The following is a 57,671-nucleotide window of genomic DNA, read 5'->3' as shown; positions in this document are numbered from 1 at the left end:
AGCGCAGTTTTGATTATTTACGCCGGTCATGGCGTGCAGTTGAACGGCGAAAACTACCTGCTCCCGGTCGATACGCCCGATCCTGAAAGCCTGGAAAAACTCACCGCCACGGCCATCAAGCTGAATGATGTGATCGCGCGGTTCGCGCGCCGCGACCGCCAGACGTTCATATTCCTGGACGCGTGCCGCAACAATCCGCTCGGTGCCGGTGCCGGCAATGGTCTGGCGCAAGTTGAAGTCGGTGAAAACACGTTCGTTGCCTTTGCCACCCAGCCAGGCAATGTCACGGCCGATGGCGGCGGCGAAAACAGCCCGTTCACCATTGCGCTGCTGAAGAATCTCGAGATCCCCGGGCTCAGCATTTCGGATATGATGATCCGCGTCCGCAACGAAACCGAAGCGTTGACGGTTGGCCGTCAAGTGCCGTGGGATCAATCGAACCTGCGTGAGCAGTTCTATTTCACGGAGCAACAGGTACTCGATCCGGGACAGTTGAGCGCAAGCCTTTCACGCATCCTTGCGGACCCTGCGGCAAAGAAGAGATTGCAAGTCGAACTTGCCTCCAATGACCTGCAGACCGCCGTGCTAATCGTCGGACAGACGTTGCGGTCGGTCGAGATTCCGGCACCGTCCGCCAGTTCACCGGAGCCGGTTGGCACACAGGTCGCCAATCTGTCTCCGACCGAAAGGGTTGAGGACGCTCGCCAAAGCGTCGTCTCCGGTCTCGAAACGCTCATTGTCGGCGCATCCATGGGCGAGGCGGACAAAGACAAGACAGCCGATCTTGCGCGCAACGTTCAGACCGAACTTCGTCGCTTGGGTTGCTACCGGATGCAGATTGATGGAGATTGGGGCACGGGTTCAATCCGTGCTCTCACCGACTACTACAAGAATACCAAGCAAGTCGCGGCGACGACGGAGCCGAGCGTCGGACTGCTGGGCGATCTCTTTTTGCGCTCAGGCAGAATCTGCAAGCAGCCGGTCATCGTGAAGGCCAAGCCGGCTAAGATAGCGTCGGACGCCGCCCCTTCACGAAACGGCTCCGTACGGACGACTGCGAAACGCTCGCAGGCCGCCCCGAGACGTCCCGCGCCTCCCCCACCGGACATCAGTGGCGGCATAGGCATTGGTGGTGTGTTTTAGCGAGCCGGTCAGCAATGGGCCGCGCTCGAGTTCCAGATCAGGTGCTGCAGCCCAACAAGATGATCAAGCGTCACGGTAACGAGCGCCACGCTGGAATTCGAGGCGAAAAGCTGCGCGGATGATGAAACTGTCCGACCCCGGCCCCCGAGACGGGCGATCATATGCTGGCGTAATTGTTCATTCATATTCGGTGGCTCAGTACAAGGTAGATAGCGGGGACTAACATCAACCAGCCCCCCATTCCCAACACTACCAAAATCGCCACGCGCTCGGTTCGCCTGACAAGGTCGGCAATGTTTTCCTCGTTCGTCAAAGAAACAGCGTCCAGTAGCGCAGGCGCATGATCATCGTTGTCATTTGCCGGTTGGTTTGCGTTGCCACTCTCATTGGTTCTCTGGATCGATGTCATTGTCTTTTGCTCACCAAACATACTGGAAATAGAGGGCCCGCCAGCCACCGAAGCGGCTTGCGGGCCCTATCAGCACAGGAAGGGACGTAGCTGTGCCGATCCACAACATGTCAGCCAAGGAATATGCCGATCACCAAAAATGTGACGGCTGCGGCGAAAGTTGGCGCGAGCAACCAACGCGCTTGGCCAATGCTTTTATCCATCTGCTTTCTCCTGATTTGGAGAAGCAACTAGCCTAGCCCTAAGCCGTTCCGTCTAGTCTCAAGAGATAAGACCATTGCGTTTTGTGATCGGCCTTTGGTCTGGTCAGGATTCCGACTGAAGCCTGATCGAGGAACGTTCGGCCTGCCGACGTGTTCAGTTGCCTGGCGCACAGAAGACTTGTGCTGTCGCCGGAACAACAGGAGAAAAACCATGAGGATCCCCCTTACCAGCACCGCTGCCGCGCTATTGCTTTTGGCCGGCGTCGGCGCAGTTGCGGCACAGGATGTTGTCATCACACCGGAACAGGACACCGTCGTGCGCAAGTACGTGAAGAAGCAACCGCTGGCTTCCGTGAACCTTCTCGGACTTGAGCTGAATGTCGGCACGGCTCTGCCGGACACGGTCGAGCTCCATGAGGTCCCCAATGTCAAATACCGGTATGTGGTGATCGACAACCGCACGGTTTTGGTGGACCCGGGCACCCGCAAGATCGTCAAAGTCTACGACTGAGACCTAGAACGAACCCGACCTCCGCCATAGCTGGCGGCGGGTTGGGTATGTCAAATCGCCATTCGGACAGTTGAGATAAACTCCTGAAGTCGAGACGTCGCAACCCCCTCGTGGCGCGCCTAGTGGATCTCTAGAACACGCGCTCAACTCGACTTGGCACAAGGTACTTACTTCCTGGTGATCCAATCCAGCAAGCCAACTTCGACCTGATCGCACCCGGCGTATTCGAGTACCAGGGTCTTAGCCAGATCGCGCCATCGACATTTGGGCGCGTATGTTCCCAACACCAAATCTTTGAACACTGCCCGGAGAACATCGGCATCGAACGCTGAGATAGCGAAGGGAACCGGGTCTGCATCCTCCCAAGCTCGGGAGGTGTCATCGCCATGGCTTTGGCGCAGGCGTTTCAGAAGCTCGCGTGATGTCGCGAGCACGCGTCGGGAGTGATCAATATCGCGCGGAAATGCGGCGCGACGTGGCAGGAAGGTGGCTTCAATAGCCGCCCGCGCAATGTCTGTATGGGTATCGAGCATCGCTGCCTCCCTTAAGCAGCTATCGGGGCTGCACCTTCTTAGGTGCTGAGCTGCGAATCTCAGTCATCAGCCCTTGCTCTCGGAGCCGAGCTGTCTTCGCATCCCGTGCCGCCCGCTCGACCTCGATCGACTCGCGCGCAACATCCGAGGTGCGCTCTTTTCTCTCGTGCCTTTTTTGTCGGTGAACCGTTGCCTTCTCCGCATCGTCGCCCCGATCTGACGGTCCCGCGGTGTTGTCGCACAGAACGATTGTGGCCAGATGCGGGCGACCTGGGAGGTGTTTCACCTGCCGAGCCAGCAGCCGCTGCCGCTCGGGCTGCGACTGTTTTGCGAACCGTCTAAAAGGTTGGACATCATGGCCAAGCCAATCATCCACTTTGAAATAATAGGGCGTGATCCTGCGAACCTGCGCCGCTTTACGCGGAACTCTTCGGATGGGAATTCGAGATCGGCGGATCGGTCTCGCCGCTTGTTCCCGACGCAACTATGGCTTCCTTGCCCCGCCTCCGGGGCTCAATCGGTAGCAGGGGCGTTGGAGGCGGGAGAAATTTTGATCCGGATGTAGTCCCGCTTCTCGGACGTGGTGCGCTTTTCAGAGCCCCCTTTAGAAACTCAATTTCCAAGGCTTGCCGGCCTACCAGCCGCTCCAGCGCTGCGATCCGCGCCTCATAGGTCTGCATCGTGTCGGCCGCCGCCACGTCTTCGTCGAAGGAGCCGGCCTCGTATTTCTGAACCCAGATGCGGATCAGGTTACGCGGCAGTTCGTGCCGCTTGGCGAGACCATGCAGCGTCTCGCCGGACAGGAACTCCTGCACTACCTGACGTTTGAACTCGATGCTGTGCGTGCGATAAGTCACCATGGGCTTCCATCCTTCGAAAGCCCGGCTTCCAAGTCAATTCTGCTTGTTCATCCTGTCCGGTCCGAGGGGCGCACTCCACACATGGGTCTCATTTAGCCGGTATTTGCATCGTCATGACGCAGAGAAGCTCGAACAGGAGGGTGGCACCGGTTAGCGCGGTGACGCCCGAAGGATCGAGCGGCGGCGAGACTTCGACCAGATCGGCGCCGATGATGTCGACGCCGGCCAGCGCTCGGATCATCTTCTGGGCCTCGCGCGTCGTTATGCCGCCGATCTCAGGGGTGCCGGTGCCGGGGGCAAAAGACGGATCGAGCGCGTCGATGTCGAACGAGACGTAGGTCGGCGCGTCGCCGACGATCGAGCGCGCCTCGGCCATCACCGTGTCCACGCCGCGCTCCATGAATTCCTCGATGAAGATGATCCGGATGCCGGCCTCGCGGGCGAAATCGTAGTTTTCCACATCGGAGATCGCTCCTCGGATGCCGATCTGGACCATGCGCTTGGGATCGAGCAGGCCTTCCTCGACGGCGCGGCGGAACGGGGTGCCGTGATTATAGCGGTTGCCGAAGAACTCGTCATAGGTGTCGGAATGGGCATCGAAGTGAATGAGGCCGGCCGGTTCCTTGGCGATGCCGCGCAGGATGGGCAGCGTGATCAGATGATCGCCGCCGACGACCAGAGACCGGGCGCCGGATTGGTGGACGTTTTCGAAGAAGGCGCTGATCGTGTCCAGCGAGCCGGGCAGGTCGAGCGGGTTTACAATCACGTCGCCGCAGTCGCCGGCACGAACCTGTTCGAAAGGCGAGACGCCCGTGACATGGTGGACGCGCCGCACCAGGCTGGATTGGTTGCGGATTTCGCGCGGTCCATGGCGCGCGCCCGGCCGGTTGGTGGTGCCGCCGTCGAAGGGGACGCCGATCAGCGCGATGTCGACCTGCTCGGGGGTAGCCATGGGCAGGCGCATGAAGGTTGAAGGGCCTGCAAAACGCGGAACGCTGCCGGAATCGAGTGGCTGGAAATTTGTAATGCTCATGGTCTTGTGTCCTGTTGGCGCATCGGGTCGCTTGACCGCGAGGCGCACTCCGAAGGTGGTGCTATTTCTGTTGGAAGTCGGACCTGTGGGCGTCGCGCCAGGCGTTCTGCTTGCCGGCGCGCTTGGCCGCGAGGCAGAACAGGGCCTCGGCCAGCAGCCGGCCGGCCAGGATGCTGGTGGTGCCGCTGGAAGCATCGAAATCCGGCGATACCTCCACGAGGTCGAACCCAGCAAAGCCATCGCGGGCCACTATCCTTACGCCGCGAATGATCTCGCGCGAGGTAAGGCCGCCTAGTTCGGGGCTGTTGGTTGCCGGGGCAAAGGCTGGATCGACGCCGTCGATGTCGAGGCTGATATAGAGGCGTGCGCCGTCGGCACTGGCGATGGCGCGTGCGCGTTCGGCAACCGTTTCGATGCCGAGGCGCTCGACTTCCTCCATGGAAAACACGGTGATGCCGAGCTTGCGGTAGAGCGGGGTCCATTCGAGCAGGTTGCGGGGGCCGCGCGCGCCGATGACAACGATGCGGCGGGGGGCCACCTTGTCGAGTTCGGCAATGCGCAGCAGGGGCGAGGCGCGGGTGAGGCGGTCGCCGCCGAAGGATTCGCTGAGATCGAGATGGGTGTCGAAGACGATGAGCCCGACCGGGGTGTCGCCGGCATCGGAGACCGCGCGTACCGCCGGATAGCTGATGCCGTGATCGCCGCCGATGGTCAGCGGCACCGCCCCGTTGACCAACACCGCGGCAAGCCGCGCTTCGAGGCGGGCGTAGCTGGCGGCATTGTCGCCCGGCACTACATCGATGTCGCCGGCATCGGCGACGGTGATATGGGCCAGCATGTCGAGATCCCAGTCGAAGCTGTAGCTGCCGTAAAGAAGCGAGTATTTGCGGATTTCCTGCGGGGCGCGGCGGGTCGCGCCGCCGCGAAAGGTGGCGATGCCGTCATAGGGCATGCCCACCACCACAGCGTCGGCGGAAAGACCCGCCAGATCGCGCACATAGGGAAATGCCATGAAGGGTGGCACGTCGCCATACATGCGGGGAACACCTGCCGGGCTCAAACCTTCGCTCATGGTACGGTCCTCCGTCTTGTCGTGTCGATTGTGCCGCTGCCCTACTGGCCGGCGGCGGGCTCGCTCTGGAACAGCATGTTGCGCTGTCTCCAAGTGTCGAGGAATTCACGCAAGCGCGGGCTTTGCGGATCGTTGAAGAGTTTGGCGGGCGGGCCCTGCTCGATCACCTTGCCGCGGTCCATGAAGACGACACGGTCGGCGACCTGGGCGGCAAAGCCCATCTCGTGCGTCACCACCACCATGGTGATGCCCTCGACGGCCAGTTGCTTCATGGTGTCGAGAACCTCGCCAACGAGCTGGGGATCGAGCGCCGAGGTCGGTTCGTCGAACAGGATCACATGCGGCTCCATCGCGACCGCCCGGGCGATGCCGACGCGCTGCTGCTGGCCGCCGGAAAGCTGCGAGGGGTAGCGCTCGGCGAAATCCGCGAGGCCGACCTTGGCCAGCGCACGGCGCCCGCTTTCCTTCGCCTTGGCGGCGGGAGCGCGCTTGGAAAGACGCAATCCCAGCGTCACGTTATCCAGAACTGTCATATGCGGCCATAGGTTGAAGTGCTGGAACACCATGCCGACGTTGCGGCGCACGGAATCGATGTTCTGGTCGCTTTCTCGTACCAGTCCTTCGGCACCGCGCTTGTAGCCGAGCAACCGGCCCTCGATCTCGATCTCGCCGCTCGTATATTCCTCGAGGAAGCTCGCGCAACGCAGCAACGTGCTCTTGCCCGACCCCGAGGGTCCGATGATGCAGACGACCTCGGAGAGGTTGATGTCGAGCGAGATCCCGGACAGGGCCGCGAATGTGCCGAAATCCTTGGTCAGATTCCGGATCTTGATGACGGGCTCGGTGGTTTCAGTGGCCATCGTTTATTCCCAAATTGGTGGTTGAGCGGCCTAGAACCGCACCCGGCGCTCAACATATTTGCCGAGCTGCGCGACTGCCTCGACCAGCAGCCAGTACAGTAGGGCGGCGGCGAGATAAGGTTCGATGACCGCGTAGGTCTCGTTGACGAATTGCGTCGTGTTCTTGGTCAGCTCGGCAACGGTGATGATGGACAGCACCGCGGATTCCTTGATGAGGATGATGATCTGGTTGACCATCGGTGGCGTGATCATGACCAGCATCTGCGGCAGCTTGATATGGCGGATGATCTGCGTGCCTGAGAGCCCGGCCATGCGCGCCGCCTCGATCTGGCCTTTGGAGATCGACTGGAAACCGGAGCGGAAGATTTCGGCGAAATAGGCGGCACCATAGAAGCCGAGGCCGAAAACACCCACCGCTTCGGCACTCAGCCGGAGGCCTATGCTCGGGCCGCCATAATAGAGCACGAACAGCAGGATCAGGATCGGCAGGCCGCGCATGATCTCGATATAGGCACGAACGGCCCAGCGCAGTGGCGTGAACGGCGTGCTCTCGAGGCAGGCGAGCAACAGGCCGATCGCCAGTCCGAGGGCTGTGGCAAGTGCGCAGATCCAGGCCGTCGTCGCCAGGCCGGCCAGCATCAGCGGTCCGTATTGCGCCCATAGGTCGAAGAATTGCGCCATGGCTCAGGCCCTCCGCGCCAGCCGTTGCTCGGCCATGCGGCCGATCAGCGACAGAAGGAAATTGATGACGATATAGATGACGGCGGCGGTGATGTAGATTTCGAACGGGCGATAGGTGGTCGCGACGATCTGCTGGCTTACCCGCATCAGTTCCGTCACCGCGATGACGGAGACCAGCGATGAGTTTTTCAGGATGCTGATGGTCTCATTGACCAGCGACGGGATGACGAGGCGCAATATCTGGGGCACGAGTATATGCTGGCGCCCCGCCCATTTGCGTATGCCTACCATGCGCGCCGCCTCCAGTTGCCCTGGTGGAATGGCCAAAAGTCCGCCGCGAAATATCTCGGCCTGGAAGGCGATCGTGTTCAGGGTCAGCGCGAGGATGGCCGCGAGGATGGGCGCTACATTGATGCCGATGAGCGGCAGCAGATAATAGATAATCAGCAACTGCACGAGGATGGGCGTGCCGCGCCACACGCTTTGATAGATGCGCGAAAAGTAGCGCAGCCACGTCTTCTTCGAGGTGACGCCGAAGCACAGGACGAGGCCGAGCGGCATGCCGAGGATGATGGCGACGCCCGACACCAGGATGGTCATGCCCGCGCCCCAGAGCATGATGGGCAGGTTGTTCTGGATGAGGGCGAACATTGCCAAGTCGTCAGACCTTATGGACTTGAGGCCAGGCTTGCAGCCTGTGCGTTGTTAGGCAGGCGAGGCTGGAAAGCCTCACCTTTATCCGGGCGTTGGATGCCGACTCGTCAGCTCTTGGGTTCGGGCAGAGCGTCCGTCGGCAGTTTCATGGTGAAGCCGAACCACTTTTCCTGAAGTTTGGCCATGGTTCCATCGGCGGCGAGCTTGCGGAACTGGTCATCGATGAAGTCGGCAAGCGCCTTGCTGTCGTCGTCCTTGCGGAAGGCCCAGCTGAAATAGGTCGGGTCCCCGAACGTTGTGCGGATGGTTTCGAAGACGTCGCCGCGCTGCGTCTGCAGGTAGAGCAGATTGGGCAGGGAATTCACGACGGCATCCGTGCGCCCGGCAGCGAGATCGGCACAGGCTTCATTGAAGTCGACATAGGTCTGGATGTTGGCGATCGGCGCCAGGCCTTTTGCCTTTAAATCCTCGGAAAAGGCCTCGGTGCCCTTGAGCTGTGCCGAGCCGGCCTGCGTGCCGACATTTTTGCCGCTCAGGTCTTCGGGCGTGTTCAAGGCGGTGTCGCCTTTGCGCTTGACGTAGGAGAACGACGCGTCGGCGATTGGCAGAGACAGCCTGTAGGTATCATAGCGCTGTTTGTTAACGGTGACGGACGTTATGATGGCATCGAACTTCTCCGTCTGCAAACCGGGCAGCAAGCCCTGGAACGGCAGGTCGAGCCGGTTCACCTTCACGTCCGGCAGCGCCTTCATGACTTCTTCGAAGAGGTCAACTCCGTAGCCTACGATCTTGCCGTTTTCGACATATTCGAACGGCGGGTAGCGGGCCTCGGACGCGATGGTGATTTCCCCCTTTGCCTTGATCCGATCCAGAAGATCGGAGGCGGTGGCAAAGCTCGCCACGGCGAGCGAGAGCGACGCGGCCAACAGCGTCGAAGTGCACAGTTTCAAAGCGGATCGCATAACTTCCTCCAGTTTCGTATGTTCCCGTTTATTATGGATTATTTGGAGTCCGAGGCTTCTGTACGCGCTCAGGAATCTCGCATGCGTGACGAGCCTTAAACCTCCAGGTCGTCAGCCGGCTGCAATGCCGGCCCGATTGTTTGCTTCCCCAGTGGCATGACGGCACGGCACCATCTGGTAGGGCAGCATGGCAGGATTGAATCTTTGATAAACATGGAAGGAATAGACTATACATCGAAGTTGGCGATGTAAGGCTGATACCCGACACCGTCTGAGAGGCTCAGGGAGGAGTGTCAGAATGCGTCTGTCGGTTGCCGACATTCGTGCGCTCAGGGTTTTCCGCTCGGTGGTCGAGCATGGCGGATTTACCGGAGCACAGCTTGCTTTGGCGATGAGCCAATCGACGATCAGTTTCCAAATCAACGCGTTGGAGGAACGGCTGGGGTTTTCGCTATGCCAACGCGGCAGGCGCGGCTTCGAACTAACCGATAGGGGCACCGCGGTCTATGAATATTCCCATTCGCTGACTTCAGCGCTGTCGGCGTTCGAGATGCAACTGGGCGAACTGCGCTCCAAGGCGACGGGTGTGCTGCGCGTCGGGATCGTCGATGCCACCGTTACCGATTCAGCCCTGGGCCTCGATGACGTCATTCATCAGTTCATCAAGAAAGCCAGCGAAGTCGATCTGCGCATCACCATCGGCTCGCCTGAACAGCTTATCGCGGAAACCGCCAAGGGCGGGATCGACTTCGCGATCTCCCCCCGCATCAAATTGCTGCCCGGCTATTCGCAGACCGAGTTCCATTATGAAATCAACTCGCTCTACTGCAGCGAGCGCCACCCGCTGTTTTCCCGCAAGCTGGTGACAAAGGCTGATGTGGAAGCATCGCAGATGGTGGTGCGCCCTTATGCCAACAAGTCGGAATTGCAGCATTTCCCCAACGCGCATGTCGGCGCCTATGCTTCGAATATCGAGGCGCAGGCGATGTATATCCTGAGCGGCCACTTCGTCGGCTATCTGCCGGATCACATGACCGTCACGTTTAGACAGAACAACCGGCTTAAGGCGCTGCTTATTCCCGAGGCGCAGATCCGCTCGCCCTTCGTCATCATCGCGCCAAAGCACAAGAAAGCGTCGCTGTCGCAGCGGATTTTTTTTCAGGAACTGCGCAAAAGGGTGGGGAGTGCCGAAAAATCGGCCGGAAAAGGGCAAGCCGCCGACGCAAAAAACAAGATGCCCAAGGTACGCGGCATGTAAAAACTCCTTTATGCATTGATCCCGAAAAGCGGGAGCCGCTTTTTCGGGATCAATGGTCTGGATGCAGGACTGCGCTTTAAAGGCGCGGCGCCTTGGCGTCGATCCGATAATGCGCTTCGGTTGGAACGCAGCCTTGACCGTTTACCGGAATGAGGTCCTGCGGGCAGGCTGAGAACGCGACGATCAAATCCATTTCCGCGCACATCGACACATAGGAGCCCGGTCCCGCCACCGGTGCCTCGAAGGTGACCGAACCGTCTTCGCCGACGGGAATGTTCATGAACAGGTTGAGCGGCGAAGGGGTTTCGGGTGGCGTCAGCCCGACCGCGCCGAGGGCCGTCGCCAGATTGTCGGTGCAGTTGTCATGGTGCCCGACATGGCCCAACTGCTGGTAGCGATAGCGGTCGCAGGCGGCGATCAGCGTATCGTGCACGCCACCCGACGTGTCCTGTATCAGGGTCAGCATCGGACGCCGCCTGTTGCTGCACAGCGTGTCGCCGTTCTTCGGGTTCACCTTGAGCATGGCTCCACGACTGTGCTCCATCGACATGAATTCCGCGATATCGTCGGCGCAGAAGGCCCAGGTGTCCACCACCTGGGTGCCGTGGGTGTTGATGACGGTGATCACCTGGCCTTGGGCAACGCGCGTCGCCACGCCCTTGCGGGCAGGAATGACGTGAACCTGACCGTTACTTGCGTTCGTTGTCATCGTTGAATTCCTTTCGTTCAGCGTCCGCGCGCTCCGTGTTCGACGAAGATATAGCCGAGAAAGTTCAGGAGTACCTGTGCTGCGAGAAAGCCGGTGATGCCCGAAGGGTCGTAAGCCGGGGCCACCTCGACGAGGTCGATGCCGACGACGTCGCCGCGCTTCACAAGGCCCCGGAGCATTTCCATTACTTCATAATACAGGAAGCCGCCATGGCTAGGCGTGCCAGTGCCCGGCGCAATCGACGGATCGAAACCGTCGATGTCGATCGTCACATAGTAGCGTACGCCTTCCGGAATGGTCGCCAGAACACCTTCGACGCCGAGCTTGCGGGCCTGGCGGACGGAAAGGATCGTCGAGCCGCGTTGGCGCGCATCCTCGTAACCGTCGCGGGCGGTCGAGGAGACGTTGCGGATGCCGATCTGGCTGAGGCCGCTGACATGCGACTGTTCGGCCGCGCGGCGCATCGGATTGCCGTGTCCTTCGCGCACGCCATGACGCACGTCGACAAAGTCGAGATGCGCATCGATCTGCACGATGTGAATGGGGCCATGTTCGCTGAACGCCCTGACGCAGGGAATGTTGATGGCATGGTCGCCGCCCAGAACGACGGGCAGCGCTCCGCGTTCAAGAATCTTGCGGACCGCCATTTCCGTATTCGCGTGGCTGGCCACGGTATCGGTATGCACGATATCCGCGTCGCCTATATCGACGATCCGCACCTTGTCGAGCGGCAGATAGATCTGGTCGTCCTCATGGTCGTAAGCGCCGGCATGACCGAAGGAAAACAGCGTCGAGGCCTCGCGGATGGCGCGGGGGCCGAAACGTGCACCGGAGCGGTACTGGGTCCCCATGTCGAAGGGCACACCCAGCACGGCGACATCCGCGTCGATCTTGTCCCAATCAAGGCAGATCGGCCGTTTACCGAAGGTGCTAAGCCCAACGAAGGGGAGATCGAGCCGCCCGCCCTCATACCCGTGTCCAGACATCGAAACTCTCCCTTTCGGATAACCCTCACGCCATCCGGCAGCGACCTTCGATATGAGCCGAAGCGCTTAAGCTGGAGTGAAGCACGACAGGCCTGCGGTCTGTCTGCCTCGTGGCTAGCATGGTCCCGCCACTCCTATCCATCACGAGTATCGGGCGTTCATATCGATTTATCCGGAAATTGGCCCTATTAGGGTTAGAACAAGAGCAGCCCGAAATCGATGGAAGGAAGACTCCCGCTCCGCCGGTGAGCGCTGTCGGTCGAGCTTGCTGTGCCCGAGCAGCACCTGGATGACGCTGATGTCGACATCCTGCTCAAGCAGGTGAGTGGCGAAGCTGTGTCGGAGAGCATGCGGGCTGAGAACGTCCTCACCGCTCACAAAACAATATCTTGTTGTCGACCGAGATTTGACGGCCGCGTCTCGCTATTGACGCACAGCTGAAGCAGGCCTACTGGTACATATACCGGACCACTAGACCTCTTAGAATGTAAGAACGGATGGATCTACGTGCGATTCTGACCGATGACGGGAGTGCGCTTGGCGGCGTGCCGAAGCATTCGATGAAGGACTTCGTCGTCCAGAAGATCGCGACATTCATTGCGACCGGCATTCTTGACGTGGGGGACCCGTTGCCAAGCGAGCGTGAACTTGCGGGCGCTTTGTCGGTAAGCCGCGAGACGGTGCGCGGTGCGATCCTAATCCTTTCCACAAAGGGCATCCTTTCCGTCGCCCAAGGCACGCGGACAGTGGTGGCCTCGACGGAAGTCGGGGAACTCGCGGTCCAATCGGCCCGCTATCGCGACATTTCCAGATACAGTCTTGACGACGTGCATGAGGCGCGGTTGCTGATCGAAGATCAGGTGGCGCGGGCCGCGGCCGTCCGGGTTGAAGCCGCGACGCTCGAGACCCTGCAAAAATCGATCGAGGCGCAGGAAGCGGCGATCGACGATCCCGTTCGCTTCCTCATTTGCGATCGCGAATTTCACACGGCCATCTATCGGGCGGGCGGCAATGCCGCGCTGGCGGATATCGCCGCCGATCTCTATTCCTACCTTCTCGACCATCGGCGGCGAGCAGTCGCCCAGCCTTCAAGCATCGCAACGAGCATCGCCGATCACCGTGCCATTCTTGCGGGACTTGAGGTGCGCGATTCCGAGGCGGCCGCAAGGGCCTTCGCGGTCCACGAAACACGCATCTACACCACGACCAAGCAGCTTTTAACGCAATCCGCTCGAAAGGGATAAGAATAGGGGCGGATTGCCGGGCAACCATGCAGCACAACAGGAGGAGTTCCCATGCTGACAAGACGCCTTTTTGCCACCGCAGCCCTCGCGGGCGTTGTCGCGCTGACCGGCATTGCCGGGACGGCGACCGCCGCTCTCGCCGAATCCAAGGAGTTGGTCTATCTGACTCCAGGCCTTGATCTTGCCTTCTGGCGATACCTCTCCAAGGGCATCGAGAATGTCGCAACCAAGGGAGGCTACACCTATCAGGCGCTGGATTCGGGCAACAATGCCCAGACCCAGCTTAAAAATGCCAAGGACGCGATCGCCCGCGGCGTCGCCGGGATCATCATCTCTCCGACAGACAGTTCAACCGCGCCGGCCGTGCTCGATCTCGCCAAGCAGGCAAACATTCCCGTGGTCATCGCCGACATCGGCACGGACAGCGGCGACTATGTGTCCTTCATCATCTCTGACAATTATCAGGGCGCGAACGGCGTCGGCAAAGCGCTGGCCGAGGCAATGAAGGCCGCCGGCAAGCAGGACGGCAGCGTGGGCATTGTCGGCATCAGCCAGGCCCGCCTCAACGGCCAGGCCCGCACCAAGGGCTTCAAGGACGCGATGACAGAGGCTGGCATCACCAAGGAAGCCGGGCTGCAGCAGATGCAGACCTACACCGCGGACGAAACCTTCAAGTTCACGCAGGATATGACGACCGCGAATCCGGACATGAAGGGCCTCTTCGTCCAGACCGACGGCCCGACGCTGGGCGCCTTGCAGGCAATCAAGGCGGCCCGCCTCACCGGCGACGTGCTGGTTGCCGGTTTCGACGGCGTGCCGGAATTCGTGCCGTTGCTGCAGTCGGGCGAACTGGTCGTTTCGGGCATGCAGCAGCCGTATCTGATGGGCCAGGAATCGGGACGCGCGATGGTCGACCATCTCGGCGGCAAGACTCCCGAAAAGAAAATCCTCGTGCCGATCAAGATCGTGACCAGCAAGAACATCGAGCAGGAGCTTCCAACCATCAAGGAAACGGTCTTCGCCAACGAGATGTAATCGGGGCCTGGCCGACATAGGCCGTCCGGGGGCACCCTCCCCCGGACGCTTTATTCGTACCACTTGGAGTGTGTCCTCGGATGGTAGACAGCAGCAAGATTCCCGAGCCGCTTCTCGTGGCTCGTGGCGTCACCCGCCTGTTTGGGAACGCCTACGCGCTCAGCAACGCGTCGATAGCGCTCTGCCGGTACGAGATCTGCGGATTGCTGGGCGCGAACGGCGCGGGAAAATCGACGCTGTCACGGATCGTTTGCGGACACCTGCCGCCTTCATCGGGCGAGATACTCTTCAAGGGTGCTCCCTTGACCGTCGGATCCGCGCGCGACGCGCTGCGTTCCGGCATTGCCCTCGTGGCACAGGAAACCAGTCTGGCGCCCGACATGAGCGTGCTGGAGAATATCTTCCTACCCAGCTACGCGATGCCGGGCCGTCTGTCTTTCAGCCAGTTGCGACACAGGGCGCAGACCATCCTGTCGGAACTTGGCCACGACCACGTACTGCCACTCGACATCGAGGTGCGCCGGCTCTCGGCAGCGCAACGCCAACTCGTCGAAATAGCCAAGGCGTTGGCCCTCAACGCCGATCTTGTCATCTTCGACGAGCCGACGGCCTCCCTCTCGCCGATCGAGGTTGACCGGCTGTTCGAGATCATGGGGCGGCTGAAAAACAGCGGGAAGGCACTCGCCTTCGTGTCGCATCGGCTTGAGGAGGTCTTCGCAGTCACCGATCGCGTCACAATCCTGCGCGAGGGCAAGACCGTGGCCGAAAGCGTGCCTACGGCGGGGCTCACGCAGGCCGACGTCATCCGCCACATGGTGGGACGCGACATCGGAAATGTGTATCGAAAGGCCGTCTCGCGAGTGACCACTAACGAGCAGCCGGTGGCTCTGGAGGTAATTGGGCTCAAAGCCCCGCCTTTCGTGCGTGACGTCTCGTTCATGGTGCGCAGGGGTGAAATTCTCGGCCTCGGCGGGCTTGTCGGAGCTGGACGCTCGGAGAGCGCCGAAGCGATATTCGGACTGCGCCACCGCAGCCGTGGGCGCGTCCTTGTCGGCGGCAAGGAGATTGCCCCCAACAGCCCTATCGCGGCAATCCGCGCCGGTCTCGGAATGGTCGCCGAGGACCGGCGGGCCCAGAACATCGTGCCCGACATGACGGTCGGCGAAAATCTCTTCCTCGCCCAGATGGGCAAGCACAGGGGTTTCGGGCGAGGCCATTCGGCGCGCCGCAAGCAGGCCAGCGAGCTGATTTCGCGTCTCGACCTTCCGACCGACCGCATGGATGCAAACCTTCTGCACTTCTCCGGCGGCATGCAGCAGAAGATCATTATCGCGCGCTGGCTGCTGATCGAGCCCGAAGTGCTCATCCTCGACGAGCCTACGAAAGGCGTCGACATAGGGACACGCCAGGCAATCTACGAACTGCTGCGCGAGGTGGCCGAAAGGGGGATAGCCGTAGTCGTGATCTCCTCGGATTTCCAGGAATTACTGGGGATCTGCGAGCGGGTCGTCGTGGTGAGTGACGGCTATACCATCGCCGACCTGCCCGCCTCGCGACTGAGCGAAGAGAGCCTGACGCTGCTCGCCGCGCCCCGAAGCTCAGCCGAGCGCAACACGGCATTCCTGCGCGATCTTGTCGCCGGCCATGGCGGCACGGCATTTTGGGGATTGATCGACGACGACCGGTTCGTCTGCCTCGCCCTCGCCGAGGGTACGCCGGGTGCAACGATGGGACTCGCGGCCGGGCATGTCTATCTTGCGCAGGAGACGGCAATCCCCCTCGCGCTTGGAAGGCGTCAACCCGGCATCGTGACCGAGAATGACGGCCGCTCTACATTGCTTGCACCACTGTCCAATCGCCGAGGGCACGATCTGGGATGGATCGGGCTCAGCCTGCCGGCCGGCTCCAGGCTGCCGGACGCCGGGGCTCTGTCGGCCCGGATCGCCGGCCTGTTCGATACACCTCAAGACGAAAAGATCGACGCATGAACGCGCCCACACGATCCTTTGCGATGCCCAGATTCGCCAGCACGCTTGAGTTCCGGATGCTCTGCCTCGCCATGGTGCTTGCGGTGATCCTGTCGTTCATCTCGCCGCACTTCTTCACCGAGCGGAACATGTTCAACATACTCGACCAATCGGTGGTGCTTGGCATAGTTGCCGTCGGCATGACCCTGGTGATCCTGACTGGCGGCATCGACCTTTCCGTCGGGTCGGTCGCGGGCGTGACCGGCATCATCCTCGCCCTACTCCTGAAGGAATTCCCCATTCCGGTGGCGATCGCGCTCGCCATAGGTTGCGGCGCCCTGATCGGGCTTTTCTCCGGCGTTCTCATCGCAGTGTTCGGCCTGGCGCCCTTCGTGGTGACGCTCGGGGTCATGGCGATGGGGCGCAGTCTCGCCTACATCGTGTCGGGACAGCGCTCGATTTCGGGACTGCCCATGGGGCTGCAGAATATCGTCTACACGAACCTGCTGGGCATCCCCGCCAACGTCATCTTCCTCATCGCGCTCTACCTCGCCACCTGGGCGTGGCTGACATATTCCAAGGGCGGGCGAACCATCTACGCGGTCGGCTCGAACATCGAAGCCGCCCGGGCGGCCGGCCTCAACACCCTCTTCTACTCGATCTTTCCCTACGTGGCGTCCGGTGCCCTTTCGGCGACGGCGATGACCTTTTCGCTGGCGCAGATCATGTCGGCTGACCCGATCGGGGGGAACCAGCTTGAACTCGACGCCATCGCGGCCGTGGTCATCGGTGGCGCGAGCCTCTACGGCGGACGAGGCACGATATTCGGCACGCTGATGGGGGTTCTGATCATGGTGATGATCCGCAATGGCCTCAACCTGCTCGGCGTCTCGCCGTTCTGGCAGGGGACCGCCATCGGCGCCATCATCATCCTCGCCTTGCTGGCCGAGCGCCTCATCACCTGGAAATCGCGCCGCGTTTGAGACCGGGAGAATCCTATGACACAGTCCGATCCTTCCCGAGCCGTCCGCCTCTACGGCACGGAAGAACTACCGGCAGAGGAGCGGCTACTGAGCGCCGGGCCCCTCAGCGTGCTTTTCGACGGCGCGAACCTGCGCGACTTCCGCATGCATGGCGAAGAGGTGATCCGCGCAATCTCGTTCGTGGTCCGCGACAAGGACTGGGCGACGCTCATTCCGAAAATCACCGACCTGGTCGTCGAAAAGGACGACGATCGCTTTCGTGTGGCGTATCGCGTAAGCGTTGCCAGCAAAGGCGAGACCTTCGGCTATGACGTGGCCATCGCTGGTACCGCGGCAGGCGTTCTGACCTATTCGGCTCGCGGAACCACGCCGACCGGGCTTCTCACGAACCGGACCGGCTTTGTCGTCCTGCATCCCATAGAGGGGACAAGCGGCGCGGCCGCCACGATCACGCACACAAGCGGCGAGAGGGTCGAGACACGGTTTCCTGTGGAGATCGATCCGGTGCAGCCGATGATGGATCTGCGTGAAATCTCGCACCGTACTCCCGGCGGGCTGGAGGTCAGCTGCCTTATGGAGGGCGACGCGTTCGAGATGGAGGACCAGCGGAACTGGACCGACGCCTCCTACAAGACCTATGTTCGTCCCCTCGCTCTGCCCTGGCCATACAGGATCGAGCCCGGCGAGGTCGTCGAACAGAAGATCACCCTGACCGTCAAGGGCTCTCCCAAGGGTCCGTCGCGTCAGGCGGGAGGCATCGCCGCCCTGACGCTCGGCGAGGCGGCGGACGCGATTCCACCTCTCGGCGTCGGATTGCATCCCGATGACGCTTCGGCCGCATTGCGGCATGTCGAGACGCTTGCCCAGCTCGGCGTCGCCCATGTCATCTGCCATTACGATCCGCGGCTCGGCCATGATGCCGAAACGCTGGCGAGGCAGGTCGAGATCGCCATCGCAATGGGCGCCCAACCCTGGCTCGAAGCAGTGGTCGAGCATGCCGACGATGCTGGCGCCGCGGCGGAAATCGACTCCCTGGGCAAGGTGGCCGCGAGGCTCGATCATCGCTTCACGACGGTTCTGGTGTCGCCCGCACCCGATCTTAAATGCACGCTGCCCGGCAGCATCTGGCCGCCAGCGCCGGATGCGGCGAAGCTCTATACGGCCGCGCGCGCGGCCTTCCCCGGATCTCGCATCGGCGGAGGCATGTTCAGCTTCTTCACCGAGCTCAACCGCAAACGTCCCCCGGCCGAGGCGATAGACCTCGTGACATTCACGACGGCGGCGATCTTCCACGCTGGTGACGACCGCTCCTTGATGGAGACGCTCGAATGCCTGCCGCATATTGCCAGGACCGTGCCGGCGATCGCCAAGGGCCGCCCATATTCCGTTGGGCCGTCCGCAATCGGGTTGCGCGACAATCCCTATGGTGAAGCGCCGGTCGCCAATCCCGCCAACATCCGGCAGGCGGTCAATTTCAATGATCCGCGCCAGCGGGGCGTCATGGGAGCGGCCTGGAACCTCGGCTACTTCGCCGCCTTCGCGGAAGGCGGCGCGGCGGCCATCGCGCTCGGCGCCGCGGTCGGCCCGTTCGGCGTCCTCTCCGTGCCGACGTCATTTCCGCAGCCCTGGTTCGAAGGCAAGGGCGAGCTCTATCCTGTCTGGCACATCGTGCGAGGCCTGGCGAAGCTCAAAGGCTGCCCGCTCCGTCCGCTGCGATCGTCGGTCCCTGGCGCAGTGCGAGGAATCGCGGCGGTTACCGAAAAAGGCACCGAGCTGTGGTTATGCAACCCCTCGCCCAACGCGCTGGAGGTGCGCCTCCCCGAAGGCTTCGCGCGCGCTGCAATTCTTGACGCCTCATCTTTCGTCGCGGCATCGCGCCAACCGGATCTGCTCGATCGGCTGACGCATGACGGAACGCAAACCCTGTCGCTCGAAGCCTACGCAGTCGTGCGCGCGCTCAGGCAGGTCTGAAGCGGCATCACAAACCAGTCCCGGAAGAGAACGGAGCATCCATGCATATACTCATCATTGGCGCTGGTGGAATGATCGGCCGCAAACTCGCGGCCGAGCTTTCGCGGACAGCATCGCTTGGAGATCGAAAGATCGACCGGATGACGCTGGCGGACGTGACGAAGCCGCCGGTGCCAACCGGTGACATAGGTTTTGTCGAAGCCATTGCCGCCGATATTTCCGCTCCCGGCGCAGCGCAGGATCTGGCCGCGCGCCGCGCGGATGTGATCTTCCATCTCGCGGCCATCGTGTCCGGCGAAGCGGAACGCGATTTCGAGAAGGGCTATCGCATCAATATGGACGGCACGCGCGCTCTTTTCGAGGCGATCCGGCTGGAAGGAACCCGGCGGAAATATATCCCCAGGCTGGTGTTCACCTCCTCGGTTGCTGTCTATGGCGCGCCTCTGCCCGACCCTATTCCCGACGACTACATCCTTGCCCCGCTGACCAGCTACGGCACCCAGAAGGCGATATCCGAGCTGTTGCTGGCCGACTACTCGCGCCGCGGCTTCCTCGACGGCGTCGGGATACGCCTGCCGACGATCGTCATTCGGCCCGGCATTCCCAACGCGGCAGCCTCGGGCTTCTTCTCCGGCATCCTGCGCGAGCCACTCGCCGGGCAGCGCTCCGTGCTGCCGGTGAAGGAGACCGTCAAGCATTGGCTGGCGAGCCCGCGCTCGGCGGTAGCCTTCCTCATCCATGCCGCGATGCTCGATACATCCGCGCTGGGTGCCCGGCGCACGCTGAACATGCCGGGTGTCGCGGCCACGGTCTCCGACCAGATTGCCGCGCTCCGCCGCGTGGCAGGGGCCGAAGCCGAGGCGTTGATAGACCGCACGCCGGACGAGGCGATCGAGGCAATCATTGCCGGCTGGCCGAAATCCTTCACGCCCAGGCTGGCCACCAGTCTGGGCTTTGTGGCCGAAAGCACGGTCGACGAGCTGATCGCGGTTTACCTGGCGGACGACGCCCCTCGAACCACCCCTTGAGGCAGCGCACGATCGCGGGCATTTCGTGAAAGTTGAATGTGGGAAATTCCGATGCTTCTCGGTTGCATAGGCGATGATTTCACCGGGTCTTCCGACCTGGCCAACACGCTTGCCAAGGGGGGCATGCGCACGGTCCAGTACAACGGCGTTCCCAACACCGCCTCCGACCGCTCGGTTGACGCGGGCGTCGTTGCCCTGAAGACCAGAACGATATCCGCCTCGGAGGCGGTGAAGCAGTCGCTCGCGGCGTTGGAGTGGCTTCGACGCCAAGGCTGCCGCCAATATCTGTTCAAGTACTGCTCGACATTCGACTCGACGCCCGAAGGCAATATCGGTCCCGTGCTGGACGCTCTTGGCGACGCGTTGGGAGCGGCACGCGCGATCGTCTGTCCGGCGTTTCCCGCAACCGGCCGGTCGATCTACCAGGGGCATCTTTTCGTCAACGATCGGCTGTTGAGCGAATCCGGCATGGAGAAGCATCCGCTTACGCCGATGACGGATCCCGATCTGCGGCGTTGGCTTGCGCGACAGACTGCGCGCGGGATCGGCCATGTCCCCTACGATGTCGTAGCGGGAGGCCCCCTCCCGATCAGGGATGCTCTGAAGGCGGCATCCGCCAGCGGCTCTCGCTACGTCGTGGTCGACGCCATCCAGGACAAGGACCTTATCGCCATTGGCGAGGCTGCCGAAGCCGATGTCCTGCTCAGCGGCGGTTCGGGAATAGCGCTGGGACTTCCGGCCAACTTTCGTCGGGCCGGGTTGATCGGCACGGCGGCCACGCATTGGAAGGGAATACAGGGGCCAGGGGCCGCGCTTTGCGGTTCGTGCTCGACCATGAGCCGGCGCCAGATTGCCGAGCACCGGAAAAATTATCCGACGCGCGTTGTGGAGGTGGATGCGGTCGTGGACGGCACGGCCAATCCTGTTGAATATGCCGAGTGGGCGATCGGCCATCAGCACCACGGCTTGCCACTGGTGTTCTCGTCGGCCGATCCCGAAGCCGTCGCCGCCGCACAGAACCGCTACGGGAAGGAGCGCGTCGCGACGGCGGTTGAAGGTTTTTTCGGCGAACTGGCGCGTCAGCTTTCGGCGCGTGGCGTACGCCGGCTGGTTACGGCGGGCGGCGAGACATCGGGGGCCGTCGTATCAGCGCTCAACATTTCGTCATTCGAGATCGGACCGGAGATCGACCCCGGTGTTCCGGCGTTGAAGGCCCGTGACCCGGATATGGTGCTCGCCCTTAAATCGGGCAATTTCGGTTCGGCCGGGTTCTTCGAAAAGGCAGCCGACGTCCTTACGGGAGGCGTTCTACGATGAGCGATGAAACAAGACTCAGGGATCAGATCTGCAGCATCGCTGCGTCCATGTTCGCGCGCGGCCTCACTGCGGGAAGCTCGGGGAACATCTCCGCCCGCCTCGGCGACGGTCGGCTGCTCGTCACGCCGACAGGATCGTCCTTTGGCGCGCTCGACCCCGCCCGCCTGTCGCTCTTCGACGCCGAGGGACGGTTCCTGGACGGCGACAAGCCGACGAAGGAGATGCCGCTGCATCAGGCGTTCTACGAGACACGCGGCGCGCGCACCGGAGCGGTCGTCCATCTTCATTCGACCCATTCCGTCGCGGTTTCGCTTCTGCCCGACATCGATCCCGACAGCGTCTTCAAGCCGCTGACGGCCTATTCGATCATGCGGCTGGGAAAGGTGAAACTGCTGCCCTACATCCGGCCCGGCGACCCGGCGATGGGAGACGCCGTGCGCGGACTCGCCGGGAAACGGTCGGCCGTATTGCTGGCCCACCACGGACCCGTCGTCGCCGGCAAGGATCTCGAAGCCGCCGCCTACGCGATGGAGGAACTTGAGGAAACGGCCAAGCTCACGCTTCTCACCCAGGGCTTGCGGCCCAAGATCCTCGCGGCTCCGCAAATTCGCGAGTTGGTGGAACACTTTGACGTGGAGTGGGACGACTGATGCAACTTTCGGCCAATCTGGGATTTCTCTTTCGTAACCTAGCGCTTCCGGATGCGATCCGCGCGGCCAAGCGGCGCGGTTTCGCGGCGGTCGAGATGCATTGGCCGTACGATACCGACGCATCGGTGGTCGCGGCGCTGCTCGCCGAAACCGGTCTTCCGCTGCTTGGCATCAACACGGCCCGGGGGGATGTCGGGGCGGGCGATTTCGGCCTCTCCGCGCTGCCGGGCCGTGAAACGGAAGCGCGCGCGGCGATCGACCAGGCGATTGAATGGGCAGCCGTAACAGGCTGTCGCAACATCCATGTGATGGCAGGAAAGGCAATCGGTGACGAAGCCTTCGCGACGTTCACCGGCAATTTGCGGTACGCTTCGAAGGCGGCGGCACGGCACCACATCGGCATATTGATCGAGCCTCTGAACCCGCGCGATGCGCCGGGCTATCTCCTCTCCGACCTTTCCACCGCACTGCGTGTGATCGATGCGACAGACGGTGCGGTAAAGGTAATGTTCGACTGCTATCACATGCAGATCATTCAAGGCGATTTGCTTAACTCGGTAAGGCAATTTTCCGACAAGATCGGCCATATCCAATTCGCCGCCGTACCGGATCGTAGCGAGCCCGATCACGGCGAGGTGGACTATGGCTGGCTCCTGCGCGCAATCGCGGACGCCGGCTATGATGGCGCATTCGGCGCCGAATATCGCCCCACTACCGACTCGTTCGGATGGATGAAGCGTTTTGACCACTAGAGGCCTGAGTGCGCGTGCTTGGCGCGGCACGCTTTCGGCCCCGGCGGAGCCGATATCCACGCCAGACAGGAGGCGCGAGAACACCCGATCGATAGCGGATCTGCCGCGTTCGGGATGACCTAGCCTAGAAAGCCGACCTTGCGTTCGAGGGGCCAATGCAACTGCCAGGGTCATATGCTGCTATGCTGCGATCAGGGACAAATGTCCCCTTTCAGAAGTTTGCAGTGCAAGTCTGTTGGACTGATATACGGCGCAAAGACGTCGTTCGCGTCATCAGCCGGGGTTGGCGATCTTCTCTGCGCACCGATTGTGGCTGATTGTCCCAGATAGGATTTATATTTGTTATCAGACAGTTACGTCGCGGATTGGCGTGTTTTCGGCGGCGTTTGAGTGGGCCTGAATCACTCCCACTCAATTGTTCCCGGCGGCTTCGACGTCACATCATAGACCACGCGGTTGATGCCGCGGACCTCGTTGATGATGCGGGTGGCGGCGGCGCCCAGGAAGGCCATGTCGTAGTGATAGAAATCTGCCGTCATGCCGTCGACCGAGGTGACGGCGCGCAGCGCGCAGACGAATTCGTAGGTGCGGCCGTCGCCCATGACGCCGACCGTCTGCACCGGCAAGAGCACGGCGAAGGCCTGCCAGATGGCGTCATAGAGGCCGGCCTTGCGGATCTCGTCGAGATAGATGGCGTCGGCTTCGCGCAGGATCTCCAGCTTCTCGCGCGTGATGCCGCCGGGGCAGCGTATGGCGAGACCCGGGCCCGGGAACGGGTGGCGGCCGATGAAACTCTCGGGCAGGCCGAGTTCCTTGCCAAGTGCGCGGACCTCGTCCTTGAACAGTTCGCGCAGCGGCTCGACCAGCTTCATGTTCATGCGCTCGGGCAGGCCGCCGACATTGTGGTGCGACTTGATCGTCACCGACGGGCCACCGGTGAAGGAGACGCTTTCGATGACGTCGGGATAGAGCGTGCCTTGCGCCAGGAAATCGGCGCCACCGAGTTTCTTGGCCTCTTCCTCGAACACCTCGATGAAGAGCCGGCCAATGGTCTTGCGTTTCTTCTCGGGATCCGCCTCGCCTTCGAGCGCACCGATGAAGCGATCCGACGCGTTCACCAGAATGAGCGGCAAATTGTAATGTTCACGGAACATCGAAACGACGCCGGCGGCCTCGTCTTTACGCATCAGGCCATGGTCGACGAGGATGCAAGTGAGTTGGTCACCGACGGCCTCGTGGATGAGCAGCGCGGCGACCGAGGAGTCGACCCCGCCCGAGAGCGCGCAGATGACCTTGCCCTTGCCGACCTGCTTGCGGATCGCCTCGACCGCGTGCTCGCGGTAGGCGCGCATCGTCCAGTCGCCCTCGATGCCGGCGATGTTGTGGACGAAATTCCTGAGCAGCCGGGCGCCGTCGGGCGTATGCACCACTTCCGGATGGAACATGATGCCATACATCTTGCGCTCGACATTGCCGAAGATGGCGAAGGGCGAGCCTTCCGACTTGCCGAACACCTCGAACCCCTTGGGCAAGGAGATGACGCGGTCGCCATGGCTCATCCACACCTGGTGACGCTGGCCGATTGCCCAGAGGCCCTCGAACAGCGGACTTTCCTTCTCGATCTCGACGAAGGCGCGGCCGAATTCGCGATGATTGGAGCTTTCGGCAACGCCGCCCATCTGCACGCACATGGCCATCTGGCCATAGCAGATGCCGAGCACCGGCACGCCGGCCTCGAAGACGATCTGCGGCGCCCGCGGACTGCCGATATCCGTGGTCGAGGCCGGACCGCCGGACAGGATCACGGCTTTTGGATTGATGCGCTTGAATGCCGCCTCGGCCGACTGGAACGGCACGATCTCGGAAAACACGCCGGCCTCGCGGATGCGGCGGGCAATGAGCTGGGTGAACTGGCTGCCGAAATCGACAATCAGGACGGTGTCGGGTTGATTGGCTGTTTTCATGGCGAGCGTTTAGAGAAAGAAACGAGTCGGCGCAATGGGTTGCGAGCCTGACTTTCAGACCGGTCCCGCCACGTCACCAGGAGAACCCGTCCGAAGCAAGCCCGCGCCGATAGCCTGTTCGAGGCGCATGACGGCATCCGCCAGCTTTTCGTCGATGACGTGCAGATATTCGGTCCAGTCGCCGACATGCCTGAAATCAGCCGCGCCGTCGGAAATGCCGCGCAGCCCAATCAGGGGCACCTCGAACAGTTGGCAGGCGCGCAGGCAGGCGAAGGTCTCCATGTCGACCATGTCTGCCGCGATGGCGTCAAAGGCCGCGCCGGTGATGATTGCGCCGCCCGTCGACAGCGTCGCCTCCTTTATGCCCGGGATGCGCAACGGCAGCGGCACCGTAACCGGCAGGTCGAGGAACGGCGTCGCGCCTTTCTCAAAGCCGAGCGGCGAGGCGTCGATGTCACGATAGCTGACCGAGATGGCCTGGTAGATCTCCGTCTGCTCCAAGGTCCGGCTACCGGCGGAGCCGAGCGACACGACGAGGTCCGGCAGCGCATCTTGCGACTTCAGCCAGGACAATTCGGCGCCAAGCCGGACGGCTGCCTCGATCGGGCCGACACCGGTCATCAGCGGGGTAAACAGCCGCTGTAGATGCGGCCCGTATTCGGCCTGCACCGCCATGACGAAGAGGACGTTCTTGCCGGACAGGCGCGACACTTTGTCGGTCATGATGATTTACTCCTCCCTGTCCTGCAGTCTTCACCGCCTGCTCGCCGGGACCCGCTGCCTGAGGCAGCTCCCGGCGTTCGTGGCCTTTCATCGTGCCACTGGCACGATGAATTCGCCTGCGGCGAACCTGCGACTCACCCAGCAATCCCGTCGCGGCCCACCATCGTCATCATGGTGCCGGTCATGGTGGCGATCAACTTGGCTTCGCCGTCGGCGGCGAAGGCATAGGCCTGGCCGTCGGCGACGATGATGGTGCGGCCGGGCTTGGTCACCGAGCCGCGGAACAGGAAGCGCTCACCCCTGCCCGGCGCCAGCAGATTGACCTTGAATTCGATGGTCAGCACCCCGGAATTCTCCGGCATCAGCGAGAAGGCCGCATAGCCGCAGGCCGAGTCCAGCGCGGTCGAGATGACGCCGGCATGCAGGAAACCGTGCTGCTGGGTGAGTGCGGCCGAATAGGGCATCTCGATCTCGATGATGCCGGGCGTCACCAGCGTCAATTCGGCGCCGATGGTCGCCATCGCCTGCTGGCGCGCGAAGGACGCCCTGACGCGGTCCTCATAGTCCGGAGCGGGTACGATCTTTGCTGCCATGGCCGTCGCTGCTTTCACCTTTGCCGGAAAAGCTTATTGCAGAGGCGTGAGCGGCAAGCAATCATCCAATGCTGCACTGCAGCAATTTGATCTCGAGAGCGGAAGCGCAAGTTTCGCTTCCGCTCCATTCAGGAAGCCCTACGCAGCGCGCAGATGTAGAAACCGTCGGTGCCGCTCAGCGCCGGCGACAGGCAGATACCGCCCAGCGCGCCGAGCCGCATCGCCGTTTCATGGCCGGGAAAACGGCTGTCCCAGAGCCGGCGATGGTCGACCGGGGCAAAACCGCCATTGCGCTGGCAAAACGCTGCGACCTGGTCGCCATTCTCCTCGTCGAACACCGAACAGGTGACGTAGACCAGCAGGCCACCCGGCTTGACGAAGCTGCTTGCGGCATCGAGGATCGCCATCTGCTCGCCCTTGCGGGCGTCGAGCTGCCTTTGCGTCAGCCGCCATTTGGCGTCCGGGCGCCGCCGCCAGGTGCCGCTGCCGGTGCAAGGCGCGTCGACCAGGACGAGGTCCATGTGGCCAGTGAGCGGCGACAATTCCGCCGGCTTGGTGACGATCTGCACGTTGCGGTTTTCCGAGCGGCGGATGCGGTCGAAGATCGGCGCCAGCCGCGCCTTCTCGGCATCATGGGCGAAGACCTGACCCGTATTGCCCATCGCCGCCGACAGCGCCAGCGTCTTGCCGCCGGCGCCGGCGCAGAAATCGAGCACCTGCATTCCAGGCTCGGCGCCGGCAAGAGCGGCGGCGATTTGCGATCCCTCGTCCTGGACTTCGAACCAGCCCTTCTGGAAAGCCGGCTCGGCCTGCACGTTGGGATGCCGGCCGTCGCCGTCGATCGGCGGTATGCGAATGCCTTGGGGTGCGATTTGGGCTGGCTTGGCGCCGGTTTCGGCAAGTTCCGCCAGCACTTTGGCCCGATCGGCCTGCAAAGTGTTGACGCGGATGTCGAGCGGCGGGCGGGTGGCGAGCGCCGCGCCCTCCTCGACCCAGGCCTCACCGAACGCGCGTTGCAGAAGCGGCTCGCACCAATCCGGTATGTCGGCGCGCACCGCCGGCGGCGCGTCGGCAAGCCGCCGCTCTTCGGTTGCCTGGAGTTCCGTGGCCGTCAGCAGCGGCGGCGCGAACTTGTCGCCGTCGAGCGCTTCGTTGAGCGAGCGCGCGGTCTGGCCCCATTCGAGCAGCAGGGCGCCGAAGCCGATGGCGCGCGGCGTGTCGCCGGCCAGCAGCCAGCCTGCCGAGCGCTTGTGGCGCAGCGCATCGTAGACGATATTGCCGATCGCCGCGCGGTCGCCACCGCCGGCGAAACGGTGCGACAGGCCCCAGTCCTTCAGCGCATCGGCCACCGGCCGGTGACGCCTGCCAATGTCTTCCAGCACTTCGATGGCCGCAGCCAGTCGTCCGCCTAGTCGCATTCTTCAGTCCACCAAATCGCGCGCATCATCTCGGCCTGCTCTTAGAGCCTTTCACGGTGAGATTGAACCCCGCCCCGTCTCGCGACGACAGGCAACCTGTCGGGCGATCGGCGAAAACCGCCCGAGCAGTAAATCTTCCGGTGCGGTCAACAGCAGATCGTCAATAGATGCAAGCTCTCTAATGTTCTTAACTGGCGGCTGCAAGCACGGTAGGGATGCGACAGCTCAGCTTTCCAAGTTTTTCGGTTGGGAATACTCTTGCCGCCATGATTCGCGGCGCGGAAAGCGTGGACTGGCGGATCGTCACGAGGAGAGGGCAATGAAGACTTATCTGGCGGAAGTTCTAGGCACATTCCTGTTGGTGTTCATCGGTACCGCGTCGGTGGTGACGGGTGGCTTCGGCGGCGCGCTGCCGCTCGGGCAGGAAGGCATCGGGCTGGCCTTCGGCATCGGCCTTATCGCGGCCGCCTACGCGATCGGCCCCATTTCGGGCGCGCATCTCAACCCGGCTGTGACACTCGGCGTGTTCCTTGCCGGCCGGTTGCCGGCCAAGGACGTCATCCCCTACTGGATCGCGCAGATCATCGGCGCCATCCTGGCATCGCTGGCGCTGTGGATCATCGTCTCCGGCCAGGCCGGGGGACACACTGGCGGCTTCGGCGCCAATGGCTGGGACGAGACGAAATGGGGCGTCTCTTCCGCGTTCCTGTGGGAGCTGATCGGCACCTTCACCTTCGTCACCGTGATCCTCGGCGTTACCGCGGAAAGGCATGCGACGGCCTTCGCCGGACTGGTCATCGGCCTGACGCTGGCGGGTATCCACTTCGCCATGATCCCGGTGACCGGCACATCGGTCAATCCGGCCCGTTCCATTGGCCCGGCGCTGTTCTCGGGCGGCGCCGCGATCAGCCAGCTCTGGCTGTTCATCGTCGCGCCGCTGATCGGCGGCGCCATTGCCGGCGTCGTCGCCAAGGCGCGCGTCTTCGAAAAGGACTGATTTCTAAAGCCTGGACAAGAAAAGGCGCGGGGCCGAGCCTCGCGCCTTTTTTATGGGGTGGAAAAATTCCGCCTGAATCAGGCGGTGATATCGAACCGGTCGGCGTTCATCACCTTGGTCCACGCCGCGACGAAATCCCTGGCGAATTTCTGCCCGGCATCCGCGGAGCCGTACACTTCCGACAGCGCACGCAGTTGAGCATGCGAGCCGAAGATCAGGTCGGCGCGGGTACCGGTCCACCTGACCGCCTTGGTCTTGCGGTCGCGCGCTTCGTAGATCTCATCCGAACCGGCGGCCGGATCCCAGACCGTGTTCATGCTGAGCAGGTTGACGAAGAAGTCGTTCGTCAGCGTGCCCGGCCTGTCGGTGAACACGCCGTGCCTGGACTTGCCGGTGTTGGCGCCGAGCACCCGCAGGCCGCCGACGAGCACCGTCATCTCCGGCGCGGTCAGCGTCAGCAACTGTGCCCGGTCGACCAGCATCGCCTCGATCGACATCGGCTGCGGCCCCCGGACATAGTTGCGGAAGCCGTCGACTTTCGGCTCAAGCGCGGCAAAGGAGGCGACGTCGGTCTGTTCCTGCGAGGCATCCATGCGGCCCGGCGTGAACGGCACCTTCACCTCGTTTCCACCATCCTTCGCCGCCTTCTCGACCGCGGCGACGCCGCCGAGCACGATCAGATCGGCCAGCGAGATCTTTTTCCCGCCGGTCTGCGCCGCGTTGAACGCCTTCTGGATGGATTCGAGCGTGGCAAGGACCTTGGCCAATTCAGGAGGTTGATTAACGTCCCAGTCCTTCTGCGGCGCCAGCCGGATGCGGGCGCCGTTGGCGCCGCCGCGCTTGTCGGAACCCCTGAACGTCGAGGCCGAAGCCCAGGCGGTCGAGACCAGTTCGGAAACAGACAGGCCCGAGGCCAGGATCTTGGCCTTCAGCGATGCGATATCCTGTTCGCTGACCAGTTCATGGTCGACGGCCGGGATGGGATCCTGCCAGATCAGCTCTTCCTTCGGCACGAGCGGGCCAAGGTAGCGAACGACCGGGCCCATATCGCGATGGGTGAGCTTGAACCAGGCGCGGGCGAAGGCGTCGGCGAACTGATCCGGATTCTGGTGGAACCGCCGCGAGATCTTCTCGTAAGCCGGGTCAACCCGCAGCGCGAGGTCGGTGGTCAGCATGGCCGGCGCGCGGCGCTTGGAGGGATTATGCGCGTCCGGCACCATGCCGGCACCGGCGCCGCCCTTAGGCGTCCACTGATGGGCGCCGGCCGGGCTTTTCGTCAATTCCCATTCGTAGTTGAACAGGTTGTCGAAGAAGTTGTTGCTCCATTTGGTCGGCGTCGTGGTCCAGGTGACCTCGAGCCCCGAAGTGATGGCATCGCCGGCAATGCCCGACGCGTGCTTGCTCGACCAGCCGAGGCCCTGCGCCTCGATGCCGGCGCCTTCCGGCTCGGCGCCAACCAGCGAGGCATCGCCGGCGCCGTGGGTTTTGCCGAAGGTGTGGCCGCCGGCGATCAGCGCCACCGTCTCCTCGTCATTCATCGCCATGCGGCCGAAGGTTTCCCTGATATCGCGTGCCGAGGCCAGCGGATCGGGCTTGCCGTTCGGGCCTTCCGGATTGACATAGATCAGGCCCATCTGCACGGCCCCGAGATGGCCGCGAAGCTCGCGGTCGCCGGAGTAGCGCTCGTCGTCGAGCCATTTGGTTTCCGATCCCCAATCGACGTCCTGCTCGGGTTCCCAGACGTCGGCGCGGCCGCCGGCGAAGCCGAAGGTCTTGAAGCCCATCGATTCCAGGGCGACATTGCCGGTGAGGATCAACAGGTCGGCCCAGGAGATCTTGCGGCCATATTTCTGCTTGACCGGCCACAGCAGGCGGCGCGCCTTGTCGAGATTGGCGTTGTCAGGCCAGCTGTTGAGCGGTGCGAAACGCTGCTGGCCGGCGCCGGCGCCGCCGCGGCCGTCACCGATGCGGTAGGTGCCGGCGCTGTGCCAGGCCATGCGGATGAACAGCGGCCCGTAATGGCCGAAGTCGGCCGGCCACCAATCCTGCGAATCCGTCATGACATGGTGCAGGTCCTTGATCACCGCGTCGAGATCGAGGCTCGCGAATTCCTTGGCATAGTCGAAGTCCTCGCCCATCGGGTCGGAGAGGTTCGACTGCTGGTGGAGAACGCCGAGGTCCAGTTGGTTGGGCCACCAGTCACGGTTAGTCCTGGCACCGGGTCCATGCGCGACAGGGCAGTTGCCCGCGCTGTTGTCGTCGGTTTTCGCGTCCACCTTGCACTCCAATTTTTTGCCGAGGGTTCCGGGCAGCCAGCGCCGCCATCCTGGAATGATTCCAGACTAGGCCAGCCTGCCGATAAAAACAAATTGCCTTTCCTGTTCCTTTCAATAGGATTTTCTTATGATAGGCCTAACCGTCCGCCAGATGCATTATTTCGACGCACTTGCGCAGACGCTGCATTTCGGGCGTGCGGCGAAACTTGCGGGCGTGAGCCAGCCGGCGCTGTCCTCGCAGATCGCGGAAATGGAGCAGCGGCTGAACTGCCGGCTGTTCGAACGCGGCGGCAAATCGGTGCGCATGACCGACGAGGCGGCAGCCCTTTTGCCGCGCATCGAACGCATCCTTTCCGACATACGCGAGGTCGAGACCATCGCCCGGCGTGGCCGCCCTGCCATGGGAGGGCGCTTCCGGCTGGGCATCATCCCGACCGTCGCGCCCTATCTTTTGCCGCGCGCGCTGCCCGAGCTGAAAATGCATTTCCCGGACTTGCTGCTCGAACTGCGCGAGGCGGTGACCGCCTCGCTCGTCGAGGACATCGCGTCGCAAAAGCTCGATGCCTTCATCGCCGCGCTTCCGCTCGACCATCCCGGCCTGGTGACCGAGGCTTTGTTCCCCGACCGGTTTTTCCTGGCCGTGCCGTCAGGCGATCCGGCTTTCGCCTCGCCGCCGGTGCCGCCTGAAAGCCCGGCGCTGGAAAGGCTGATGCTGCTGGAGGAGGGCCATTGCCTGCGCGAACAGGCGCTGGCTGTCTGCGGCAATGTGCGGCCGGTGGCGATGGCAAGCTACGGCGCCACCAGCCTGACCACGCTCTTGCAGATGGTGGCGCACGGGCTCGGCGTGACGCTGATCCCGGAAATGGCCACGGGACCTGCCGGCACTATCCCCGATCTCAAGATCGTGCCGTTCCAGGAACCCATGCCGCAGCGCACGATCTGCTTTGCCTGGCGGCGCAACAGCACCTTGCACAATGAGTGCAGGGAGCTGGCGAAGATCATACGAGGATTGGCGGCGGCGGTGCAGGCGGTGTGAAGGACGAGGAGCCCAAGCTGGCTATCAGCCCAGGCAAACCTCGAATGTGCGCTTGTTGAACGGCTTGAGTGGATAGCTCGTCTTCATAAAAGCAAGTGGGTCAAGTGCCACGGAACGTGTTGGGCAGAATTACGGACCGGGCTCATCGTTGGGTCCATAATGGCATACAGGAAGAATGCGACACGCCTGCAAACCGGCCTGTTGCGCAAGCCGGCGGGCGTCGCGACTTCAGGCGGCGGTGCTGGCTCGGCTTGGCTCAAGAATAGACTTGACCTTGTCGGCGACCGCGCGGCCGAGATCGGCGTTGTTGCCAGCGGTGAAATGGATGCCGTCGATACCGTCCGTGGTGACGAAATCGCCGGCATTCAGAAAGTCGATCTTCATGAAATCCGCCATCGCCTTGTACTGCCTGGCCAGCTCCCTGGACTTTTCGTGGCCGCCGCCGAACATACCCTCGAACCAGGGATCGGGCATCGGGGTCAGCGGCGGCGGCGCGATGACCAGCGCCTTCGGAGCCGGATAAGGCGTGCCGATACCGCCGGCGCTCGTCAGGATCTGCCCGACCAGTTTCGCCATTCCGTTGGCGATCTCGTAGGGTGTCCGGCGAAAATAGGACTTCGTGTCATTGGTGCCCAGCATGACGATGACCAGATCCAGCGGCAGATGGCTGGCGATGGCCGAGGGCAGATAATTGGCGCCATTGAGGCGCGGATCGTTGGGATCGTCGAGACAGGTCGTGCGCGCACTCAAACCTTCTTCGATGATGTGGTAGCCCGCTCCCAGCGCCGCCGCCATAACACCCGTCCAGCGCTGATCATAGGGGTAGCGGTAGGTCGGCGACCCTTCCTTGACCGGAACCCAGCCCCAGGTCAGCGAGTCGCCGTAGCACATGATATTTTTTGGCGGTGACATCCATGTTTCTCCATCTGTTTGCAGTTGTCTGAACGTGCAGATCTATCGATCCAGCCCTAACGCCGGTGCCGGCTTGCCTTGTTTCGATTCAGGAGGTTCGCACGCGCACTCCGTAGAAGATCGCCGCACCGAGGATGATGACGCCCTGGGCGATGAGCTTGCCGGGTTCGTCGATGCCGAGCACCGTCATCACGACGAACAAAAGCGCGAAGCACAGCGAGCCGAAGAAAGGTCCCCAGACGCCGCCGTCGCCGCGACCGAAGGCGACGCCGCCAAGGATTGTCGCCGCGACTGCCAGGATCGGCAGGTCGAGACCGACGCGCACGCTGCCGACGGCGATTGAACCTGTCTGTACCAGGGCCGCGATCGCCGCGATCAGGCCGGCGAGCGTATGCGCCAGGATGACCGTGCGCTGGACCGGCACGCCGGAAAAATGGGCGGCTTCGGCATTCTCGCCGACAGAGGCCACGTAACGACCAAACACTGTCTGCGACAGAAGCAGCCACACCGCGGCGGTCAGCATGATCCAGAACAGCACCGGCGTCGGAACCGACAGGAACTTCGTGTTGTAGAGGTCGTTGAACAGTTTCGGCACATCGCCGGGTGGATTGCCGCTCGACAGGAACTGCACCAGTCCGACCAGGATGATGCTGACGGCCAGCGTGACTATGACGGCCGACACCCGCCGGATGCCGATCATGAAGCCGTTGAACAGGCCAATGACGAGGCCCGTGGCGAGCGCCAGTACGACGAAGAAGGGCAGCGACGCGCCCGGGAAACTGCCCGACGAGATGAAATAGTTGATCAGCAGGATGATGCCGCCGCCGGAGAGGTCGATCGATTTCACGCGCATGACGACGAGCTGCCCCAGCACGAGAATGCCGAGCGGAACGATCTGCCTGATGAAGATGCCCATGATGTTGAGGTTGAGCATGTTCGGCCGTGCGACCCACAGCGTGGCCAGAAGCACGAGGAAGACAAAGTAGGACGGCGGTATGCGAAGCAGACGCCGGGCGATCGGGTTTGCGAGAACGGCAGTCATCGCTCAGAGCCCCATCTTCTTGCGGGATTGCAGCCCGACCACGGCCAAGAGAATGCCGCCCTTGATCGCCGTCTGGACAAAGGGCGAGACGTTGGCGAGGTTCATGCCATTGGCCAGCAGTGCCATCACAAGCGCGCCGATCACCGTGCCGTGCAGGCTGCCGATTCCGCCTGAAAGCTGGGTGCCTCCAAGTGCCACGGCGGTGACCGTGTCGAGTTCGAAAAGCAACCCGACATTTGGATCACCCGACACGATGCGCCCGGCCAGGAAGACACCGGCAACGGCCGCGAAACAGGAGCAGACCACATAGGCGAGGATGATGTTGCGGCGATCGGAGACGCCGAAATTGCGGGCAGCGCTTTCGGCCCCCGACGCGATGCCGCCGCCGATCGCAAACAGATGCAGGCCGTATCGCGATCCGTAGAGCAGCTTCCAGGCCAACAGCATCACGACGATTCCCCAAAAGACCGGATAAGGAATACCGAGGAAACTGCCTGAGACGGCAGCAATGACAATCTCCGGAACGGTGCCGCCGGAGACGGGACGCAAGATGCGCGTGATGCCAAGGACAATGTACTGCGTCGATAGCGTGGCGATGATTGGATGGACGTTGAAACGGGTGATCGCCAGGCCGTTGATCAGCCCGATGAATGCGGCCAGCACGAAGACCGCCGGGATCAGCACGATCGCCGGCTGGTCGAGCGCCAGCACCGCCGTCGTGAAACTGATGACCGAGCCGACCGATAGATCGAGCCCGCCGACGAGCACGACGACGAGTTGTCCGGCCGCCGCGATGACCAGCGGCATCGCCTGCGCAACCAGGTTGAAAAGGTTTTCGGCCGTTGCGAACTGCGTCGTCTGAACCGACAGCCACAGCGAAATGAGCAAGGCAACCAACAATGGCAGAACCCATTGGCCCTGCCGTGTGTTCCGGCCACTCACGATGTTGGACAGGCTACGATACATGGAAGGCCCCTAGTGCCGGCGCGCCGAGCCGCCCGTCAGGGCCGCGTCAAGGATCTTGTGCTCCGTCGCCTGTGCTGCCGGCATTTCGGCCACGACTGTGTCGTGGTGGACGACATAGATGCGGTCGCACAGCCCGATCAGCTCGATCGTCTCGCGCGACAGCACCAGCACCGCGCCACCCTTGCGGGTGAAGTCGCGCAGCAGATGGTAGATCTCGGACTTGGCGCCGATGTCGACGCCACGGGTCGGCTCTTCCACCAGGAGAAGATCGAGATCCGCGGCGAGGTAGCGGCCGAGCAGTACTTTTTGCTGATTGCCGCCCGACAGCGAACCGACCGGAGCGGACGGCCCTGTCGCCTTTATGTTCATGACATCCATCATGCGGGCGATGACGCTTCGATAGGGCCGCGCCGGCGCAAGTTCGCGTCGCCTCGAATGCAATCCGATGGCGATGTTGTGGGCGATCGGCAAAGCGAGAAAGAGCCCCTCCTCCTTGCGGTCCTCGGGGACGAAACCGACCTTCAGCTGCTGCAAATGGCGAACGCCTGATGATGTCGGGAGCGGCATGTCGAGCGTTTTGCCGTTGATGGAAATCGTCCCGGCAAAAGGATGGTAGCGGCCGATGAGGGAGCGCAAGAAGCGCTGCTGGCCCTGTCCCTCAAGCCCGGCGAGGGCGACGATCTCGCCCTTGTGCAACGTCAGCGACAGAGGCTGCGATGTCTCGGTGATCCTGAGATTCTCGACGCGCAGGATTTCGCCGCCCCTGTCGCCCGTGCGATCTGGGAACAGGTCCTGGAGTTCGCGCCCGACCATCATGGCGATGAGTTCGTCTGCGGTGATCTCGGACACCGTTCTGGTGCCGACCAGTGCGCCGTCCTTCAGCACCGTCACAGTGTCGCACAGCTCGAAGATTTCCTCCATGCGATGCGAAATATAGACGATTGCCTTTCCGCTATCGCGCAGGCGGCGGATATTGCGGTTGAGCACATCGACATCGGCCGCGTTGAGCGCCGCTGTCGGCTCGTCGAGAATAAGCACGCCGGCGTCGGCCTGGATGCAATGCGCGATCTCGACGAATTGCCGCTCGGCAATGGTCAGGTTGGAAACGAGTTGCGAGGAGTCTAGCGTGAGACCGAGTTCGCCGAGTGCCTTGGCGGTTCGGCTGTTCATCGCGGAATAGTCGATCGAGCCGAACCGGTTCGTCGGCTCCCGGCCGAGAAACATGTTCTCGGCGATCGACAGATTAGGCAGCAGCGAGTGTTCCTGGAAAACGGTCGAGATGCCGGCATCGAGCGCGGCGCGCGGTGACTTCAGATCGAGCTTTTCCCCATTCATGAAGATCCCGCCGGAATCGGGCTGATACACGCCCGCCAGGATCTTCATCAAGGTCGATTTTCCGGCGCCGTTCTCGCCCATCAGGGCGTGAACGCTGCCGGCCTTCAGATCGAGGGAAACGGAGTGGAGCGCCTTGCTTCCCCCGAATGCCTTCGAAATGTGCGACATCTCGATAAGATTGGCCACTAAACCCTCGCTTCACCACTGGAAGGGCCCGCGGGGACGCTTGTCCACTCCCCGCCGGCCACGGCGTGTCACTTCTTGCCGTAATATTCCTTGAGCTTTTCTTCGGGGAGTTCGCTCGGCCACCAGACATTGGCCGTCAGGTCGTCGCGATAGTATTTCGCGGCCTTGTCCTTGTCCCAGCCATCAGGGTTGTAGACATAGCGCTTGTAGAGTTGCTTGCCCTCGAGCAGGGCTACAGCGGCGCGCACGCCGGCAGCACCCTGGGCCGGGCTGTATTCCGGAGAGATCGACTTGAATCCATCCGTGATCCACTGGCCGAAATAGCCATTGTTGCCCTCGCCCGAAATCGGCGGGATCGGCGTGCCGAACTGCTTGAAGACATCGACGCAGGCGCGCGTCATGTCGGCGCCGGACGACCAGATGCCGTCGACCTGCGGATTGTTCAGATAGAGCGTCTCGCACAGCTTCTTGGCCTTGTCATACTGCCAGTCGCCATGCTCCTCGGCGATGATCTGCACATGCGTGCCCTTGAGCGATTCCAGTAGCCCATTGTAGCGGTTGGTGTCTTCCGGGTGGCCGGCAAGGCCACGCAGGACCCAGATCTTGCCGTTGTCGCCAACGGTCTTCACCAGCCAGTCGCCCATTACCTTGCCGAAGTGCTCGGCTCCCCCTTGGATTTCGGTGGTGTAGGCATCGGAATCGATGCGGCCGGTGTGAAGGATGACGGGGATGCCGGCGGCGACCGCCTTGGCAATGCTGGCGTTGGCGGACGTGCTGGTCACCGGCTGAACGATGATCGCGTCGACATGCTGGGCGATCAGATCCTCGATATCGGCTACCTGCTTCTTCTGATCGAAGCCGGCATCGAGCAGGATGAACTTCGAGATGCGCTTGTCCTTTGCCGCGGCATTTTCCGCCTCATGCGCGACCTGCACGGTCCAGGTGTTGGCGTTGACGCCGAAGTCGCTCATTCCGATCACCCAGGGGGGATCCTTCTTGAATGCGCCGGCCGCGGTCATGCGCGTGTCGTCGTGGCGCGGCGCGACGCCGTCCATCAGCTTGATATCTTCCGCGTGCGCCAGGGGCGTTACGGCAAGCGCTGATACAACGAGCATCCCCAGCCCGACGGTTTTCAGCAATCCTAACATTGAACTCCTCCTTGTGGTTGCTCCAGCCGTACGGACGCGCACGGGCCGCGAGACGCTCTCCCGATGCATGCTTGTCGTCGCGAACCGACCTATGCACGCAATTCTCCCGCCCCCGAACACATGTGTGTCGAGGCCCAATTTCGGCTGGACAATGATGACGGTCGAGAACTCCTCCGGGCACTTTAGAAGCATAGTGGGTTTGACCTGTCAATAGTTAGTCATGTTGAATGACTATTCCGTTGCTTGCCTTTCGCCACTCCGCTATTCATCATGAAGAGCGCTCGTCCTGCACCGGCGCGCGGTCAGTCCCGGCGGGAAAATCATGCGATCAGTCTTGTGCTACGGCGACTCCAACACACACGGCCAGATCCCCGGCAAGGGGCCGCTCGAGCGCTATGGCCCGGCTGAGCGCTGGCCGGGGATACTGCGCGCTCATCTAGGCCCCGACTGGTATGTCATCGAGGAAGGATTGAGCGGTCGAACCACCGTCCACGACGATCCGATCGAGGGGGCACACAAGAACGGTAGAACCTATCTCCGCCCCTGTCTGCAGAGCCATGCGACGCTCGACCTCGTCATCATCATGCTCGGCACCAATGACCTCAAGATCCGCTTCAACAAACCGCCGTCGGAAGTGGCTATGGGCATCGGCTGCCTTGTCTACGACATCAAGGAACTGGCGCCCGGTCCGGGCGGCACCACACCCGAAATCATGATCGTCGCACCGCCGCCGATGCAGGACGACGTCAAGGAGTGGAAGTCCATCTTCGCCGGCGCACCGGAGAAATCGCGGCTGCTGGCGCTCGAGTTCGAGGTGCTGGCGGATTCGCTCGAACTGCACTTTTTCGATGCTGGCTCGGTGGTGTCCTGCAGCGAAGCGGACGGATTTCACATCGATGCCGAAGCGCACAGACTGCTTGGCATCGCACTCGCCCGCGCGGTCGATGCGATCGGCTGGAGCCGCTCGACATGAGCAACCATACCGCCGCCCGGCAATGCGCTCTTACCGATGGGGCGACCCTTGCCTGACATGAGGTTTGCACCACCCAATCCCTTGCGCATCGCCGATCGTGCGAGCGGGCTGAACGCGTTGAGCGTGCGCAGCTACAACGAGCGTCTGGTGCTGTCGCTGCTGCTTCAGAACGAGGGCATATCGCGGATGGAAATCGGCGAGAAGACCGGTCTGTCGGCGCAGACGGCCTCGGTCATCGTCCGCTCCCTCGAACAGGAAGGGCTGGTCTCGCAGGGCGAGGCGCAGCGCGGCCGTGTCGGGCCCCCCACCATCCCGCTTTCACTCAACCCGGAAGGTGCCTACGCGGTCGGCGTCGGCTTCAGCCGGCGCAGGATCGACATCGCGCTCATCGACTTCATCGGCACCGTGCGCTTCCACACGCAGTTGCCCGCGGATGAAGCCAATCCGTTTCCGCAAAACAACGATTTGCTTGCGACGATCAGGCAAGCCATGACGAGCCTGCCGGTCGAGGCGCGCAGCCGGGTCGCGGGTATCGGGCTGGCCGTTCCCGATGAGGTCGACGCCATGGCTGCAACCGGCAACGGATCGAGCACGTCCCTGAAGGCTTTGCAAAGCGAGATCGAAGAGCAGATCAAGCTGCCGGTCTTCGTCCAGAACGACATCACCGCGGCGGCCGGCGGCGAGAGCATGTTCGGCGTCGCAAAGCCGCTGAACGACTATTTGTTCTTCTATCTCGGAGCTAGGCTGCAGAGCAGGCTCATCCTCAACCACCAGATCTATAAGGGAAACTCCAGTGCCAGCTTCGATCATGGCCTCATGCGCCTGGAAAGCGAACTGGCCATGCGCGGACGCTCGTCCGAAATCATCTGGAGCAGCAGCCCTGAGTGGCCTGATCTTGGAGAGGCCTACACCGAATGGCTGGGGGAATGCTCAAACCGCCTGAAAGCATCGATCTCGGCGCTGACCCAGTTTGTCGAGTTCAGGACGGTCCTCCTGTCCAGCTATGCGCCGCAGAAAATCGCCAAGGCCTTGTGCGCCGATATCGGCCGGGAATTTGCCGCTGTCCAAGCGTTGCCAGCGCGGGTGACCATCAGCCCGAAAGCCGTCGGCGCAGCCAGCCTGCCGTTCAGCTCGCGGTTTATGATTCAATGATCGGAACGCTGATAACAGAAGGGTTGCAAAGCCCCATCTGAGACGTGGATGCACGCGGTTTGAATGTCGGCTAACTCCGGTGCGAGAAGCTGTCCCTCACGCCATCTTCTGTGACCTCGCGCATCAGGAACGGGATGCCGACGACCGTCATCGGCAATTCCGCGCGGAAGCGGATGTGCGTGGGACCTCGTAATGCACGATCTGGCCTGGGGTGATGGCCCGTCACCCTGTCGGAGCACCGCGACGCCGGCGTAGTGGCTTCCCAATTGCCAGAAGGGCAGCGGGAACCGCCCGCGCTCCTCTTCAACGATGCGGAAGCCCGCCTCTCGGATCAAGTGCAGCGGTTGGCGGTTGAGATGACAGCCGCCGGCGATCTGTCCCCACGGCTTGTTCAGCCGCTCCTGCCATCTGCGGCCGCGCCGCCCCTCGGCCTGGCCGTGCTCGATGAAGATCAGCCGGCCCATAGGTTTCAATATGCGGCGGATCTCGGTCAGCGCCGCGTCAGGGTCGGGAATGGTGCAGAAGGCATAGGTGACGACGACCGTGTCGGCGAGGCCATCGATCAAGGGCAGCCTTTCGCCGCTGGCCCGGATGCAGTCGACGTCGAACGGCAGGGAACGGATCTTCGGTTCGGCCAGGCCAAGCATTGTGCCGTCGGGATCGATGCCGACCAGCCGCTCCACCCTGGCGGCGTCGTAATAGGGAAGGTTCAGGCCGGACCCGAAGCCGACTTCGACGACAATGCCCTGCGCCCGCGGGATCAGGCGCCTTCGCATGCGCGCGAACACGTTTGCCGAACAGCCGGCGTGGACGAGGTAGGGAGCAATGCAGCGTGCGTACCAGGAGAGACAGGATTGGCACATGTCTCAGCCTCCTTTCCCTGCGTTCTTGACGCCGATGGGAACGCCACCCCCGGCAATGGCCTCGGACGTGCAATGCTGGCTGAGAGTATTGACCGGTGACATTTCTCGCTCCAAGGAGTCTCCTGATCGGGCCCGATCGGCCCGACGTCGTGGGATGGATAGAAGGCCGGCGTCCCCTGAACGTCCCCGCTCGGCCGCGTACGGGTCGATGGAAAGATTGGAGTTCCGACTTCTGGGGTTTCCGGAGTTCCGTCTGAACGGGCAGCCGGTGGAGCTCGCCTTGCGCAAGGCGGCCGCGCTCCTCATCTATGTCGCCGAGGCCGGCGGGCCCGTGGCGCGCGAGGTCGCCGCCACGCTTCTGTGGCCCGAAACCGACGAAGAAGCCGCACGAGCACGCCTTCGGCGCACACTGCATAAAATTCGCATCGCGTTCGGCACGGAGGTCATCGCCGCCACGGGGGCATCCCTCAGCCTACACCCGGCGCTTTTCGTCGAGCTCGACTCCAAGGTTTTCGAGCATGCCTGCAATGTCGGCCCGCTCGACGAGGCGGCCGACATCTATAAGGGCGACTATCTCGGCGGCTTCTCACTCCCGGATTGTCCGGAATTCGACGAATGGGTCTTTTTCAGGCGCGAGGCCTTGCGTAGCCGACTGGTGCAGACGCTGGAGCGTACCATCGAAGCGAAGATCGCCGGCGGCGAACCACGCAGCGGGGTGGTGCATGCGACGCGCCTGGCGGCACTCGACCCCTTGAGCGAAAGTGCGCACCGTCACCTGATCCGCGCCCACCTGGCGGCCGGGGACAGGGCGGCAGCCGAGCGCCAGGCCGAAAGCTGTGTCCGGCTGTTACGAGACGAACTCGGCGTAGCGCCGGACCCGGCCACGCTTGCCCTGGTGCGGGAGCCAACTCAAGATGTCACTTTGGACGTGCCCAGGACGCGCTACGTCGAAGTGGACGGCATCCATCTCGCCTATCAGATCGTCGGCAGCGGACCGACGGACATCGTGCTTGTTCCCGGCTTCATTTCGCATGTCGAGCGTATCTGGGAAGACAGACGCTGCCGCGCCTGGATATCAGCGGTTTCGCGCTTGGGCCGCCTGATCCTGTTCGACCGGCGCGGCATGGGACTTTCCGACCGTGTCGGTGTCCGTGCCACAGTCGAAACGACAGCGCAGGATATTCTGGCAGTCATGAACGCGGCCGGCAGCAGCCGGGCCTTGCTCATCGGCGCCTCGGAAGGCGGGCCGGGTTGTGTCCGTTTCGCCATCGATCATCCGGATCGGCTCATCGGCCTTGTCCTGTGGGGCTCGCTCGCGAAAGGCAGCCGCGCGTCGGACTATCCCTTCGCCTTGACCGCCGCGCAATACGATCTGTGGAAGCAGCGGCTGATCGCCGGCTGGGGCGGCCCGGCGGAAATCGAGACGTTCGCCCCGGGCCTCACCGGAGACCGCCAGGCGGAGACCTGGTGGGCGGGATTGCTCAGGGCAGCCTCCAGCCCCGGCGCGGTCGCGGGCCTGCTCGAAGCCCTGCGTGATACCGATGTCCGTTCCCTGCTCGCAAAGGTCTCCGTCCCGACGGTTGTCCTGCACCGGTCCGGCGACCGCGCCGTGCGCGTCGAGGCGGGGCGGCTCCTGGCCGCCGGGATCCCGGGCGCGCGGTTCATCGAGGTCGCCGGTGACGACCACTGGTTTTGGGTCGGCGACCAACAGCCGCTGCTCGACAGCATCAGCGCGCTTGCACGAAGCAGCTGATGCGCGATTGCGGCGTCAGCCGCCGTCAGTTCCGCGTGTGGAAATGGCTGTGGGACTGACCGCGAATGGCGAGGCCGGCGCGGATGCCATTTTGGCCATGCTCCGGGACGACGCCGGGCGGCGTCGAGCACGACGTCCGGTGGAAGGCCGGTTTTCGGCCTATTTCGGTGCAGCGGCAGCGGTTCCGCCCGGCGGTATGATCCGCATCATGGATCTCGACACCGTGTCGCCAGGCTTGAACGGGACCGGGACCTTGTTGCTTACCGGCTTCACGCTTTGCAGGAACGCCGCGATCGCCATGGCATCGTCCGCTGTGAGATGCGCAAAAGCAGGCCAGGGCATAATCGGCGCCAGGGTGCGGCCGTCCGGCCGCTGGCCCGTCTGGATCGCAGCGACGATCTGCTCCGGGGTCCAGCTGCCGATGCCGGTCTCCTTGTCGGGTGTGATGTTTCGACCGGGAAAGACACCGACGCCAGGTATCTCAAAGCCCACATCCGAGCCGCCAAGAAAACGCGACATATCGGGTTTGCCGAAGAAGTAGCCGGGCGTGTGGCAGTCGTTGCAGCCGGCGATCGTGACCAGGTACTCGCCACGCGCGACCTGCGCGTCGTCGGCCATGGCGGCGTATGATGGAAGGGCGACGACCGAGGCCGTGAGCAATGCGAGACGAACTGACGCTGGAAACATGGTTTTCTCCCTTGGTTTGTTCTTGGCTTCTCCTATGACCTTTGTCGTGCTCCCGTCGGGGGCTGCCGTTACGCAGCCCGGCCAGCCGATTGCGGCGCACCTGATCCGCTCTACGTTGCGCCTTACGGTTTGCGGCCGATCACGGCGCCGTTCGCGGCGGGAGCATCGAACCAGACCGTCTCGACGTGCCTGAATCCGGCTTCCTCGAGCCACGCCGAATACTCGGCCGGGGTGTAGTTTCGTCCTTCCGTCTCGATCAGCATGTTGAGGCTCATCAGCGCGGCCGGCGCCGGGCCGGTCTTTTCATCATTGACGAGAAGCTCGCTGATGACGACCGCGCCGCCGCTTGGCAAAGCCTCGAAGGATCGGCGCAGCAGGGCGCGGTTCTTCGCCTCGTCCCAATCGTGCATGATCATCGACAGGAGATGCACGTCGTGATCCCCGGGAAGCTGTTCGAAGAAATTGCCGTCCGCGGTCTCGATGCGGTCGGTCAAGCCGGCCTCGGCGATCTTTCCCGCGGCGATCGCGGCGACATGCGGCAAGTCGAACACGGTCGCACGCAGCGCCCCATATTGTTTGCAAAGCTCGATGTCGTACGCGCCCGATCCGCCGCCGATGTCCAGGAGGCGGCGGAAATGACTGAGATCCACGGCTTCGCCGAGCTTGCGCGCGGTCATCGTGGAAAGCGAATGCATCGCCTCCCAGAAAAGCGCCAGCATCGTAGGATCCTCGCCCTCGAACATCGAGGATTGCACTGCCGGATCCCATGTGGTTGGCCGGTTCGTGCGCAGCGCCTCTGCAAGCCTTCCCCAGCCCGCATAGAGTCGCTTGTCGGCCATCTGCACGAAGCCGCCGAAGTAATACGGCTTACCCTTCACGAGATAAGTTTCGCTTAAGGGCGTGTTGCGATAGCGGCCGTCCGTTTTCTCCAGGAGCCCAAGTGCAGCGCAGCCGGTCAACAGCATCTCGGCCGGTCGTTGATGCAGGCCGAGCGCTTCCGCCAAACCGGCAACCGTGATGGCGGCGCCGCTCGCAAGGCGGCTGAAGAGGTCCAACTCGTGCGCGGCGGCCAGAGTCTTGAAGGCCCAGAAACCGGTCGAAAGCGCCATCAGTGGGACAGCGGAAGGAAGCTCTTGCTTGGTGACGATTGGTCGGTCGGCCGCGCGCAGCCCTGTCTCGCCCGGGATCGAACCGGGCTGGTGGGCAAGCGTTGTCGTGCGCGTAGCAGAGCGCTGATGGTTGGGCATGGCACTCTCCCCAAAATGTTGACGGTTGGTTCGCAGCTTCGAGCCGCGCGGTGGTCTCGACGGCGCGGGTTTCGAAAATGCCGCCGATCGAATGGTCCACCAGCAAGCGGCGGCGGCCTTGTGCTCGCAAGGCCGCGCCGATGGCGCGCAATAGGGTCAGCCCTGGCGACCGGCGTAGGATCGGCCCCGTGGTCCGAATGTCCCTCAACAGCTCGGGGGACAAATCCGCGATTGCCCGACCTCTTGAGACGGATAATTGCCAAGTCTTGAGGGCCGCGACTGTGGTTTTCGGCATAGACCAAGGTAGTCGCACGCTCGACGGGTGATGGATTCGAGTCTCCGCTCGAGGCATTTCAGCCTGCCATAGCCAGCCATCCGCTTCTTCCCTTGCCGCCGAAGCAATGGTAAGGAGGCTAGAGGACCGATAGAAGTGCCAATTCATGGATTCTTGGCCAGTCCAATTCCAATTGGCATGACGACACTTGCAAGGCGCTACCGCTAAGCCAGCGCAGGACGCAGGAGGACTGGTGGCAGGCTGAATTCCAGTGCCTGCGTCAGACCAATTCCAGTGCTGAACAATGACCGCCTTTCACATAAGCCTGGTCGGGCGCAAGAATCTCAGCGGCGAGATTTATCGTCAGATACGGCGCGCCGTTCTGGATCGACGGCTGCGGCCCGGCGACCCTCTGCCGCCTGGCCGCGAACTGGCGCGGACGCTTGCCGTGTCGCGTGCCACCGTGACCGTGGTTTATGAACGGCTCGCCGCGGAAGGGTTCGTGACATCCCGGCAGGGGTCTGGGACGTTCATCAGCGAATTGGTCGTGCCGGCCGGGCGAGAAAAGACCGGACGCCGATCTACCGGCGTGCTCCAGCCACGCCAGATCTGGGAGGCGATAGCCCCACCACCCGCATTCGAGCCGGTTCGGTTCGACTTTCACGCCGGGTTTTGCGATGCTTCGCTGTTTCCGCACGGGGCGTGGCGGCGGTCGGTGGTTTGGGCGCTGCGTTCGGGCGAAGCGACCGCCGGCACTTACGAGCATCCCGCCGGACATCACGATCTCAGGGTCGCAATCGCCAGGCACATAGGCATCTCCCGAGGGATCGGGGCGGCTGCGGACGACATCATTGTCACAAACGGTACGCAGCAGGCACTGGATGTCCTGGCCCGCGTCCTGCTGGCACCGGGCGATGCAATTGCCATTGAAGATCCGGGCTACGGTCCTCCGAGGCATTTGTTCAAGGCCTTGGGTATTCGTGTGGTCGGTGTACCGGTGGATCGCCAGGGTCTGGTCGTTGATGCGCTACCGCGCGGAGTCCGAGCGGTGTATGTCACGCCGTCTCATCAATTTCCGCTTTCGGTGACGATGACGCTGCCGCGCCGGCAGGCGCTGCTGGCCTGGGCCGAGCGAAATAACGCGGCCATCATCGAAGACGACTACGACAGCGAGTTCCGTTTCGGGGGCCGTCCCCTCGAGCCGTTGCAGACGCTCGACGCAAACGGCCGGGTCATCTACGTCGGCTCCTTCTCGAAGACAATGCTGCCGATGCTTCGGCTGGGCTTCATATTGACGCCGCCATCGCTGCGAGCGGCCGTGCACAAAGCGAAATTCGTCAGCGACTGGCATTCATCGACCCCGGCGCAAGCAGCGCTCGCGCGTTTCATCGATGAGGGCGCCTTTGCGCGTCACATCCGTCGGGTGAACGCAATCTACCGGGAACGGCACCAGATCATCGCGAACGCCATCGCCAATGATTTTGCCGATCATCTCGAACTCATCCCATCGACAACGGGGCTCCATCTCACCGCTCTTGCCCGGAAAATGTCGGCGGACCAGATCGCCGAGGTCGCGCGCCGCGCAGCCGATCGCAGCGTCGCCGTCCAGATCCTGTCACGGTTCGCCGTGAACGCCATACCGCGAGCCGGCATCATGCTGGGGTATGGCGCCATTCCGACGCCCCGCATCGAAGAAGGGTTGCATTTGCTGCGCGCCTGTTTCGACAGTGAACCGTCCTGACCTTCGATTTATCTACGCCACGCGTGGTTGAGCTGGCCTGGGTTTGACCACGGTGGCGAGTACGATGCCGGTGACGATGAAGGCCGCGCCGACCAGATCGTAATCGTGCAAGCCCTCGCCGAGCAGCAGATAGGCTAACACAGCGACGAACACCGTCTGCAGGTAGAGCAGCATGCTCGCTCGGCTCGCACCGAGCGTTTCCACGCTTTTATTGTAGAGATAGTACATCAAGGCGCCGCCCGGACCGGCCAGATAGGCGAGCGCGAGAATGCTGTGGACGTCCATGGCGGAGCGTTCGTCGTTGAACAATTCCCACACATGGAACGGCAAGGCGACCAGCGCACCGGCGCCGAGCAGCAGCACGACCATCGGCAGGAGTTCGATGCCGAATTTGGCACGGCGCAAAAGCACGGTGTACAGGCCCCAGCAGAACGCGCTGCCGACGATCCACAGCTCGCCGGCGTTGAACTTGAGTTGCAGCAGCGCCGTCAGGTTCCCGTGGGCAACGATGAAAATCATCCCGGCTAGCGCAACCAGCGCGCCTAGCGACTTCCACAGCCCGAGCGGCTCGCCAAGCACGAAACGGGCGAGCACCATCGTCATGACAGGCGACAGCGCCATGATGATGCCGGCCGTGGTGGCGTCGGTGTCGTTGAGGCCATGGTAGATCATACCTTGGCACAGGGTGAGGCCGATCGCCCCCACCGCGACGACCTCCACGACGCGCGTTCGCAACAGTCCGATCATCGCGTCGTGATGACGGTGCACGATCGGCAGCAGGATGGCGCAGGCAAGCGTCAGCCGCCAGAAGCAGAGGCCCCAGGGTGGCATTTCAGGCGCCACCCATTTGGCCGCGATATAGACGCCAGCCGAAAGCAGCCAGCACAGGACGGCGGCCGGATAGCCGGTCACGGAGGGCACGACCTCGGGTTGCGCGACGTGATGCGCTATCGGCATTGCCTGCATGTCATGCCCTCCCCTTCGATGACGTCGGCCCGATGCGACAATATAGCCTGCGCGGTTGGGTCGTGCATCCGTTTTGAAAGGCGAAAGAAACTGCACTTGGCCGCGGCGCCTGATACAGGCCCCTGTTCCGATCGTGCGGCGCTCGGTGGCTCGCTCGCGATCCAGGCGCGAGCGTAGCCGGGTTTGGAAATGTGAGCGACAGATAGAACCAGTGCACAATTGCGATAAGATGTTTCACCATTCCGGTTTTCGAGGTCCAATGTCTGAAGTGGACTGGCTCAGCCATCTCTTGCAAATCATCACCGTTACCGGCCAGCTCGAGGTCCGCTGCGCCTACGGTGCGCCGTGGCGCATTGCCTGGAGCAAGGCTGCCGCAAACGAAATTCCCTACCATGTCATCGTCAGGGGCCGGGCCATTTTGGAGGATCCGGACACGAGAGCAGCAAGGGAGCTGGTGAGTGGAGATATTGTGCTGCTGCCTCACGGCGCGGCGCATGTGCTGCACGACGGCAGCGGGCAAATACCAATCCCTACCCAGCAACGGCGGGGGGCTGCCGGATGGATGCTGAGCGAGAATGATGGCCAGGGCGAGCAACTGGATCTGCTGTGTGGGCGATTTTTTATCGCACCACCCCATGATCGGCTGGTCCGCAACTACCTGCCTGCGGATCTGGTGGCGCGGTCCAAGGACGGCGATGAAGAAAACGGCATCGGCTCCGCCTCCAGCCAACTGGCCGGCCTGGTGACGCTGATGCGAATGGAGTCCGCCGGAGACAGAGCCGGAGGACGCGCCATTCTCAACGCGCTTTCTTCGGCCCTGTTCACACTGGTACTGCGCGCGGCGAGCCAATCCGGGAAAGCCCCCGAAGGCTTGTTGGCCCTGGCCGGCAATCCCCGGCTTGCTCCAGCCATTTCCGCGATGTTCGCCGATGCGGCACGGCCCTGGAAACTGCCCGATCTGGCCGAATTGTGCGGGATGTCGCGCGCTACGTTCATGCGCCAGTTCCAGGACAAGCTGGGTCGCTCCGCGCTCGATTTGTTGACCGATCTCCGCATGAGCCTGGCCGCCAACGAGTTGAAGAAGCCGGCGATCAGCACCGAGGCCGTGGCCGAGACCGTCGGGTATCAATCCGTTTCGGCGTTCCGGCGTGTTTTCGCCGAAAGGACGGGGATGACGCCGGGGGAGTGGCGGCGACTGGCGCACAAGGGCGAGTAAGACGCGCGGTCCGGAATCGAGAAAGCGCAATTTGATCCTTTCGCGCATCACATTGAGCTAATTCAGCCTCGAAATAATCACTCTTCCCCGTAGATTAGGCTCCGCAATCACTTGATAAGGGAGCCATCCAATGAACTGCCTCGCCACCACCGGACCCGCAACCCGCGTAGCCGCCCAGATCTTCGCGCAAACCGGGAAGAGCGAAAACGCTTTCGCGACGAATGCCGTCATCGAAACGATCCTAAGCCGCAGCGCCGCCAAGTACTACGATCCCGCTGCCACCCTGAGCGACGACCAAATCCGCGACCTGGTGCGTATCGGCACGTCCGCGCCAACCTCCTTCCACCTGCAGAACTGGCGCTTCATCGCCGTACGCTCGCCGGAAGCCAAGGCACGGCTGCGCCCGATCGCCTGGAATCAGCCGGCGATCACCGATGCGGCCGTGACCTTCATCATCATCGGCAGGCTGGCCGATGCCAGCACCGTCCCAGCCCGCCTGGCGCCCGTGGTGGAGGCCGGCATCATGCCGGCGCACCTGGTGCCGGAATGGGAGATCCCCGCTCGCGGTTTGTATGACGATCAGCCGCGGCGCCAGCGCGACGAGGCGGTACGCTCCGCGACCTTTGGCACCGCGGCGATCATCTACACGGCCCGGTCGTTGGGCCTGGGTTCGACACCGATGATCGGTTTCGACGCCGAGGCCGTGCACCGCGAGTTCGGCCTGGCCGAAGACGAAGTGCCGGTGATGCTGCTGACCGTCGGCCCGGAGCGAGCCGGCAACTGGCCGCAGAAGCCGCGCATGCCGGTGGCCGATGTCCTGGACTTTGCATAATCCCCAGCAACTCCAGATCTTACGGAGACAAGGATGGCAAGAACTGCCGCTCTCGTGGAAGGCGCCGCGCCAATGGCTGATTGCGTGAGAGATCGAAGACCTTCCACGCCCGTAAATTACCCCGAACCAACAAATGTCTGAGGAGACAATTCCCATGAAAGCGATCGTAGTGACGGACCAGGCTGCAGGAACGGCCGGGATGAAGGTGGTGCAGCGGCCCGAGCCGCAGGCGGCGATAAACGATGTCGTCGTCGAGATCCATGCGTCGGGGTTCGTCCCGACCGAGCTGACGTGGCCCTCGACCTGGACCGATCGCGTCGACGGCGACCGGACGCCATCGATCCCCGGGCACGAGCTGGCCGGGGTGGTCACCGCCCTGGGCTACGGTACGACGGGACTGTCGGTGGGCCAGCGGGTGTTCGGCCTCGCCGACTGGTATCGCGACGGCACCCTGGCGGAGTATATCGCTATCGAGGCCCGCAACCTCGCGCCATTGCCGGGCGATGTCGACTTCACGGTGGGCGCTAGCCTGCCGATCTCGGGCCTGACCGCGTGGCAGGGACTGTTTCAGCACGGCCGTCTTCAGGCGGGGCAGAGCGTCCTTGCGCATGGCGCGGCCGGCGCCGTCGGGTCGATGGTGACGCAGCTCGCACGAGAGGCCGGCGCCTACGTCATTGGCACCGGACGCTCTGCCGACCGCCAGAAGGCGCTCGACTTCGGCGCAAACGAATTCGTCGACCTCGAGAACGACGCCCTCGAAGACGTGCGCGGCGTCGATCTGGTGTTCGATGTCATCGGCGGCGACATCCAGAAGCGGTCCGCGGCGCTGATCCGAGCCGGAGGCACGATGGTGACTGTCGTCGGCCCGGCCGAGGCGAGGCCCGTGGATGGCCTGGCGGTCGACTTCGTCGTCGAAGCCGATCGTGCCCAGCTGAGCGAGATCGTCCAGCGGGTGCGGAACGGACGGCTGCGGACGAACATCGGCAAAGTCGCTCCTCTCGACGAGGCGATCGCCGCCTTCAACTCGACCGAGCGACGCGCGGGGAAAACGGTCATCCGCGTTCGCCCGTGAGGTCTTGGGGGAGAGAGGGACGGTTCCTCTCTCCCCGATTTCGTCCAGACGGGCGGCCCCGGATAGGTTGCGAGCAGCGATATCTCATGTCGGCCCCGCCGGTTTCGGTGTCGCATTCTGTTGGCCCGCCGGGCCGCCGACCGGCAGACATACCCAGAATGTTGATTTCGAGGCGGGACGAAGATGTTCGTCCCGCTATTCGAGATACGGCGCCAGTACATCTTCGATCCATTTCATGAATGCGCGGACGCGGCGCGACAGATTGCTGCGATGTGCTACGACGAAGGACACGGGGATCGCCCGGCGACGCAAATCGGGCATGATCTCCACCAGCGCTCCACTCTTCAAGTATTGGCCAATCCCCAGAAGCGGCGCTTGAATCAGGCCAAGGCCGGCGACGGCGGCAGCGTCGTAGGTCTGCGCGCTGTTGACGTGTAGCGCGCCTGGCAACTGACGCGTCGAGTAGCCGTCGCCGTCCGGATATTCCCATCCATGCGGTCTCGCGCCCAGCATCGTCGAAAAATGAATTGTCCGATGTTCCTGGCGCTGGAGGTCGTCCAGCGACCGAGGGACGCCATAGCGCGCCAGATAAGCGGGACTGGCGGCGTTGACCATGCGCAACAGGCCCAGCGGGCGGGCAATCAGCGTCTCGTCTCCGATGGGACCAAGTCGCAAGACGCAGTCAAACCCCTCTTGAACCAGATCGACTTGCCGGTCGGTACTCGACACCTCCAGCTCCAACTCGGGGTGAGCCGCCATGAACTCCGGCAAGGCCGGAACGATCGTCGTGCGGGCCACTTCGGTCGGGAGATCGACCCGTAAACGCCCGCGAAGCGCCACGCGATCGCCCGCGAACATCGAGTGCAGATCATCGACTTCAGCCAGCAGATCGCGGGCACGGGCATGAAATGCGCGCCCGTCCTCCGTCAACCGCACGCTGCGCGTCGTCCGGTGCAGGAGCCTGGCACCGACATCTTCTTCCAGCTTCCGGACCGCCGTCGAGGCCCTCCCCTTCTGGATGCCCAGGCTATCGGCCGCGCGGGTGAAGCTGCCCATTTCCGCGACCGTTATGAAAATGAGGACGTGCTCGAGATTCTGCATTCGTGCCTCGTATTGTTTTCCAGAAAGAGAACAGTTGGTTCATTTCCTCGGTGTTTATCACACTCAGGAGGCACAGTAAGTTTCGGATATGGGATCTCCCCATCGGAGAACGACAAGTGTCCGAAACCATGAACCCGCGTCAGACAGCCGAAACCGTGACCTTGCATCGCGCCCTGTGGACCGGCCGGATCATGAGCGCGTTTGTCGTTATCGTTCTGGTGGCAGACGGCACCATCCAGCTTTTTGCGCCGGCACAGATCGCGAGCATGTTGCAGGAAACCGGGTTCGCGCTGGACCTGACCCGTGTCGTGGGTCCCATCATACTCGCCTGCGCCATCCTCTACGCCATTCCGGCCACCGCCGTCCTCGGCGCGATCCTGGTGACGGGCTTTTTGGGCGGTGCCATCTGCGCCCACGTCCGCATTGGTGAGTTGGGGTCGCCGCCGGAGATCATTTCCCTGCTTCTGGGCGCGCTGGCATGGGGCGGCCTCTATCTGCGCGATCCCCGAGTCCGGGCCATTCTACCACTCATCCATTGAACCAACCGGGGCAGTGCCCTGTCCCTCAACATCAGGAGAAAACACATGTTTCTAGTCATGGGAATCACGGGAAAAGTTGGCGGCGCAACGGCAGAACATCTGCTGGCGCACGGCAAGGAAGTACGCGCGCTTGTCCGCAATCGCGAGAAGGCAGCCAACTGGGCGAGCAAGGGCGTGGAGCTGGTAGAGGGCGATTGGAATAATTCGGCAGCCATCGAGGAAGCGCTCGGAGGCGTCGAAGGCGCGTTCGTCATGTTGCCCCCTGTCTGGGCGCCCTCGCCCGATTACAAGGAAGCAAAGGGCGTGATTACAAATTATGTCGAGGCGCTCACCAAGGCAGCGCCGCCGCGCGTGGTTGCGCTTTCGTCGATGGGCGCGAACAGAACCGGCGGACACGGGGTGATCACGGCCCTGTCGCTTCTGGAGCGAGGTTTTCGCGACCTGAAATCGCCAATCGCATTTGTGCGCGCCGGCGGGTTCTTCGAAAACTTCCTCTACGGCTTGCAGGTCGCGCAGGGCGGAACGCTACCGGTCTACTACAATCCGACAAACCGCAAATCGACCATGGTCGCGACGAACGACATCGGCGCGGAGGTCGCAACCCTTTTGACCGGGCCGGCGTGGTCGGGCCAGCGCGTCATCGAGCTTGGTTCGATGGTCACCGCCGATGACGTCGCGGGACAGCTGGGTGAAGTCCTCAATCGCGACGTGAAAGCCTTTGCAATCCCGCGTGCAGGGTGGGCGAAAGCCTTCGAGCAATTCGGCATCCCGAAAGGCCACTCCGGACCTGCCGAAGAAATGTTCGAAGCCGTGAACGCGGGATGGATGGACCTTGGCGTCGCGAGTACGGAGCACGTAGCCGGTACGACGTCCGCACGCGATGTGTTCGAGGCTGCACACAACGCCGCCAAGGCGTAAACTTCCCGCTTCTGCGTCAGACGCGGGCGGGAAGTGCTCAACAGTTCAAAGCGACGCGAGCGCCTCCACCCCCGCCTGACCTTCTGAATTTAGTAATTTCTGTCTCGCGATGCCTGCATCCGGTGGTGCGAAATTCAAACGTCGAAGAAGCGAACCAATGTTGTCGATCGGCTGCGGCTTTCAAAAGACATGGCCGAAACTCTAAAAACATCGGTCAGGCTCAACCTTTTCTTCTGATCTCGACGGCTCCTTGCCGCGCAGGCAGTTGCTAAGCCAGATATCCGCATCTTTTCGTTCCATAACGGACCAGCCGCTCCGACCGCAAAAGCGACATCTCACAATCGTCTCGGCAACCGCACCTTCCTGCCCCGCGCGGCCCAACCGGCTCGCGGAAATGCTCTCACGCAGTTTCTGCGTCACGGCCGCCATAGCGACATATGCGATGTTGTCCTAGGCAGCACAATCGGTTTTGTGACCGCAACCAGCGCAGGCCGAACGATCAGCGCTTATCGCAGGTGGTGTCCGGGCTAGCCATTTTCGCGAACAATGCCGAGCGACTGATCCTTGGAATTTCGGCCCGATGCCGTGACCAACTATTCGAACGCGCACTCTTTGCGGCTAGCTTTTTATTACGCAGCTAGCTTTTTATTACACTGCGGCTTAGATGACGATAGTGTTTGTTCCGATGCGCTTCCCTGCTACGAACGATAATATTAGTTGGCCGCTTAAGACGCCTCTGCATTGACGACTGGACAGTGCCGTTAGGTTCGGAGAGGCTAGATCAATGAAAGCGACCATGCCACCTACCCGTATTCACCTGCCTCCGCCCCTGCTCAGCCAGCTAGACAACCGCGACGCGGCACTCTGGCTCTCGGGACCGGAGGTTGAAGGCCTCGAGCCCGACATGGTCGCCCGGCTGTGTCGGATGCCATGGAACATTGTTCTGTCAGAGTCCGCCGACGAAGCGATGCTTGCGCATCTCGACGAACCTGAGCCTGTTGAAGGCCTTTTGGTTCGGCGACGCGGCCTCGTGCATACTGTGGATACGGATCCTGCCGAGATTCTTCTGCCGCCGAGGCATTTAGCTGTGTTGCTCTTGAATGGACGCGGGGCCCAGCGTCGGACCGGGATGACCGCGTTAACACGTCGGCTCACGATGCTTTCAGAACTGCGCAAGCGATCCATAAAGCAGTTGGTCGTGGCCATAGCGGGGCCATTCGAAGTTCCTACCGATCTCGCTGACATGTGGGCGGACGGGTTCCGTACGATTGTCACTTTCGTTTCGGACGATCCCTCAGCTGACGAACTAATAGACCAATGGCGCAGTTCCGTATCCGGCCCACCAGTCGGGTTGATAAGGTTGTCTCCAACTGATTTTGCACACGAGCTCGAGCATCAATTTCTCGAAGGACGTGACGGCAAGATCGTCCTACGCATGCGCGACGAGCGGGGGGGCACAAGATTGGTGGACGTCTCAGAAATTGATGACCCACAGCGACCAGTCCTCGCCGGGTACGAGCTTCTGGGAAATGAACTACTTACATCGCTCCTCCCTAGCGACCTCGCGGCAGCGGAGGTGGACGGGTTTTTCGCGAACACCACTATGTCATGGCGACCCTACGCGGCTGGCATGGTTTGGGAGCGCGATCCATCAGCTTGGTCAAAAGTTAAAGCACGGTTGCGAAGTCTTGATCAAAAGGGACCAGAAGAGAACAGGATACTCTACATTTCGGCGGAGTCTGGCGCGGGCGCGACTACCTTCCTCCGTGACCTCGCTTGGAAGTCAGCAGAATCCGGCTATCCCACCCTCGTTGCACGTGCTGCTCCGTTCACGACTAGCGGCTTAGAGATGACTAACTTCCTTACTCGGCTTATGGCTGCAGGGGATGAAGGAACGTACGACGAAGAGCGCCTGTACGAGACGCCTTGTGTATTGGCTTTTGATCAGGATCATTGGAGCGGGCGGGAATCAGAACTTGTGAGCTTCGCGCGCGAGATAGAGCGCAGTGGTCGTCGCGTCTGTATTCTTCTCGTAGTTGGCATATACGTTGGACTGGGCCTACAAGCTGAACGGCGGTTCGTCGAACTCGCGCACCTAACCCACCAGGTGACACCGAGTGACGCACTTGCCTTGGGGAAGCACCTAAACAGGTATCTCTCGGCCCACAATACCGCTCGCAGCGAGCAGGAGTGGCAAGCGTTTTTCAGATCTACTTCAGTCCAGGAGTCCCAAGGCATCGCGGCGTTCTGGATCGTGCTATCATTCTGGCTGCAGCGTCAGATCGACCTCGGTGAGACTGTTCAGTCGCGCGTCTATCGTCAGTTCAATGCGGCCGGCCTCGACGACAGCATGCGGGTAGCGATCCTCAGGATTGCGGCTTTCAGCACGGTTCGTACGCCGCTGCCGGATGCGCTCCTCCCCCCGACGACAACATGGCCGATTGCGGACCGCCTGCAGGACTTGCGCAAGGAACTGGGTGCATTGGGCCTACTGCGCATTCAAGGCGACGTCGATCGCTATTGGGCGATGGCCCATGACCTGCTTGGTCGGTATCTATTGACGGCGCTGTTTTACGATTTTGAGGCGCGCAAGTCTCTTGGGTACGCGACTGCCTTGAACCCGGAGCACCTTCGGTTTCTCATTCTCAAGGAGATCAGCAGTCTTTCAGCCCTGCAGCGACGCGACCTGCGCGAGGTTGCGGAAAACTTTGCCATCACGATCTTCAAGATCGATCCAGATCATGGTCACGCGATCTTTGTGCCGTTCTGGCGTGAAGCGCTAGAGGCGCTTGACGGAATGCCCAAGTCGCTCCGTACCACCAGCCGCACCTTCCTTCATCACGGCGCGATTTCGCGAAGACGAATTGCCGCCGACGAAGACCTTTTTGCGATGCCGACAGGGGATCGAGTTCTACTCCTGAAGCGGTCGGTCGAGGACATAGAAGCCGCCCTTGGGCTCGAGATGGTCCCTGGCGAAGAGACGGACGTCAATCTCTATAATTCTCTGGCGCTCGCCTACCATGACCTCGCTGATGCTCAAGCGAAGGCCGAGTTCGACCCAGCAATGATTATGAAATCGCGAGCAGCCGCGCGTGAGGCCACACGGCGGGCGTACTCTCTTAACCCTGACAACTCCTTCGTGATGGAGACCTATGCCCGTACCCTATTGAGTCCACTGGACGGCGACTCTAATCGCATCGTCAGCAATGCGCTCGAAGTCCTAAACCTGGTCTATTCGCTGGTTAATAGGCCCGGTTTCGAATCGCGTCGTAACGCCCTAAGCCGACTGTCTCTTGCCGCGTTCGACATCCTGCTGGCGAACAACGCAGGCGAGCTTCGCGACGTCGATCCAGAGTCTGAGGCCGGGGCGACCGTCGTTGCCCTGGCCAGCCTCGCCGAAGGCGTGGAACGTAGCCAAGGCATAGAGCTTGGGAACTATCCCCCCGAAAATCGCAAGAAGGCTGCGGCGCTCCTTGCCGCCCCGATCTTGGCGGGGAATGTCCAGGCGGTGAAACTGAGGTATGCGCTGGCGGTGCTCGACGACCCGCAAAATTTCGAATTACAGTTAGAGCTTCTCCAATCGCTTCAAGGAAGCGGGCCATCGTTTACGCCCCAGATGGAACTCGAAATGGGCCTTCTTCTTTTTCAAGTTGGCCGCTCGCATGAGGCAGATCGGCAGTTCCGAAGATTGCGCGGACTGTGGAGAAAGGGGCAGAACTATGTCGAAGTGCCGCAAAGGCTCCATTGGCTTCTGAACCCTTCACGGACTGACCGCCGCCAAGTGCGAGCGAAGGTCGTGTCGAACGGCGAGGGCAGGAGCTTCGCGCGTGTCCAAGAGTTCGACAACGTCGAGGTCCCGTTTCGGTCAGCGGAATTTGGGGGGGAATTGTTAAGACCAGCCACGTCAATCAATGGATATGTATCCTTCGGCCACAATGGGCCGCTGCTTCGACCGCTTACGGCATCACGAAGGTGACTGGTCTCGTTCATCAGGTCGCTGCACAACTCAGATGGCGGATCGGGAGGAATACCGTGGTCCTTGAGGGTACATCTGACGTAGCATTCCTCGAACACGCCGCTGGTCTGCATTCCCGCGCCTTTGGCGGAGCCATTCTGGACGCGGATTTCGCAGTTGTTGCTGCAGGCTTTGGTGACGACGGTGGTGTAGATGGTGTCAATCGTCGGCTGAACATGATGCGTCAACTCGCGGACACCGATAGGGATCCTTCCGGTGCGATCGTCTATCGGTTCATCGGACTGTTGGACAACGACTGGGCAGGTCGAAACGCTCTTGAAGCAGCCTGCAAATTCGATCGACGCCTTTGCGCGTACACCGATCTCATCCTGCTCCATCCGGTGATGCCCGTGCTTACGGCTGGTGCAGTGAACTTGGAAACGGAGATGATACAGGCGAATCGGCAATTCACTAAGTTAAATTGGGAGATTGAGGACCTTTGCTCAGAACGACTGCTTGCTGCCTTCGAGGTAATTAATCCAGGCGCCGTCACGGCACGCCGCAGCGCTGCCGGACGTACGCATCGCGAATTCGACCGCAAGGCAAAGGCCGAATTAAGGCGATACTTTCTACGGGAGGCGAGTCTCGGAGATGTTCGTGAAATGCTCGCGTTGCTAAAGGCGCTAAGAAGCTACGTCTTCCTACCATATCACTTCATCCAAGTCTGATGGCTGCGCAACCTGGGTCACCCGATTGAGGGCACCCTTGACCCTTCCCATTTCGGATGTCGCCGTTCACCACATTCACTCTGGTCTAGCTGTCGCATCAAGAGCACAGCAGTCATTCGCCGTGCTGAGAGCCAAAGGTTGCGCTGCGGGTAAATTCACGACGATGTCCGCAATCGCCGTCAAATGCGACGTTTCACAACTGTCCTGGCAACCACGCCTTCCTGCCCCGCGCAGCCC

The 57,671-nt window shown here is 62.3% G+C and carries 50 protein-coding genes and 1 pseudogene (1 of these 51 running past the window's edge); 25 read left to right on the top strand and 26 right to left on the bottom strand.

The features are described 5' to 3' along the window. On the top strand, positions 1–1,143 hold the 3' portion of the coding sequence (locus FJ973_RS19985; RefSeq protein WP_140557334.1) for a caspase family protein. 312 nt of this gene lie to the left of the window's left edge; the window shows 1,143 of its 1,455 coding nt (coding positions 313–1,455); its start codon lies off the left edge, out of view; the stop codon is at positions 1,141–1,143. Positions 1,144–1,966: 823 nt separating this feature from the next. After that, positions 1,967–2,266 carry a DUF1236 domain-containing protein gene (locus FJ973_RS19975; RefSeq protein WP_140515085.1) on the top strand — a complete coding sequence of 100 codons (300 nt, stop codon included), beginning with the start codon at positions 1,967–1,969 and terminating at the stop codon, positions 2,264–2,266. Positions 2,267–2,433: 167 nt separating this feature from the next. On the opposite strand, the gene FJ973_RS19970 is transcribed toward FJ973_RS19975, so the two are convergent. The 8 genes from FJ973_RS19970 to FJ973_RS19935 all read right to left on the bottom strand — a co-directional run bounded on the left by FJ973_RS19970 (position 2,434) and on the right by FJ973_RS19935 (position 8,921). Beyond that, on the bottom strand, positions 2,434–2,799 hold the full coding sequence (locus tag FJ973_RS19970) for a hypothetical protein (RefSeq protein ID WP_140524764.1): 366 nt from the start codon (positions 2,797–2,799) through the stop codon (positions 2,434–2,436). Between the two features lie 416 nt (positions 2,800–3,215). After that, positions 3,216–3,659: a transposase gene (locus FJ973_RS19965; protein WP_246675907.1), complete on the bottom strand. Its 444-nt coding sequence runs from the start codon at positions 3,657–3,659 to the stop codon at positions 3,216–3,218. Positions 3,660–3,747: 88 nt separating this feature from the next. Continuing rightward, complete coding sequence (gene speB, locus FJ973_RS19960; RefSeq protein ID WP_140557332.1) at positions 3,748–4,692, bottom strand: agmatinase; 945 nt, start codon at positions 4,690–4,692, stop codon at positions 3,748–3,750. Positions 4,693–4,753: 61 nt separating this feature from the next. Beyond that, entirely contained in the window at positions 4,754–5,764 is a 1,011-nt protein-coding gene (locus FJ973_RS19955) for an agmatinase family protein (protein ID WP_140557330.1), read from the bottom strand. Positions 5,765–5,805: 41 nt separating this feature from the next. Next, positions 5,806–6,624 carry an amino acid ABC transporter ATP-binding protein gene (locus tag FJ973_RS19950; RefSeq protein WP_140557328.1) on the bottom strand — a complete coding sequence of 273 codons (819 nt, stop codon included), beginning with the start codon at positions 6,622–6,624 and terminating at the stop codon, positions 5,806–5,808. A 30-nt stretch (positions 6,625–6,654) separates the two neighbouring features. Next, a complete protein-coding gene (locus FJ973_RS19945; RefSeq protein WP_140557326.1) occupies positions 6,655–7,305 on the bottom strand; it encodes an amino acid ABC transporter permease in 651 nt (216 codons plus the stop codon). Positions 7,306–7,308: 3 nt separating this feature from the next. Beyond that, positions 7,309–7,956: an amino acid ABC transporter permease gene (locus tag FJ973_RS19940; RefSeq protein ID WP_140557324.1), complete on the bottom strand. Its 648-nt coding sequence runs from the start codon at positions 7,954–7,956 to the stop codon at positions 7,309–7,311. Positions 7,957–8,066: 110 nt separating this feature from the next. Continuing rightward, positions 8,067–8,921 carry a transporter substrate-binding domain-containing protein gene (locus FJ973_RS19935; RefSeq protein WP_140557322.1) on the bottom strand — a complete coding sequence of 285 codons (855 nt, stop codon included), beginning with the start codon at positions 8,919–8,921 and terminating at the stop codon, positions 8,067–8,069. Positions 8,922–9,219: 298 nt separating this feature from the next. On the opposite strand from FJ973_RS19935, the gene FJ973_RS19930 reads away from it, so the two are divergent. Beyond that, a complete protein-coding gene (locus tag FJ973_RS19930; RefSeq protein ID WP_140498323.1) occupies positions 9,220–10,179 on the top strand; it encodes a LysR family transcriptional regulator in 960 nt (319 codons plus the stop codon). Between the two features lie 76 nt (positions 10,180–10,255). Here the strand turns inward: FJ973_RS19930 and FJ973_RS19925 are convergent, their stop codons facing one another. The 3 genes and pseudogenes from FJ973_RS19925 to FJ973_RS31420 all read right to left on the bottom strand — a co-directional run. After that, entirely contained in the window at positions 10,256–10,888 is a 633-nt protein-coding gene (locus tag FJ973_RS19925; RefSeq protein ID WP_140557320.1) for an urea carboxylase-associated family protein, read from the bottom strand. A 17-nt stretch (positions 10,889–10,905) separates the two neighbouring features. Then, on the bottom strand, positions 10,906–11,874 hold the full coding sequence (speB, locus tag FJ973_RS19920; protein ID WP_140498325.1) for an agmatinase: 969 nt from the start codon (positions 11,872–11,874) through the stop codon (positions 10,906–10,908). 258 nt (positions 11,875–12,132) lie between these two features. Then, positions 12,133–12,234 (bottom strand): annotated as a pseudogene (locus FJ973_RS31420) (tyrosine-type recombinase/integrase); the annotation flags it as partial. A gap of 137 nt (positions 12,235–12,371) precedes the next feature. Here FJ973_RS31420 and FJ973_RS19910 point away from each other — a divergent pair. The 9 genes from FJ973_RS19910 (at position 12,372) to FJ973_RS19870 (ending at position 22,821) form a co-directional block, all read left to right on the top strand. Further along, positions 12,372–13,118 (top strand): FCD domain-containing protein, encoded by a 747-nt coding sequence (locus FJ973_RS19910; RefSeq protein ID WP_140557318.1) that lies wholly within the window; start codon positions 12,372–12,374, stop codon positions 13,116–13,118. A gap of 51 nt (positions 13,119–13,169) precedes the next feature. Further along, positions 13,170–14,153, top strand: coding sequence for a substrate-binding domain-containing protein (locus FJ973_RS19905; protein ID WP_140498327.1), 984 nt, complete (start codon positions 13,170–13,172; stop codon positions 14,151–14,153). 80 nt (positions 14,154–14,233) lie between these two features. Next, positions 14,234–16,141 carry a sugar ABC transporter ATP-binding protein gene (locus FJ973_RS19900; RefSeq protein ID WP_140557317.1) on the top strand — a complete coding sequence of 636 codons (1,908 nt, stop codon included), beginning with the start codon at positions 14,234–14,236 and terminating at the stop codon, positions 16,139–16,141. 23 nt (positions 16,142–16,164) lie between these two features. After that, the gene (locus FJ973_RS19895; RefSeq protein WP_224619126.1) at positions 16,165–17,103 is read left to right on the top strand and encodes an ABC transporter permease; all 939 of its coding nucleotides are present in this window, start codon (positions 16,165–16,167) and stop codon (positions 17,101–17,103) included. 15 nt (positions 17,104–17,118) lie between these two features. Further along, positions 17,119–19,074, top strand: a complete 1,956-nt coding sequence (locus FJ973_RS19890) for a hypothetical protein (RefSeq protein WP_140557315.1) — start codon at positions 17,119–17,121, stop codon at positions 19,072–19,074. 41 nt (positions 19,075–19,115) lie between these two features. Beyond that, positions 19,116–20,102: a D-erythronate dehydrogenase gene (gene denD, locus FJ973_RS19885; RefSeq protein WP_140557313.1), complete on the top strand. Its 987-nt coding sequence runs from the start codon at positions 19,116–19,118 to the stop codon at positions 20,100–20,102. Between the two features lie 51 nt (positions 20,103–20,153). Beyond that, complete coding sequence (gene otnK, locus FJ973_RS19880; RefSeq protein ID WP_140557312.1) at positions 20,154–21,419, top strand: 3-oxo-tetronate kinase; 1,266 nt, start codon at positions 20,154–20,156, stop codon at positions 21,417–21,419. Continuing rightward, a complete protein-coding gene (gene otnC / locus FJ973_RS19875; RefSeq protein WP_140557310.1) occupies positions 21,416–22,069 on the top strand; it encodes a 3-oxo-tetronate 4-phosphate decarboxylase in 654 nt (217 codons plus the stop codon). Before otnK ends, otnC begins: the two co-directional genes overlap by 4 nt. Beyond that, positions 22,069–22,821 carry a TIM barrel protein gene (locus FJ973_RS19870; protein WP_140557309.1) on the top strand — a complete coding sequence of 251 codons (753 nt, stop codon included), beginning with the start codon at positions 22,069–22,071 and terminating at the stop codon, positions 22,819–22,821. The genes otnC and FJ973_RS19870 overlap by 1 nt, the downstream gene beginning before the upstream one ends. 401 nt (positions 22,822–23,222) lie before the next feature. Here the strand turns inward: FJ973_RS19870 and guaA are convergent, their stop codons facing one another. The 4 genes from guaA to FJ973_RS19850 all read right to left on the bottom strand — a co-directional run bounded on the left by guaA (position 23,223) and on the right by FJ973_RS19850 (position 27,519). Then, positions 23,223–24,785, bottom strand: coding sequence for a glutamine-hydrolyzing GMP synthase (gene guaA / locus FJ973_RS19865; protein ID WP_140498335.1), 1,563 nt, complete (start codon positions 24,783–24,785; stop codon positions 23,223–23,225). Between the two features lie 54 nt (positions 24,786–24,839). Beyond that, positions 24,840–25,508: a 5'-methylthioadenosine/S-adenosylhomocysteine nucleosidase gene (locus tag FJ973_RS19860; RefSeq protein WP_140498336.1), complete on the bottom strand. Its 669-nt coding sequence runs from the start codon at positions 25,506–25,508 to the stop codon at positions 24,840–24,842. A gap of 134 nt (positions 25,509–25,642) precedes the next feature. Then, positions 25,643–26,101, bottom strand: a complete 459-nt coding sequence (locus FJ973_RS19855; RefSeq protein WP_027146613.1) for a PaaI family thioesterase — start codon at positions 26,099–26,101, stop codon at positions 25,643–25,645. 128 nt (positions 26,102–26,229) lie between these two features. Beyond that, positions 26,230–27,519, bottom strand: coding sequence for an RsmB/NOP family class I SAM-dependent RNA methyltransferase (locus FJ973_RS19850; RefSeq protein ID WP_140557307.1), 1,290 nt, complete (start codon positions 27,517–27,519; stop codon positions 26,230–26,232). A 319-nt stretch (positions 27,520–27,838) separates the two neighbouring features. On the opposite strand from FJ973_RS19850, the gene FJ973_RS19845 reads away from it, so the two are divergent. Beyond that, positions 27,839–28,516 carry an MIP family channel protein gene (locus FJ973_RS19845; protein WP_140498338.1) on the top strand — a complete coding sequence of 226 codons (678 nt, stop codon included), beginning with the start codon at positions 27,839–27,841 and terminating at the stop codon, positions 28,514–28,516. Between the two features lie 77 nt (positions 28,517–28,593). On the opposite strand, the gene katG is transcribed toward FJ973_RS19845, so the two are convergent. Beyond that, a complete protein-coding gene (gene katG, locus FJ973_RS19840) occupies positions 28,594–30,792 on the bottom strand; it encodes a catalase/peroxidase HPI (RefSeq protein ID WP_140557305.1) in 2,199 nt (732 codons plus the stop codon). A 127-nt stretch (positions 30,793–30,919) separates the two neighbouring features. Between katG and FJ973_RS19835 the strand changes: the two genes are divergently transcribed. After that, entirely contained in the window at positions 30,920–31,828 is a 909-nt protein-coding gene (locus FJ973_RS19835; protein WP_140498340.1) for a hydrogen peroxide-inducible genes activator, read from the top strand. 228 nt (positions 31,829–32,056) lie between these two features. Here the strand turns inward: FJ973_RS19835 and FJ973_RS19830 are convergent, their stop codons facing one another. From FJ973_RS19830 to FJ973_RS19810, 5 genes are all read right to left on the bottom strand, one after another. Beyond that, positions 32,057–32,740, bottom strand: coding sequence for an SGNH/GDSL hydrolase family protein (locus FJ973_RS19830; protein ID WP_140498341.1), 684 nt, complete (start codon positions 32,738–32,740; stop codon positions 32,057–32,059). 88 nt (positions 32,741–32,828) lie between these two features. Further along, entirely contained in the window at positions 32,829–33,782 is a 954-nt protein-coding gene (locus FJ973_RS19825; RefSeq protein ID WP_140498342.1) for an ABC transporter permease, read from the bottom strand. Positions 33,783–33,785: 3 nt separating this feature from the next. After that, positions 33,786–34,748 carry an ABC transporter permease gene (locus FJ973_RS19820; RefSeq protein ID WP_140498343.1) on the bottom strand — a complete coding sequence of 321 codons (963 nt, stop codon included), beginning with the start codon at positions 34,746–34,748 and terminating at the stop codon, positions 33,786–33,788. A 9-nt stretch (positions 34,749–34,757) separates the two neighbouring features. Continuing rightward, positions 34,758–36,269, bottom strand: a complete 1,512-nt coding sequence (locus FJ973_RS19815) for a sugar ABC transporter ATP-binding protein (protein WP_140557303.1) — start codon at positions 36,267–36,269, stop codon at positions 34,758–34,760. Between the two features lie 68 nt (positions 36,270–36,337). Further along, positions 36,338–37,384 (bottom strand): substrate-binding domain-containing protein, encoded by a 1,047-nt coding sequence (locus FJ973_RS19810; RefSeq protein ID WP_318013802.1) that lies wholly within the window; start codon positions 37,382–37,384, stop codon positions 36,338–36,340. 355 nt (positions 37,385–37,739) lie between these two features. On the opposite strand from FJ973_RS19810, the gene FJ973_RS19805 reads away from it, so the two are divergent. Beyond that, positions 37,740–38,390 carry an SGNH/GDSL hydrolase family protein gene (locus FJ973_RS19805; RefSeq protein ID WP_140557301.1) on the top strand — a complete coding sequence of 217 codons (651 nt, stop codon included), beginning with the start codon at positions 37,740–37,742 and terminating at the stop codon, positions 38,388–38,390. Between the two features lie 81 nt (positions 38,391–38,471). Beyond that, positions 38,472–39,542 (top strand): ROK family transcriptional regulator, encoded by a 1,071-nt coding sequence (locus tag FJ973_RS19800; protein ID WP_224646902.1) that lies wholly within the window; start codon positions 38,472–38,474, stop codon positions 39,540–39,542. Here FJ973_RS19800 and FJ973_RS19795 read toward each other — a convergent pair. Continuing rightward, positions 39,536–40,330, bottom strand: coding sequence for a class I SAM-dependent methyltransferase (locus FJ973_RS19795; protein WP_246675906.1), 795 nt, complete (start codon positions 40,328–40,330; stop codon positions 39,536–39,538). The genes FJ973_RS19800 and FJ973_RS19795 overlap by 7 nt on opposite strands. Before the next feature lie 283 nt (positions 40,331–40,613). Between FJ973_RS19795 and FJ973_RS19790 the strand changes: the two genes are divergently transcribed. After that, positions 40,614–42,158, top strand: coding sequence for an alpha/beta hydrolase (locus FJ973_RS19790; RefSeq protein WP_140557300.1), 1,545 nt, complete (start codon positions 40,614–40,616; stop codon positions 42,156–42,158). A gap of 159 nt (positions 42,159–42,317) precedes the next feature. On the opposite strand, the gene FJ973_RS19785 is transcribed toward FJ973_RS19790, so the two are convergent. Both FJ973_RS19785 and FJ973_RS19780 read right to left on the bottom strand, forming a co-directional pair. After that, the gene (locus FJ973_RS19785; protein WP_224619145.1) at positions 42,318–42,776 is read right to left on the bottom strand and encodes a cytochrome c; all 459 of its coding nucleotides are present in this window, start codon (positions 42,774–42,776) and stop codon (positions 42,318–42,320) included. Positions 42,777–42,967: 191 nt separating this feature from the next. Next, complete coding sequence (locus tag FJ973_RS19780; RefSeq protein WP_224619146.1) at positions 42,968–44,092, bottom strand: acetylserotonin O-methyltransferase; 1,125 nt, start codon at positions 44,090–44,092, stop codon at positions 42,968–42,970. A 578-nt stretch (positions 44,093–44,670) separates the two neighbouring features. On the opposite strand from FJ973_RS19780, the gene FJ973_RS19775 reads away from it, so the two are divergent. Then, a complete protein-coding gene (locus tag FJ973_RS19775) occupies positions 44,671–46,107 on the top strand; it encodes a PLP-dependent aminotransferase family protein (RefSeq protein ID WP_140557298.1) in 1,437 nt (478 codons plus the stop codon). 12 nt (positions 46,108–46,119) lie between these two features. Here the strand turns inward: FJ973_RS19775 and FJ973_RS19770 are convergent, their stop codons facing one another. Next, entirely contained in the window at positions 46,120–47,073 is a 954-nt protein-coding gene (locus tag FJ973_RS19770) for an EamA family transporter (RefSeq protein WP_140557296.1), read from the bottom strand. 259 nt (positions 47,074–47,332) lie between these two features. Here FJ973_RS19770 and FJ973_RS19765 point away from each other — a divergent pair, with 259 nt between their 5' ends. From FJ973_RS19765 to FJ973_RS19755, 3 genes are all read left to right on the top strand, one after another. Next, the gene (locus tag FJ973_RS19765; protein ID WP_140498351.1) at positions 47,333–48,289 is read left to right on the top strand and encodes an AraC family transcriptional regulator; all 957 of its coding nucleotides are present in this window, start codon (positions 47,333–47,335) and stop codon (positions 48,287–48,289) included. A 130-nt stretch (positions 48,290–48,419) separates the two neighbouring features. Then, the gene (locus FJ973_RS19760; RefSeq protein WP_224619148.1) at positions 48,420–49,121 is read left to right on the top strand and encodes a nitroreductase family protein; all 702 of its coding nucleotides are present in this window, start codon (positions 48,420–48,422) and stop codon (positions 49,119–49,121) included. Between the two features lie 154 nt (positions 49,122–49,275). Then, entirely contained in the window at positions 49,276–50,193 is a 918-nt protein-coding gene (locus FJ973_RS19755) for an NADP-dependent oxidoreductase (protein WP_140498352.1), read from the top strand. 195 nt (positions 50,194–50,388) lie between these two features. Here FJ973_RS19755 and FJ973_RS19750 read toward each other — a convergent pair whose 3' ends face one another. Continuing rightward, complete coding sequence (locus FJ973_RS19750) at positions 50,389–51,294, bottom strand: LysR family transcriptional regulator (RefSeq protein WP_140498353.1); 906 nt, start codon at positions 51,292–51,294, stop codon at positions 50,389–50,391. Positions 51,295–51,410: 116 nt separating this feature from the next. Between FJ973_RS19750 and FJ973_RS19745 the strand changes: the two genes are divergently transcribed. From FJ973_RS19745 to FJ973_RS19730, 4 genes are all read left to right on the top strand, one after another. After that, positions 51,411–51,833: a DoxX family protein gene (locus FJ973_RS19745; RefSeq protein WP_140557294.1), complete on the top strand. Its 423-nt coding sequence runs from the start codon at positions 51,411–51,413 to the stop codon at positions 51,831–51,833. A gap of 45 nt (positions 51,834–51,878) precedes the next feature. Beyond that, the gene (locus FJ973_RS19740) at positions 51,879–52,751 is read left to right on the top strand and encodes an NmrA family NAD(P)-binding protein (RefSeq protein ID WP_140557292.1); all 873 of its coding nucleotides are present in this window, start codon (positions 51,879–51,881) and stop codon (positions 52,749–52,751) included. 784 nt (positions 52,752–53,535) lie between these two features. Continuing rightward, positions 53,536–56,727, top strand: coding sequence for a hypothetical protein (locus FJ973_RS19735; protein ID WP_246675905.1), 3,192 nt, complete (start codon positions 53,536–53,538; stop codon positions 56,725–56,727). A 56-nt stretch (positions 56,728–56,783) separates the two neighbouring features. Beyond that, complete coding sequence (locus FJ973_RS19730; RefSeq protein ID WP_246675903.1) at positions 56,784–57,434, top strand: hypothetical protein; 651 nt, start codon at positions 56,784–56,786, stop codon at positions 57,432–57,434. The last annotated feature ends 237 nt before the right edge of the window (positions 57,435–57,671 follow it).

The sequence above is a fragment of the Mesorhizobium sp. B2-1-3 genome (assembly GCF_006442495.1).
Lineage (GTDB): Bacteria > Pseudomonadota > Alphaproteobacteria > Rhizobiales > Rhizobiaceae > Mesorhizobium.
This window is presented reverse-complemented; position numbering and strand designations above follow the sequence as displayed.

Excerpts from the sequence above, each read along its gene's own strand:
- FJ973_RS19785 (WP_224619145.1), bottom strand. The coding sequence starts at position 42,776 with ATGGCCGACGACGCGCAGGTCGCGCGTGGCGAGTACCTGGTCACGATC.
- FJ973_RS19910 (WP_140557318.1), top strand. The coding sequence starts at position 12,372 with ATGGATCTACGTGCGATTCTGACCGATGACGGGAGTGCGCTTGGCGGC.
- FJ973_RS19760 (WP_224619148.1), top strand. The coding sequence starts at position 48,420 with ATGAACTGCCTCGCCACCACCGGACCCGCAACCCGCGTAGCCGCCCAG.
- FJ973_RS19855 (WP_027146613.1), bottom strand. The coding sequence starts at position 26,101 with ATGGCAGCAAAGATCGTACCCGCTCCGGACTATGAGGACCGCGTCAGG.
- speB (WP_140498325.1), bottom strand. The coding sequence starts at position 11,874 with ATGTCTGGACACGGGTATGAGGGCGGGCGGCTCGATCTCCCCTTCGTT.
- FJ973_RS19955 (WP_140557330.1), bottom strand. The coding sequence starts at position 5,764 with ATGAGCGAAGGTTTGAGCCCGGCAGGTGTTCCCCGCATGTATGGCGAC.
- otnK (WP_140557312.1), top strand. The coding sequence starts at position 20,154 with ATGCTTCTCGGTTGCATAGGCGATGATTTCACCGGGTCTTCCGACCTG.
- FJ973_RS19835 (WP_140498340.1), top strand. The coding sequence starts at position 30,920 with ATGATAGGCCTAACCGTCCGCCAGATGCATTATTTCGACGCACTTGCG.
- FJ973_RS19805 (WP_140557301.1), top strand. The coding sequence starts at position 37,740 with ATGCGATCAGTCTTGTGCTACGGCGACTCCAACACACACGGCCAGATC.
- FJ973_RS19950 (WP_140557328.1), bottom strand. The coding sequence starts at position 6,624 with ATGGCCACTGAAACCACCGAGCCCGTCATCAAGATCCGGAATCTGACC.
- FJ973_RS19765 (WP_140498351.1), top strand. The coding sequence starts at position 47,333 with ATGTCTGAAGTGGACTGGCTCAGCCATCTCTTGCAAATCATCACCGTT.
- FJ973_RS19825 (WP_140498342.1), bottom strand. The coding sequence starts at position 33,782 with ATGACTGCCGTTCTCGCAAACCCGATCGCCCGGCGTCTGCTTCGCATA.
- FJ973_RS19790 (WP_140557300.1), top strand. The coding sequence starts at position 40,614 with ATGGAAAGATTGGAGTTCCGACTTCTGGGGTTTCCGGAGTTCCGTCTG.
- denD (WP_140557313.1), top strand. The coding sequence starts at position 19,116 with ATGCATATACTCATCATTGGCGCTGGTGGAATGATCGGCCGCAAACTC.
- FJ973_RS19830 (WP_140498341.1), bottom strand. The coding sequence starts at position 32,740 with ATGTCACCGCCAAAAAATATCATGTGCTACGGCGACTCGCTGACCTGG.
- FJ973_RS19755 (WP_140498352.1), top strand. The coding sequence starts at position 49,276 with ATGAAAGCGATCGTAGTGACGGACCAGGCTGCAGGAACGGCCGGGATG.
- FJ973_RS19810 (WP_318013802.1), bottom strand. The coding sequence starts at position 37,384 with ATGCTCGTTGTATCAGCGCTTGCCGTAACGCCCCTGGCGCACGCGGAA.
- FJ973_RS19770 (WP_140557296.1), bottom strand. The coding sequence starts at position 47,073 with ATGCAGGCAATGCCGATAGCGCATCACGTCGCGCAACCCGAGGTCGTG.
- speB (WP_140557332.1), bottom strand. The coding sequence starts at position 4,692 with ATGAGCATTACAAATTTCCAGCCACTCGATTCCGGCAGCGTTCCGCGT.
- FJ973_RS19890 (WP_140557315.1), top strand. The coding sequence starts at position 17,119 with ATGACACAGTCCGATCCTTCCCGAGCCGTCCGCCTCTACGGCACGGAA.
- guaA (WP_140498335.1), bottom strand. The coding sequence starts at position 24,785 with ATGAAAACAGCCAATCAACCCGACACCGTCCTGATTGTCGATTTCGGC.
- FJ973_RS19930 (WP_140498323.1), top strand. The coding sequence starts at position 9,220 with ATGCGTCTGTCGGTTGCCGACATTCGTGCGCTCAGGGTTTTCCGCTCG.
- FJ973_RS19780 (WP_224619146.1), bottom strand. The coding sequence starts at position 44,092 with ATGCCCAACCATCAGCGCTCTGCTACGCGCACGACAACGCTTGCCCAC.
- FJ973_RS19900 (WP_140557317.1), top strand. The coding sequence starts at position 14,234 with ATGGTAGACAGCAGCAAGATTCCCGAGCCGCTTCTCGTGGCTCGTGGC.
- FJ973_RS19935 (WP_140557322.1), bottom strand. The coding sequence starts at position 8,921 with ATGCGATCCGCTTTGAAACTGTGCACTTCGACGCTGTTGGCCGCGTCG.
- otnC (WP_140557310.1), top strand. The coding sequence starts at position 21,416 with ATGAGCGATGAAACAAGACTCAGGGATCAGATCTGCAGCATCGCTGCG.
- FJ973_RS19775 (WP_140557298.1), top strand. The coding sequence starts at position 44,671 with ATGACCGCCTTTCACATAAGCCTGGTCGGGCGCAAGAATCTCAGCGGC.
- FJ973_RS19965 (WP_246675907.1), bottom strand. The coding sequence starts at position 3,659 with ATGGTGACTTATCGCACGCACAGCATCGAGTTCAAACGTCAGGTAGTG.
- FJ973_RS19925 (WP_140557320.1), bottom strand. The coding sequence starts at position 10,888 with ATGACAACGAACGCAAGTAACGGTCAGGTTCACGTCATTCCTGCCCGC.
- FJ973_RS19970 (WP_140524764.1), bottom strand. The coding sequence starts at position 2,799 with ATGCTCGATACCCATACAGACATTGCGCGGGCGGCTATTGAAGCCACC.
- FJ973_RS19845 (WP_140498338.1), top strand. The coding sequence starts at position 27,839 with ATGAAGACTTATCTGGCGGAAGTTCTAGGCACATTCCTGTTGGTGTTC.
- FJ973_RS19945 (WP_140557326.1), bottom strand. The coding sequence starts at position 7,305 with ATGGCGCAATTCTTCGACCTATGGGCGCAATACGGACCGCTGATGCTG.
- FJ973_RS19940 (WP_140557324.1), bottom strand. The coding sequence starts at position 7,956 with ATGTTCGCCCTCATCCAGAACAACCTGCCCATCATGCTCTGGGGCGCG.
- FJ973_RS19870 (WP_140557309.1), top strand. The coding sequence starts at position 22,069 with ATGCAACTTTCGGCCAATCTGGGATTTCTCTTTCGTAACCTAGCGCTT.
- FJ973_RS19820 (WP_140498343.1), bottom strand. The coding sequence starts at position 34,748 with ATGTATCGTAGCCTGTCCAACATCGTGAGTGGCCGGAACACACGGCAG.
- FJ973_RS19850 (WP_140557307.1), bottom strand. The coding sequence starts at position 27,519 with ATGCGACTAGGCGGACGACTGGCTGCGGCCATCGAAGTGCTGGAAGAC.
- FJ973_RS19905 (WP_140498327.1), top strand. The coding sequence starts at position 13,170 with ATGCTGACAAGACGCCTTTTTGCCACCGCAGCCCTCGCGGGCGTTGTC.
- FJ973_RS19860 (WP_140498336.1), bottom strand. The coding sequence starts at position 25,508 with ATGACCGACAAAGTGTCGCGCCTGTCCGGCAAGAACGTCCTCTTCGTC.
- FJ973_RS19975 (WP_140515085.1), top strand. The coding sequence starts at position 1,967 with ATGAGGATCCCCCTTACCAGCACCGCTGCCGCGCTATTGCTTTTGGCC.
- FJ973_RS19895 (WP_224619126.1), top strand. The coding sequence starts at position 16,165 with ATGCCCAGATTCGCCAGCACGCTTGAGTTCCGGATGCTCTGCCTCGCC.
- FJ973_RS19750 (WP_140498353.1), bottom strand. The coding sequence starts at position 51,294 with ATGCAGAATCTCGAGCACGTCCTCATTTTCATAACGGTCGCGGAAATG.
- FJ973_RS19735 (WP_246675905.1), top strand. The coding sequence starts at position 53,536 with ATGAAAGCGACCATGCCACCTACCCGTATTCACCTGCCTCCGCCCCTG.
- FJ973_RS19740 (WP_140557292.1), top strand. The coding sequence starts at position 51,879 with ATGTTTCTAGTCATGGGAATCACGGGAAAAGTTGGCGGCGCAACGGCA.